56 protein-coding genes and 1 pseudogene (1 of these 57 cut by a window edge) are annotated in these 55585 nt (G+C 63.7%); 19 read left to right on the top strand and 38 right to left on the bottom strand.

Annotation, left to right across the window (positions count from 1 at the left end; all coding sequences use genetic code 11):
* The 3 genes from parC to recO form a co-directional block, all read right to left on the bottom strand.
* Positions 1-575 carry the 5' end (the start) of a DNA topoisomerase IV subunit A gene (gene parC / locus QZZ02_RS04935; RefSeq protein ID WP_291842765.1) on the bottom strand. Its footprint begins 1702 nt before the window's first position, so 575 of the gene's 2277 nt are visible here — the first part of the coding sequence; the start codon lies at positions 573-575; the stop codon falls past the left edge of the window.
* A gap of 161 nt (positions 576-736) precedes the next feature.
* Complete coding sequence (locus tag QZZ02_RS04930; RefSeq protein WP_291842764.1) at positions 737-1069, bottom strand: hypothetical protein; 333 nt, start codon at positions 1067-1069, stop codon at positions 737-739.
* Complete coding sequence (gene recO, locus QZZ02_RS04925; protein ID WP_291842763.1) at positions 1066-1794, bottom strand: DNA repair protein RecO; 729 nt, start codon at positions 1792-1794, stop codon at positions 1066-1068. Before recO ends, QZZ02_RS04930 begins: the two co-directional genes overlap by 4 nt.
* Positions 1795-1993: 199 nt before the next feature.
* On the opposite strand from recO, the gene QZZ02_RS04920 reads away from it, so the two are divergent.
* Together QZZ02_RS04920 and QZZ02_RS04915 are read left to right on the top strand one after the other, a co-directional pair.
* Positions 1994-3484, top strand: coding sequence for an MBOAT family protein (locus QZZ02_RS04920; RefSeq protein WP_291842762.1), 1491 nt, complete (start codon positions 1994-1996; stop codon positions 3482-3484).
* Between the two features lie 9 nt (positions 3485-3493).
* Positions 3494-5068, top strand: a complete 1575-nt coding sequence (locus QZZ02_RS04915) for a hypothetical protein (RefSeq protein ID WP_291842761.1) — start codon at positions 3494-3496, stop codon at positions 5066-5068.
* Between the two features lie 150 nt (positions 5069-5218).
* Here QZZ02_RS04915 and era read toward each other — a convergent pair whose 3' ends face one another.
* Genes era through folK form a run of 9 tightly spaced genes read right to left on the bottom strand, consistent with a single transcriptional unit; the run spans position 5219 to position 12167 of the window.
* Complete coding sequence (era, locus tag QZZ02_RS04910) at positions 5219-6163, bottom strand: GTPase Era (RefSeq protein ID WP_291842758.1); 945 nt, start codon at positions 6161-6163, stop codon at positions 5219-5221.
* Complete coding sequence (gene rnc, locus QZZ02_RS04905) at positions 6156-6842, bottom strand: ribonuclease III (protein WP_291842757.1); 687 nt, start codon at positions 6840-6842, stop codon at positions 6156-6158. Before rnc ends, era begins: the two co-directional genes overlap by 8 nt.
* Complete coding sequence (acpS, locus tag QZZ02_RS04900; protein ID WP_291842756.1) at positions 6835-7263, bottom strand: holo-ACP synthase; 429 nt, start codon at positions 7261-7263, stop codon at positions 6835-6837. The genes rnc and acpS overlap by 8 nt, the downstream gene beginning before the upstream one ends.
* Positions 7260-7625: a hypothetical protein gene (locus QZZ02_RS04895; RefSeq protein WP_291842755.1), complete on the bottom strand. Its 366-nt coding sequence runs from the start codon at positions 7623-7625 to the stop codon at positions 7260-7262. Before QZZ02_RS04895 ends, acpS begins: the two co-directional genes overlap by 4 nt.
* Positions 7622-8371, bottom strand: a complete 750-nt coding sequence (locus QZZ02_RS04890) for a pyridoxine 5'-phosphate synthase (protein WP_291842754.1) — start codon at positions 8369-8371, stop codon at positions 7622-7624. The genes QZZ02_RS04895 and QZZ02_RS04890 overlap by 4 nt, the downstream gene beginning before the upstream one ends.
* Entirely contained in the window at positions 8368-8952 is a 585-nt protein-coding gene (pyrE, locus tag QZZ02_RS04885; protein WP_291842753.1) for an orotate phosphoribosyltransferase, read from the bottom strand. Before pyrE ends, QZZ02_RS04890 begins: the two co-directional genes overlap by 4 nt.
* Positions 8952-11180: a bifunctional (p)ppGpp synthetase/guanosine-3',5'-bis(diphosphate) 3'-pyrophosphohydrolase gene (locus QZZ02_RS04880; RefSeq protein WP_291842752.1), complete on the bottom strand. Its 2229-nt coding sequence runs from the start codon at positions 11178-11180 to the stop codon at positions 8952-8954. Before QZZ02_RS04880 ends, pyrE begins: the two co-directional genes overlap by 1 nt.
* A 6-nt stretch (positions 11181-11186) precedes the next feature.
* On the bottom strand, positions 11187-11558 hold the full coding sequence (gene rpoZ / locus QZZ02_RS04875; protein WP_291842750.1) for a DNA-directed RNA polymerase subunit omega: 372 nt from the start codon (positions 11556-11558) through the stop codon (positions 11187-11189).
* A gap of 48 nt (positions 11559-11606) precedes the next feature.
* A complete protein-coding gene (gene folK / locus QZZ02_RS04870; protein WP_291842815.1) occupies positions 11607-12167 on the bottom strand; it encodes a 2-amino-4-hydroxy-6-hydroxymethyldihydropteridine diphosphokinase in 561 nt (186 codons plus the stop codon).
* Between the two features lie 36 nt (positions 12168-12203).
* Between folK and QZZ02_RS04865 the strand changes: the two genes are divergently transcribed.
* From QZZ02_RS04865 to QZZ02_RS04855, 3 genes are all read left to right on the top strand, one after another.
* On the top strand, positions 12204-12743 hold the full coding sequence (locus QZZ02_RS04865) for an NYN domain-containing protein (protein WP_291842748.1): 540 nt from the start codon (positions 12204-12206) through the stop codon (positions 12741-12743).
* Between the two features lie 14 nt (positions 12744-12757).
* Entirely contained in the window at positions 12758-13417 is a 660-nt protein-coding gene (locus QZZ02_RS04860; protein WP_366511499.1) for a uracil-DNA glycosylase, read from the top strand.
* 347 nt (positions 13418-13764) lie between these two features.
* On the top strand, positions 13765-14772 hold the full coding sequence (locus QZZ02_RS04855; RefSeq protein ID WP_291842745.1) for a GlxA family transcriptional regulator: 1008 nt from the start codon (positions 13765-13767) through the stop codon (positions 14770-14772).
* A gap of 4 nt (positions 14773-14776) precedes the next feature.
* On the opposite strand, the gene smpB is transcribed toward QZZ02_RS04855, so the two are convergent.
* Both smpB and dapA read right to left on the bottom strand, forming a co-directional pair.
* Complete coding sequence (gene smpB / locus QZZ02_RS04850) at positions 14777-15247, bottom strand: SsrA-binding protein SmpB (protein ID WP_291842744.1); 471 nt, start codon at positions 15245-15247, stop codon at positions 14777-14779.
* A gap of 11 nt (positions 15248-15258) precedes the next feature.
* A complete protein-coding gene (gene dapA, locus QZZ02_RS04845; RefSeq protein ID WP_291842743.1) occupies positions 15259-16140 on the bottom strand; it encodes a 4-hydroxy-tetrahydrodipicolinate synthase in 882 nt (293 codons plus the stop codon).
* 223 nt (positions 16141-16363) lie between these two features.
* Here dapA and QZZ02_RS04840 point away from each other — a divergent pair, with 223 nt between their 5' ends.
* Positions 16364-18346, top strand: a complete 1983-nt coding sequence (locus tag QZZ02_RS04840) for a lytic transglycosylase domain-containing protein (RefSeq protein WP_291842742.1) — start codon at positions 16364-16366, stop codon at positions 18344-18346.
* A 42-nt stretch (positions 18347-18388) separates the two neighbouring features.
* Here the strand turns inward: QZZ02_RS04840 and QZZ02_RS04835 are convergent, their stop codons facing one another.
* The 3 genes from QZZ02_RS04835 to QZZ02_RS04825 all read right to left on the bottom strand — a co-directional run bounded on the left by QZZ02_RS04835 (position 18389) and on the right by QZZ02_RS04825 (position 20289).
* Complete coding sequence (locus tag QZZ02_RS04835; RefSeq protein ID WP_291842741.1) at positions 18389-18550, bottom strand: hypothetical protein; 162 nt, start codon at positions 18548-18550, stop codon at positions 18389-18391.
* Between the two features lie 151 nt (positions 18551-18701).
* Entirely contained in the window at positions 18702-19160 is a 459-nt protein-coding gene (locus QZZ02_RS04830; RefSeq protein ID WP_291842739.1) for an XRE family transcriptional regulator, read from the bottom strand.
* Between the two features lie 139 nt (positions 19161-19299).
* Positions 19300-20289 carry a threonine/serine dehydratase gene (locus QZZ02_RS04825; RefSeq protein WP_291842738.1) on the bottom strand — a complete coding sequence of 330 codons (990 nt, stop codon included), beginning with the start codon at positions 20287-20289 and terminating at the stop codon, positions 19300-19302.
* A 162-nt stretch (positions 20290-20451) separates the two neighbouring features.
* On the opposite strand from QZZ02_RS04825, the gene QZZ02_RS04820 reads away from it, so the two are divergent.
* From QZZ02_RS04820 to QZZ02_RS04810, 3 genes are all read left to right on the top strand, one after another.
* Positions 20452-22095, top strand: coding sequence for a long-chain-fatty-acid--CoA ligase (locus tag QZZ02_RS04820; RefSeq protein ID WP_291842737.1), 1644 nt, complete (start codon positions 20452-20454; stop codon positions 22093-22095).
* Between the two features lie 195 nt (positions 22096-22290).
* Positions 22291-22494 (top strand): superinfection immunity protein, encoded by a 204-nt coding sequence (locus QZZ02_RS04815; protein WP_291842736.1) that lies wholly within the window; start codon positions 22291-22293, stop codon positions 22492-22494.
* A 331-nt stretch (positions 22495-22825) separates the two neighbouring features.
* Positions 22826-24568 (top strand): alpha/beta fold hydrolase, encoded by a 1743-nt coding sequence (locus QZZ02_RS04810; protein WP_291842735.1) that lies wholly within the window; start codon positions 22826-22828, stop codon positions 24566-24568.
* Between the two features lie 93 nt (positions 24569-24661).
* On the opposite strand, the gene QZZ02_RS04805 is transcribed toward QZZ02_RS04810, so the two are convergent.
* The 4 genes from QZZ02_RS04805 to QZZ02_RS04790 are packed head-to-tail and all read right to left on the bottom strand — an operon-like array spanning position 24662 to position 28388.
* Complete coding sequence (locus QZZ02_RS04805) at positions 24662-25336, bottom strand: nitroreductase family protein (RefSeq protein ID WP_291842734.1); 675 nt, start codon at positions 25334-25336, stop codon at positions 24662-24664.
* Between the two features lie 30 nt (positions 25337-25366).
* Positions 25367-26395 carry an L-threonine 3-dehydrogenase gene (tdh, locus tag QZZ02_RS04800; RefSeq protein WP_291842733.1) on the bottom strand — a complete coding sequence of 343 codons (1029 nt, stop codon included), beginning with the start codon at positions 26393-26395 and terminating at the stop codon, positions 25367-25369.
* Entirely contained in the window at positions 26392-27231 is an 840-nt protein-coding gene (locus tag QZZ02_RS04795; RefSeq protein ID WP_291842731.1) for a hypothetical protein, read from the bottom strand. The genes tdh and QZZ02_RS04795 overlap by 4 nt, the downstream gene beginning before the upstream one ends.
* 47 nt (positions 27232-27278) lie before the next feature.
* A complete protein-coding gene (locus tag QZZ02_RS04790) occupies positions 27279-28388 on the bottom strand; it encodes an NAD(P)/FAD-dependent oxidoreductase (protein WP_291842729.1) in 1110 nt (369 codons plus the stop codon).
* Between the two features lie 122 nt (positions 28389-28510).
* Between QZZ02_RS04790 and QZZ02_RS04785 the strand changes: the two genes are divergently transcribed.
* Positions 28511-29713 carry a phage tail sheath C-terminal domain-containing protein gene (locus QZZ02_RS04785; protein WP_291842727.1) on the top strand — a complete coding sequence of 401 codons (1203 nt, stop codon included), beginning with the start codon at positions 28511-28513 and terminating at the stop codon, positions 29711-29713.
* A 65-nt stretch (positions 29714-29778) separates the two neighbouring features.
* Here QZZ02_RS04785 and QZZ02_RS04780 read toward each other — a convergent pair whose 3' ends face one another.
* The 7 genes from QZZ02_RS04780 to hutI all read right to left on the bottom strand — a co-directional run bounded on the left by QZZ02_RS04780 (position 29779) and on the right by hutI (position 38509).
* Entirely contained in the window at positions 29779-30957 is a 1179-nt protein-coding gene (locus QZZ02_RS04780; protein ID WP_291842726.1) for a hypothetical protein, read from the bottom strand.
* Positions 30958-31148: 191 nt separating this feature from the next.
* Complete coding sequence (locus QZZ02_RS04775) at positions 31149-31535, bottom strand: hypothetical protein (RefSeq protein WP_291842725.1); 387 nt, start codon at positions 31533-31535, stop codon at positions 31149-31151.
* A 119-nt stretch (positions 31536-31654) separates the two neighbouring features.
* A complete protein-coding gene (locus QZZ02_RS04770; RefSeq protein WP_291842724.1) occupies positions 31655-32857 on the bottom strand; it encodes a glycine C-acetyltransferase in 1203 nt (400 codons plus the stop codon).
* Positions 32858-33300: 443 nt separating this feature from the next.
* Entirely contained in the window at positions 33301-34968 is a 1668-nt protein-coding gene (gene hutU, locus QZZ02_RS04765) for a urocanate hydratase (RefSeq protein WP_291842723.1), read from the bottom strand.
* Positions 34969-35781 carry an N-formylglutamate deformylase gene (gene hutG / locus QZZ02_RS04760; protein ID WP_291842721.1) on the bottom strand — a complete coding sequence of 271 codons (813 nt, stop codon included), beginning with the start codon at positions 35779-35781 and terminating at the stop codon, positions 34969-34971.
* Entirely contained in the window at positions 35781-37304 is a 1524-nt protein-coding gene (gene hutH, locus QZZ02_RS04755) for a histidine ammonia-lyase (protein WP_291842720.1), read from the bottom strand. The genes hutG and hutH overlap by 1 nt, the downstream gene beginning before the upstream one ends.
* Entirely contained in the window at positions 37301-38509 is a 1209-nt protein-coding gene (hutI, locus tag QZZ02_RS04750; protein ID WP_291842719.1) for an imidazolonepropionase, read from the bottom strand. Before hutI ends, hutH begins: the two co-directional genes overlap by 4 nt.
* A gap of 87 nt (positions 38510-38596) precedes the next feature.
* On the opposite strand from hutI, the gene QZZ02_RS04745 reads away from it, so the two are divergent.
* Both QZZ02_RS04745 and hutC read left to right on the top strand, forming a co-directional pair.
* The gene (locus QZZ02_RS04745) at positions 38597-39970 is read left to right on the top strand and encodes a formimidoylglutamate deiminase (RefSeq protein WP_291842718.1); all 1374 of its coding nucleotides are present in this window, start codon (positions 38597-38599) and stop codon (positions 39968-39970) included.
* A complete protein-coding gene (gene hutC, locus QZZ02_RS04740; RefSeq protein WP_291842717.1) occupies positions 39967-40701 on the top strand; it encodes a histidine utilization repressor in 735 nt (244 codons plus the stop codon). The genes QZZ02_RS04745 and hutC overlap by 4 nt, the downstream gene beginning before the upstream one ends.
* A gap of 133 nt (positions 40702-40834) precedes the next feature.
* On the opposite strand, the gene QZZ02_RS04735 is transcribed toward hutC, so the two are convergent.
* The gene (locus QZZ02_RS04735) at positions 40835-41362 is read right to left on the bottom strand and encodes a DUF4440 domain-containing protein (protein ID WP_291842716.1); all 528 of its coding nucleotides are present in this window, start codon (positions 41360-41362) and stop codon (positions 40835-40837) included.
* Positions 41363-41464: 102 nt separating this feature from the next.
* Between QZZ02_RS04735 and QZZ02_RS04730 the strand changes: the two genes are divergently transcribed.
* Positions 41465-42250 (top strand): LytTR family DNA-binding domain-containing protein, encoded by a 786-nt coding sequence (locus QZZ02_RS04730; protein WP_291842715.1) that lies wholly within the window; start codon positions 41465-41467, stop codon positions 42248-42250.
* A 202-nt stretch (positions 42251-42452) separates the two neighbouring features.
* Positions 42453-42938 (top strand): hypothetical protein, encoded by a 486-nt coding sequence (locus QZZ02_RS04725; RefSeq protein ID WP_291842713.1) that lies wholly within the window; start codon positions 42453-42455, stop codon positions 42936-42938.
* A gap of 25 nt (positions 42939-42963) precedes the next feature.
* Here QZZ02_RS04725 and hisIE read toward each other — a convergent pair whose 3' ends face one another.
* Genes hisIE through QZZ02_RS04690 form a run of 7 tightly spaced genes read right to left on the bottom strand, consistent with a single transcriptional unit; the run spans position 42964 to position 48770 of the window.
* The gene (gene hisIE, locus QZZ02_RS04720) at positions 42964-43590 is read right to left on the bottom strand and encodes a bifunctional phosphoribosyl-AMP cyclohydrolase/phosphoribosyl-ATP diphosphatase HisIE (protein ID WP_291842712.1); all 627 of its coding nucleotides are present in this window, start codon (positions 43588-43590) and stop codon (positions 42964-42966) included.
* Positions 43587-44354, bottom strand: coding sequence for an imidazole glycerol phosphate synthase subunit HisF (gene hisF / locus QZZ02_RS04715; RefSeq protein WP_291842711.1), 768 nt, complete (start codon positions 44352-44354; stop codon positions 43587-43589). The genes hisIE and hisF overlap by 4 nt, the downstream gene beginning before the upstream one ends.
* On the bottom strand, positions 44336-45070 hold the full coding sequence (hisA, locus tag QZZ02_RS04710) for a 1-(5-phosphoribosyl)-5-[(5-phosphoribosylamino)methylideneamino]imidazole-4-carboxamide isomerase (protein WP_291842710.1): 735 nt from the start codon (positions 45068-45070) through the stop codon (positions 44336-44338). Before hisA ends, hisF begins: the two co-directional genes overlap by 19 nt.
* Positions 45067-45666, bottom strand: a complete 600-nt coding sequence (hisH, locus tag QZZ02_RS04705; RefSeq protein ID WP_291842709.1) for an imidazole glycerol phosphate synthase subunit HisH — start codon at positions 45664-45666, stop codon at positions 45067-45069. The genes hisA and hisH overlap by 4 nt, the downstream gene beginning before the upstream one ends.
* Positions 45663-47561 carry a histidinol dehydrogenase gene (gene hisD / locus QZZ02_RS04700; RefSeq protein WP_291842708.1) on the bottom strand — a complete coding sequence of 633 codons (1899 nt, stop codon included), beginning with the start codon at positions 47559-47561 and terminating at the stop codon, positions 45663-45665. Before hisD ends, hisH begins: the two co-directional genes overlap by 4 nt.
* 10 nt (positions 47562-47571) lie before the next feature.
* The gene (gene hisG / locus QZZ02_RS04695; protein ID WP_291842707.1) at positions 47572-48456 is read right to left on the bottom strand and encodes an ATP phosphoribosyltransferase; all 885 of its coding nucleotides are present in this window, start codon (positions 48454-48456) and stop codon (positions 47572-47574) included.
* The gene (locus tag QZZ02_RS04690) at positions 48453-48770 is read right to left on the bottom strand and encodes a YerC/YecD family TrpR-related protein (protein WP_291842706.1); all 318 of its coding nucleotides are present in this window, start codon (positions 48768-48770) and stop codon (positions 48453-48455) included. Before QZZ02_RS04690 ends, hisG begins: the two co-directional genes overlap by 4 nt.
* 147 nt (positions 48771-48917) lie before the next feature.
* Between QZZ02_RS04690 and QZZ02_RS04685 the strand changes: the two genes are divergently transcribed.
* Entirely contained in the window at positions 48918-49232 is a 315-nt protein-coding gene (locus QZZ02_RS04685; RefSeq protein ID WP_291842704.1) for a metalloregulator ArsR/SmtB family transcription factor, read from the top strand.
* Between the two features lie 9 nt (positions 49233-49241).
* Here QZZ02_RS04685 and QZZ02_RS04680 read toward each other — a convergent pair whose 3' ends face one another.
* Positions 49242-49769, bottom strand: coding sequence for a rhodanese-like domain-containing protein (locus QZZ02_RS04680; RefSeq protein ID WP_291842703.1), 528 nt, complete (start codon positions 49767-49769; stop codon positions 49242-49244).
* A 134-nt stretch (positions 49770-49903) separates the two neighbouring features.
* On the opposite strand from QZZ02_RS04680, the gene QZZ02_RS04675 reads away from it, so the two are divergent.
* From QZZ02_RS04675 to QZZ02_RS04660, 4 genes are all read left to right on the top strand, one after another.
* Entirely contained in the window at positions 49904-50773 is an 870-nt protein-coding gene (locus QZZ02_RS04675; protein ID WP_291842702.1) for an MBL fold metallo-hydrolase, read from the top strand.
* Position 50774: 1 nt separating this feature from the next.
* Positions 50775-52547 carry a sulfate permease gene (gene sulP, locus QZZ02_RS04670; protein WP_291842701.1) on the top strand — a complete coding sequence of 591 codons (1773 nt, stop codon included), beginning with the start codon at positions 50775-50777 and terminating at the stop codon, positions 52545-52547.
* 86 nt (positions 52548-52633) lie between these two features.
* On the top strand, positions 52634-54589 hold the full coding sequence (gene acs / locus QZZ02_RS04665; protein WP_291842699.1) for an acetate--CoA ligase: 1956 nt from the start codon (positions 52634-52636) through the stop codon (positions 54587-54589).
* Positions 54586-55107 carry a hypothetical protein gene (locus QZZ02_RS04660; RefSeq protein WP_291842698.1) on the top strand — a complete coding sequence of 174 codons (522 nt, stop codon included), beginning with the start codon at positions 54586-54588 and terminating at the stop codon, positions 55105-55107. Before acs ends, QZZ02_RS04660 begins: the two co-directional genes overlap by 4 nt.
* A gap of 86 nt (positions 55108-55193) precedes the next feature.
* Here the strand turns inward: QZZ02_RS04660 and QZZ02_RS04655 are convergent.
* Positions 55194-55585: pseudogene (locus QZZ02_RS04655) on the bottom strand (malate synthase A); the annotation flags it as partial.

Raw genomic sequence — 55585 nt, 5'->3', positions numbered from 1 at the left:
GCGACATTGTGCGGCGGCACCGAGGTCGCCATGCCGACGGCGATACCGGTCGACCCATTGGCCAGGAGATTGGGAAAGGCGCCAGGCAGGACCAGCGGCTCGCGCTCGGAGCCGTCATAGGTCTCCTCGAAATCGACCGTGCCCTGGTCGATATCCTGCAGCAGCAGTTCCGCCGCCTTGGTCAGACGGGCCTCGGTGTAACGCATGGCGGCCGCGCCATCACCGTCAATATTGCCGAAATTGCCCTGCCCCTCGACCAGCGGATAGCGCGAGGCAAAGTCCTGGGCGAGACGCACCAGCGCCTCATAGACCGACTGGTCGCCATGCGGGTGGTATTTGCCGATGACGTCGCCGACGACACGGGCTGACTTCTTGAACGCCTGGTCCGGGTTCAGCTTCAGCTCACGCATCGCATAGAGCAGACGGCGGTGGACCGGTTTCAGGCCGTCGCGGGCATCGGGCAGCGCCCGCTGGGTGATCGTCGAGAGCGCATAGGCGAGATATCGCCGTGACAGCGCCTCGTTGAACGTCTCCTCGATGATATGCCCGCCGTCGGGATCAAAATGATCGCCCATGAAGCCCACCTGACTGATTCGTGTTTGATCCAGTATAGGCAGGGCTGGCGGGGAGCGCAGGGGCGGGACGCAGGATTAGCTGTGGGGAATGGGTTTGGTCTTTCTTCCCCATTTGTGGGGAAGTGGATGCGCGTCAGCGAGGTCGATGGGGCGGCGCGCCGCTACCAGGGCTCACCATAGGCGACGAACTCGTCTCCGAGGCGCGGGAGGATGCTCGACAAGACATCGGGCATCCGGACTGCCACATCATTAGACCAGCTACAGACCCCGCTAAACGCTGCAGGTGAACCTCGGTGACGCAAAAAGCCAACGCGCTCGTGATCCCGCTGCAGGATCAAAATGTCGAACTGATCCAGATCATCGCAGCCCTGATCGCATTCCAGCTGCAGGCGCTCCGCGATTGCCGCAGGCGAGATCGATACCGCGCCTATCGATTTCTCGTGCAGGATAAAATCGTCGGAATACGGGACCTTTGCCCAGTCTTTTTCGCTCACAACCGCCCCACCCGCTCCAACTCCGCCATCAGCCGCGCCCGCGCTTCCGGCAATTGCTTGTCGATCGGCCAGAGGACGCGGCGCTCGAGGAAATAGCCTGTCAGCGCCAAGCCGCGGGCGATATCGCCATCCTCGATCCGGCCGGATCCTGCCATGAAGGGCGGGAGTTCGAGGAGTTTGGGGGCGTAGGGCGCGGCTTCCTCGCGGCAGACGGCACGGCCGGTGCGCGGGGAGATATGGGTGAGGTCCTCGGTCACGCCGGTGACGGCGCAGGCCGACATGTCGAGCCCATAGCCGAGATCGGATAGAAGGCCCGCCTCCCAGCGGACATAGAGCGCCGGCCAGATATCGGGATTGTCGAAGGCGCCCAGCAAGAGCTGAAAGCCCTGGTGGACGCGCGGATGCGGCTCGCGTTCCGGCAGGGCCATGACGGCGATGGCGCAGGCGGCATTGAGACCGGCCAGCGCGGTGCGGTCCTCCATCACCATGCCGGCGGTGAGATCATCCGCCTCGATCTGGAACATGCCGAGATGTTCGGACAGGCGGGCGCGCCAATTGACATTGATCTGGTTGCCCGGCTGCAGGATGGGCCGCATCGAGCGCGACCGCCCGCCCCGCACCAGCCCGGCATGACGCCCCTGCTCCGCGGTCAAAACCTCGACAATCGCCGAGGTCTCGCCATGCGGCCGAACCGCCAGAACTATGCCCTGATCACGCCATTCCATGGGGAGGTTGTAGGTGAGTCTTGCAGGGACGCCTATCTGCCAGCCTGAACGACACAAATGAGGCCGCATCTGAATCCGCCCCTCCGCGTAACTCCCTAATTATGAGGGCCTCTATCTAACCCGGGACGCCCGTCCGCGGATATCAGGCCAGGCCGAAAACCGGCTTGCCCGTGATTGTTGCACGCTGTATGAAGCGATCATGGGGTTGAGTGCAGGCCTCAAAGGAGCGGCGCCCTCATTGTCGATGGGGGATTCCTTCCTGGCTTTTGGGGGGCGACGCATCATGGTGTTTTCAGAACCCATATTCCTTTATTTATTTTTTCCAATTGCCATCCTTGCGATCAGTCTGTCACGCGGCATCGTGCATTCCGCGTTGATACTTACCTTCAGCCTGTCTTTTTATTATTGGTCATCGGGGTTTATCGCGGGACTGCTTCTCGCATCCGTGCTCTTCAACTGGGGAGCGGCCTTTTTTGTGAGGAATAAAAACAGGACGAATTTGTGGATATTCATATCCTTGAATCTGGCCGCGCTGTTCTACTTCAAATATGCGATATTTTTCAGCGCTCAGGTCGATGGCCTTTTCGGGACTGAAATGTCCTGGACCTTCCGGAATGTTCTACTCCCCGTCGGCATTTCCTTCTTCACATTCCAAGCGATTTCCTACCTTGTCGATGTTTATCGCAATGACGTCGCACCGGAGCGCAACCCCATTATTTTCGGCGCGTACCTGACCTTTTTTCCGCAATTGATCGCCGGACCGATCGTCCGCTTCAAAGATGCGATCAAATATTATCGCAGGCCGGAACGCTCGATTGACGGTGCCGCTGCCGGCGCCAGCCGTTTCGTTCTCGGCCTCCTGAAAAAAGTCGTCGTGGCAGATACGGCAGGACGGGTTGCAGACGCCTGTTTTGCCTTGTCCGGCAGCGACCAGACCTTCATGACGGCCTGGATCGGTGCCCTCGCTTACACGCTCCAAATCTATTTTGACTTCTCGGCCTACTCCGACATGGCAATCGGGCTTGGCCTCATGTTCGGGATCAAGTTCAACGAAAATTTCGCACGCCCCTACTATGCATCCACGATTACGGAGTTCTGGCGCCGCTGGCATATCTCCCTGTCAACTTGGTTCCGCGATTATCTCTATATTCCGCTGGGCGGGAATCGTGGCGGAATGATCTTGACCTATCGAAACCTGCTGCTGGTGTTTCTAGCGACCGGCCTCTGGCACGGTGCGGCTTGGACGTTCGTATTGTGGGGCCTCTTCCACGGCGCGTTCCTGATCGGCGAACGCATCATTCTCAAAGGCAGCGCCGGCCAGATGAGCAGCCCGTGGCTGCGGGCTCTTTATGCGATGCCGGTAGTAATCGTCGGCTGGGTGCTATTCCGGGCGGAAAGCCTGAGCCTCGCGTCCAGCATGGTCAGCAATATGGTTCAGTTCTGGGAATGGGGCGTGATGCCCCGCGACATAATCGCGGTCCTCGACCCCATGACTCTGGGCATACTGGCTTTCGGATTGCTCGCGCTAGTCACACCGACCGGCGTGTCCTTCGGATCGCGCCTCACAGCTCCGACAGCCACGCTACCCATCATGGCGACGCGGCTCGCCCTCGGCACTGCGGGGCTCGCCGTCGCCAATGTCTGGATCCTGTCGGCGGACTTCAGCCCCTTTCTTTACTTCAGGTTTTAGGAAGCGGACATGAGTGACGACACCCACACAGGCCCCCGAGCTGACAGCGACACCCCCAACCGCTCCAAGCTCACACTTGTTCTGGCCTGCCTGACCCTTGTCTGCTTTGGCGCACAATTGCTGGCCCCCTTCCTGACTTACATGGTCGTCGGCGCACCCCGCCCTTATGAAGGCCGGAATTTCGACGCCTATCCTCGCAGCGGGCAATTGCTGGACAATGACAGCGAGGCACGGGAGCAGTTTGCTGGCGCCTTCGAGGATCGCCTTCTGCTTCGAAAACTGTCAATCGGTTTGAAAAACTGGTTGAGCTTCCGCCTCTTCGGTGTTGTCGACACACCGCAACTCGTATCCGGGACAGATGGTTTCTTCTATCTGAAGCGCAGCCTTGAACCCTTTGATTGCGATACGGAGGAAGAGATTGTCAATCGCCTCGCGAGCTTCGAGCTTTACATGGCGATCGCAGCCAATTCCGGTGAAGACCTTCTGGTGACCATGTCTCCCAACAAGGCCAGCGTGACACCAGATGCGCTGCGCGGCCGTGTTGGGGTCTACGCGCAATGTTATGGGCGCTTGTCCCGCTTCGCCGCTCAAGAAATGGAGCGTCGCGATTATGGCCAATTCATCAACCACCAACCGTCTATCGAGGCCCTCATTCGGGAAACCGGAGAAGGCTATTTCCGGACCGACACACATTGGCAACACCACATCCAGCTCGCCGTAATGACTGACCTATACAGCCATGCCAGGCCGGGAGGCGCGCCAGTCTTCTCAACCGCACATATCGAAGCCGGCGACCCAGCCAGAACAGACCTGGCCTCCAATCTCGGTTGGGACCATGGCGAGCCAACCCTGGAGGTTTCAACGGAAGACTGGTCCAGGATTGCCGCCGAAGCCGGACCGATTGAAGGCCGCACCATCATTTTTCACGACTCCTTCTATGGCGGAATGTCCCGCCGATGGCCGGAATTTTTCGAAGATGCCGAGGCTGTAGACCTGTCCAGGCTCTCAGCCACAAGATATCTCGCATCAACCGCTTCTCGGGACTTGTTTACGACTCTGGAGGCGGCGGATCGTATCCTGATAAATCTGGTAGAACGCGCCCTGCTTGGCCAGATGTCAGTGGCGGACCTCTCACTTTCCCGCACGGTCGGATATCACTTTGTGCAGGCCAACCTGCGCCTGGGCGAACAGGCGTGTCAGCCCGGGTCCGGCGAGCTATTGCCGATCGAGGTGGAAACGACAGGTCTGCGTGAACTCGGCGATGGGCGTTATCAACAAAACACCTATCCCACCATCACCATCGAGCCGCTAAGCGCGCCGACCACAGAACGGATTTGCGTGTCGGTTCGCATGACAACCCGAAATGCTGCCGAAACGCGGATTTCGCTTCCGCGCGGCAATGATGACTTCAATCGGCACAATCGCTTCCATGTCCTTCCCCTAGCCGAAACCGGATCGGAACTGGTCGAGTTCAGCCTCATTTTGCCGTCGGCATATTCCAGTGGCCGGATGAAGATTGAACCCTTTGTTGAAAGCGGAGCAGACCTGACAATCGAGAGAATTGAAGTCCGCGCTATACCCTGAGCCGGGTAGAGTTTGCGGCGTTTCCACGATGCCGAAACACCTGACCTTGTTTTGCCGCCTCGCTGGGATCTCCGCTTCCTTTAACGATGAAACGGAGATCGTGTTGGCGACGACAGGCCAACCGAAACAGTCATTGCGCAAGGGCCAGCCCTAAACGTCGAAATCCAGCCCCACATCCTTGTAGTGCGAGCGCCGCGCCATCCATTTGGCGTCGACCTTCACATTGAGGAAGAGGTGGACCTTGCAGCCCAAGACCTCTTCCAGCTCCTTGCGGGAGGCTTCGCCGATCGCCTTGACGGCACTGCCGCCCTTGCCCAGCACGATGGGTTTCTGGGTTTCGCGCTCGACGATGATGGATTGCTCGATGCGCAAGGAGCCATCGCGCAGCTTCTTCCACACCTCGGTCTCGACCATGGAGACGTAGGGCAGCTCTTCGTGCAGGCGCAGATAGACTTTCTCGCGCGTGATCTCGGCGGCGAGGATGCGGGCCGGCAGGTCGGCGACCTGGTCGGCGGGATAGTGCCAGACACCTTCGGGCATGAGGCCCGAGATGAACTCCCGCAATTGCGGCACGCCGGAGCCGGTCTTGGCGGAGATCATGAAGACCTCGGAATAGACGCCGGTCTCATAGAGGTCCTGCGACATGGCGAGCAGCTGGTCGCGCGGCATCAGATCGACCTTGTTGAGAACCAGGATCGCCTTCTGCTCATTCTTGCGCAGGCCTTCGGTGACCCGGTCATCATCCTCGACCATGCGGCTGTCACCGCTCTTGGATCCGCCATGAGTGACGCGGGCGCGGGCCCCGGCATCGACAACATGCAGGATGGCATCGGCGTCACCGGCCCCGCTCCAGGCGGCCGCCACCATCGACTTGTCGAGCCGTGTCTTGGGCACGAACACGCCGGGCGTGTCGACCAGGACGATCTGGGTCTCGCCGGCCAGCGCCACGCCGCGCACGGCGAAACGGGTCGTCTGGACCTTGTGGGTAACGATGGTGACCTTCTCGCCAACCAGCGCGTTCACAAGCGTCGACTTGCCGGCATTGGGCGAACCGATGACCGCGGCAAAGCCGCAGCGTTTGGGAGTATCAGACATGCTGTCCTTCGCGTTTCAGCAGCTCCTCGGCGGCAGCCCGTTCGGCCGCCTGCTTGGAACCGCCCTCGCCCGTCGCGGGCGCCAGGGGGGTGACCGTGACTTCCACGGTGAAGACGGGCCGGTGATCCGGGCCCGAGCGTTCGGTAAGCTGGTAGCGCGGCACGCCAAGCCCAGCCTTGGCGGCCCATTCCTGCAGCGCTGATTTGCCGTCGGACGGCTTGGCCTTGAGCGCCTCGATGCGCGGACCCCAATGGCGATCAAAGAAGGCCTGGACGGCAGGCCGACCGCCATCGAGATAGATCGCCGCCATCAGCGACTCACAGGCATCGCCGAGAATGGAGTTCTTGTTGCGGCCGCCGCCCTTCTCTTCGGAGCGTCCGATCCGCAAGGCCGCACCGAGATCAACCTCGCGCGCCACATCCGCACAGGTTTCCTTGCGCACCATGGAATTGAGCCGCGGTGCCAGGGCGCCCTCGTCGGCCTTGTCGAACAGTTTGAACAGGGCTTCCGCCGTCATCAGGCCGAGCACGCGGTCGCCGAGAAATTCCAGGCGCTCATAGGTCGGAATGGTCTTGCGGCCTTCGGCAAAACTGCCATGCGTCAGGGCGCGCTCGATCAGGCTCTTGTCGGTGAAGACATGGCCGATGCGTGTCTCCAGCTGGGCAATCGGATCAACCATGGGCCATCCCGTCGAGATGATGACCCAGCGGGTGGACCTCGATGACCACAAAGGCCTGCGCCCAGGGATGGTCGTCCGTAATGGTGATGTGTGTGAAGGCCTGATAACCGGTCGGGGTCAGCGCCTGAAGCCGCTCCAGCGCCCGCCCCTTGAATTCCAGCGTCGGCTTGCCGCCGGGCAGGTTGACCACGCCGATCTCCTTCCAGGAAACCCCGCGCGCAATTCCGGTACCCAGCGCCTTGGCACCGGCCTCCTTGGCGGCAAAGCGCTTGGCATAGCTGGCCGCCCGCATGCGGCGCCTGTCCGACTTGGCCTGCTCGATCTCGGTGAAGACACGCTGGATAAAGCGGTCACCAAAGCGCTCGATCGAGTTCTCGATACGCCGAATATCCATCAGGTCTGAACCGAGGCCGATGATCATAGTCGCATTTTTCGCTGTGGCAGGAAGCGCGCGTACCAAGCCGCCTGCAATACGTAGATGGCAGCAATCACTTGGACGAAAATGCCGCCAAAATTAGTACCGAACGCTAAATGCATCGCGACTCCAACCAGCAGGACAGCGCCAGTCACCGAAAAGCCCAAGGAGTGGGCCCGCCAGACCAGATACAAACAGGCCATCAAAACGATCGCAAAGCCAGCCCAGGCGAGCTGCTCGGCCCCATATCGCAGAACCGCCAGACCCAAAGCGTACACAATCGCGATCAGGATCGCCGCGACACCTCCAAAAGTGCTGAACCTTGCCACGGTTTCGCGGGAAGGGAATATGTCACGCCAATTGCTCACGAGTCCTGCCCCGCCCGCGCCTCTTCAATCAGCCCGCGCATCGTCCCGACCGCTTCGCGCAGGCCGCGGAAGATGGCCTCGCCGATCAGGAAATGGCCAATATTGAGCTCGATCACTTCCGGGATGGCGGCAATCGGCTTGACGGTGTCATAGGTCAGGCCGTGACCGGCATGGACTTCCAGACCGCGTTCATGGGCGATCGTGGAGGCCGCCTGCAGGCGTTTGAGATGATGCTCGACCTTGGCCGTGTCGCCCGCGAGGAAAGCCTCGCAATAGGCGCCGGTATGGAGTTCCACGACCGCAGCCCCCATGGCTTCGGCGACCGCGATCTGGACCGGGTCCGGCTCGATGAAGAGCGAGACGCGGCAGCCGGCCTCGCCGAGCTGGCGGACATAGGGCGCGATTACGTTGTGGCCGGCGGCGACATCCAGCCCGCCCTCGGTGGTGCGCTCCTCGCGCTTTTCCGGGACAAGGCAGACCGCGTGCGGCTTGTGGCGCAGGGCGATGTCGAGCATTTCCGGCGTCGCCGCCATCTCCAGATTGAGCGGCAGGTCGATCTCGGCCATCAGCCGGTCGATATCGGTATCGGTGATATGGCGACGATCCTCGCGCAGATGCGCGGTAATCCCGTCGGCACCGGCCTCGGAGGCCTGGCGCGCGGCGCGCACCGGATCGGGATGCTCGCCACCGCGCGCATTCCGGATCGTGGCCACATGGTCGATATTGACGCCGAGACGAATGCTCATGCCAGGCCGCGGCTCCCCGGCTTGATGGCCGGGATGGCTTCCAGCTCCGGCGGTAGCTGGTCGGCGGGATAGGCCGGCACCTTGTATTCGGTCAGGGCGATCAGCGGCACGCCGACATCGGCCTCACCGCCGGAGCGGTCGACGAGGCAGGCCTCTGCAATCACCGTGGCGCCGGTCTTGTTGATCGCCTCGATGCATTCACGCGAGGACAGGCCCGTCGAGACAATGTCCTCGACCACGAGCACCTTGTCATCCTTGGTCAATTCGAAGCCGCGACGCAGGGTAAACTCGCCATTTTCACGCTCGACATAAAGCCCCTTGAGGCCCAGCTGACGCGCCATTTCATAGCCGGGTACGATGCCGCCGGTTGCCGGTGACACAATCACCGTCGGCGCATCACCCAGCTCCTCGCGCACCTTCGCGGCCAGGGCCTTGCACAGGCGCTCGGTCCGCTCCGGTTCGGAGAAGACCCGCGCCTTTTGCAGGAAGACCGCGCTGCGCAGGCCAGAGGAGAGAATGAAATGGCCCTCCAGGAGGGCACCGGCGGCGCGGAATTCGGCCAGGACTTCGTCACGGGTCATCAGTCTTTTATCTCCTCGACTTCCGCCCGCGCCCGCTCGGCCGAGACGACCGTCTCGCACATGCGGATCGCGGCCAGGATATTGGCCAGGTGGCGGGTATCGAAGACTTCAACATCGAACACCATGTCGAAGAAGTCGGCGGCCCGGTTACGTGTGGTGACGCTGGCGATATTGCCACGGTTTTCCGACACCGTCTTGGCGATCTCGGCCAGGGCGCCCGGTTCATTGTGCATGACCGCCTGGATGCGGGCGATCGAGACCGCATTGCCTTCAGCCTCTGCGGTCCAGCCAAGGTCGAGCCAGTCATCCATCGCATTTTCCTCGAACTGGGCGAGGCGTTCGCAGTCGATGGTGTGAATCTCGATGCCCTTGTCCTTGCGCAAAAGGCCGACAATCCGGTCGCCCGGCAACGGCGAGCAGCATTCCGCAAAATGCAGGGTCACGCCCTGGGTCAGACCGCGGCCGCGGACATAAAGGCGTGCCTTGGAATCCTGGATGAGATCACGACCGACCGTGTCGGGCCGCTCATCGAGCCGGCCCGGGAAGGCCGCGTTCAGCAAATCGCCGGACGAGATGCGGCCGCGGCCCAGCCGCTCATACATCTCGTTGATGTCCTTGACCTCAAGCCGCGCCATCGCGTCCTTGAGATCGCCTTCAATCAGGGTCCTGCCTTCGCGGCGGAAGGCGTGCTCGGCCATGATCTTGCCGATACGGTGGAATTCGTCGCGCTCGCTTTCGCGGATGAGGCGGCGGATGGCCGCCCGCGCCCGACCGGTGACGGCGAGATTTTCCCAGCCGGCCGGCGGCTGGCGCACGCCACCCTTCACGATCGAGACGACATCGCCATTGCGCAACTGGGTCCGCAGCGGGCGCTCGCGGCCATTGACCTTGGCAGCGACCGTGGTGTGTCCCAGTTCGGTGTGGACCGCATAGGCAAAATCAAGCGGCGTCGCGCCAACCGGCAGCGAAATCAGGTCGCCCTTGGGCGTGAAGCAATAGACCTGGTCTGCAAACATCTCGAGCTTGGCATGCTCGAGGAATTCTTCCGGATCGCCACCCTGGTTGAGAATTTCCAGGAAAGGGCGCAAGCGTTCCAGCGGGTCGCCACCGGCGGCCTGGGCCGCGTCAGCATCATAGTTGTAAGTCGAATTCTTGTAGCGCCAGTGCGCGGCAACGCCGCTTTCGGCCACCGATTCCATCTCTTCGGTACGGATCTGCAGCTCGACGCGAACATTCTTCGGCCCCATCACCGTGGTGTGAAGCGAGCGGTAGTTATTGGGCTTGGGCAGCGAAATGAAATCACGGAAACGCTCGGGCACGCAGCGCCAGGCCTGATGGATGACGCCGAGCGCGCGATAGCAGTCATCGGTCGTGTTGACGATCAGGCGGAAGGCATAGATGTCGGCGATTTCCTCGAAGGTCAGCCCCTTGCGCTCCAGCTTGCGCCAGATCGAATAAGGCCGCTTCTCGCGCCCGAATATCCGGCCGTCAATGCCGGCCTGGGCGAGACTGTCGGTCATCGCAGCAGAGACGGCCGACACCTCCTGGGCATGGGCCTCCCGCAAGCGCTTCAGCCGAGTATTGATCGATTCATGGCCGGCCGGATTGACGTGTTCGAAGGCCAGGTCCTCGAGTTCGACACAGACCCGGTTGATCCCGATCCGGCGCGCCAGCGGGGCGTAGATCTCCAGCGTCTCCAACGCAATCCGCTCGCGCTTGTCCGGCCGCGAGATCGCGTCCAGCGTGCGCATATTGTGCAGACGATCACACAGTTTGACGATCAGGACGCGGACATCGGCCGAGATCGCGACGACAAGCTTCTGGAGATTCTCCGCCTGTTTGGTGCGCTTGGACCGAAGCTCCATCTGGCCCAGCTTGGTGACGCCATCAACCAGGCCGGCAACTTCGTCAGAGAAGGCATCGGTCAGGTCTTCCAGGGTCGCCGGCGTGTCCTCGACCGTGTCGTGGAGCAGGCCGGTGCACACCGTGGCCACATCCATGCGCAGGTCGGCGAGGATCATCGCGACCTGGGCGACATGGGCAAAATAGGGTTCGCCCGACTGGCGGCGCTGTGGCCGGTGGGCTTCCTCGGCAAAGTCATAGGCCCGCCGAACGAAGTCGGCATCGACTTTGGGGAAGTACCGGCGGATGCGCGCGATCAGCTCGTCCGCACTGGGTATGGCGGGCGGCGACGATGCCAGATCGGGTGACGTCGCGCCGGAAGTCAAGACGGGTTAGAGGCGGCCGTCAGGCGCGCCGTCCCGGTCGTTTTGCAACGCCTTGAGCATCTCGGCTTCATCGAGCTCGACCGGCGGAGCCGGCAGGGCTTCGAGCTGCTGGCCGCGCTCTTCGCGGGCGGACTCTTCCTCGTCCTCACTCGGCAGCACGCGCTGCAGACCATTGATGAGGCTGTCCTTCAGCGCATCCATGTCGAGCGTTTCGTCGGCAATCTCGCGCAGGGCAACGACCGGATTCTTGTCATTGTCGCGGTCAATCGTCAGCTCGGAACCGGCCGAGATGTTGCGGGCACGGTGCGCCGCCATCAGAACCAGGCGGAAACGATTGGGAATTTTGTCAATGCAGTCTTCGACGGTAACGCGAGCCATGCGCGCGAACTCCTTGAACCAGCGCTAGAGGTTTTGGAACCGCGTTACCTAATCCCCCTGCCCTGCAAAAGCAAGGCTGTCGGGTGAGAGTTTTCCGGCCTCTTGCAGCTTGTATGTTGCGCTGCGATCCGCCTGCGGCAGGGCCTCGATCAGGGCGTCTATGCTGCGCTTGCTGACCGGGTCGCACCAATTCGGCGCAATTTCGGCCAGCGGCAGCAGCACAAAGGCCCGCTGGCTCGCCCGGGGATGCGGAATGACGAGCCCGTCTTCAGCGCCGAATTGCTCGCCCCGGCAATCGATCAGGTCAAGATCGAGCGGTCGGGGCGCATTGCGCACACCGCGTTCGCGACCGAAATCCGCCTCGATCCGATGCAGCGTATCGAGGATGTCGCGGGCGCTGCGCCCGGAGCGGACAGCAACCACCGCATTGACGTAAGGCGGGTCGGACGGATCCGGCCAGGCCGGGCTGTGCCAGTCCGAGGACGCGGCAAAAACCGGCAGCCCGGCCGCATCCAGCGCCGCCCGGGCGCGGGCCAGCGTCTCGCGCGGGCTACACGCGCCCAGTGGCAGGTTGGCGCCAAGCGCGATATAAATCGCTTCAGATTGCATCACCTTATTCACCATTGCGGTTCCAAGGATATTCCCATGGCCTTTTACCCTGACGAGCGCATCGGTCTTTTCATTGATGGCGCGAACCTGTTCTCGACTACCAAGGCGCTTGATTTCGACATCGATTTCAAACGCCTTCTCGATGAGTTCCGCAAGCGTGGCAAGCTGATCCGGGCCAATTACTACACCGCCCTTCTGGAGCAGGAGGATTATAATCCCCTGCGCCCGCTGGTCGACTGGCTCGACTATAACGGCTTCTCGGTGATCACGAAGCCGGCCAAGGAATATACCGACGAAAACGGCCGCCGCCGGATCAAGGGCGACATGGACATCGAGCTTGCGGTCGACATGCTCGAAGCCGCCACCTATCTCGATCACATCATCCTGTTCTCCGGGGATGGCGATTTCCGCTATGCCCTCGCCGCGGCCCGCGCCAAGGGCGCGCGCATTTCGGTGGTGTCCTCGCTGAAGACCAGCCCGTCGATGATCTCCGACGATCTGAGGCGTGAAGCCGATGCCTTCATCGAACTCGACGACCTGCGCGCGATGATCGGTCGCGCCGGCGGCAATTCTTGAGTGCTGCCGCTGCAATGCCGGAAACGCCACCCGAAGCCCCGCTCGACTGCCCGCTCTGCCCGCGCCTGGTTGCCTTTCGGGAGGCGAGCGCGCGCGAGCATCCGGAATGGCATAATGCGCCCGTCAAATCCTTCGGCCCGGATCAGGCCCGGCTCCTGATCATCGGCCTGGCGCCCGGCCTGCGCGGTGCCAACCGGACCGGTCGCCCTTTCACCGGTGACTGGGCGGGCGACCTGCTCTACGCCACGCTCGCCCGTTTCGGTTTGTCGCGCGGCACCTATGCCAGCCACGCCGAAGACGGTGTCGAGCTGGTTGATACGATGATCACCAATGCGGTGCGCTGCGTGCCGCCGGAAAACAAGCCGGTCGGAGCCGAGGCCAGCGCCTGCCGCCCCTTCCTGACGAGCCGGATCGCGGCCATGCCGCGGCTCAAGGCCATTCTCTGCCTCGGCAAGATCTCTCACGACAACACGCTGCGCGCGCTCGGCCTGCCGCTCAAGACGGCTACCTTCGGCCACGCGGCCACCGCCGAACTGGCCGGCCCGAACGGACCCGTCCGACTCTTCGACAGCTATCATTGCTCGCGCTACAACACGAATACCGGGCGGCTGACCGAGGCCATGTTCGATGCGGTCTTCGCCGACATCCGGGCCTGGCTCGACACCCAGCCCTGATTTTCTGCCGTCTGTTCATAGTTAACGGACGGCATGCCAGGCCTGGTGCTGCCGGGCCATATCCCGCTCAGCTCGTCTCTGGCTTGGCAGAAAGTTCAGGGCTGCAAGCCCGGCATGTCCTGAACGGGATGATGGCGGGCTCGAACCTGTCGCGGCTGCCGGGATTGCATGATCCAGCGACTTCGTCGCGACAGGTCGCGAGAGCGTCGGCGGCAACCGGTTGCCCCGACCCCGGGCATGTCGCATTGATGACATGTTCCGGCGCTAGCGTCGCGGCATTAACCTTTAATCGCGTTTCCAGCTGTTTGTGCTGGATAAACCGACCCGACAATGGCACAAACTACCACATGCTCCCCTTTTCTGCCAAACCGCAACAAGTTGAAAGCTGCATCGCCTTTCTCACCTATCCCGGTGTGAAATTGCTGGATGTGACCGGCCCACTGCAGGTCTTCGAGGATGCCAACAAGCTTCTCGACCGCATCGCCTATGCCACACCCATTGCATCCTATTATGGCGGACCGATCGAGACCGATGCCGGTGTGCTGCTCAATACGCGCCGCCTGGCGGGCGTCGGGCTGGATGAATCCGACACATTGATGATTGCCGGTGGCGCCGGCGTGCATGCCGCCTGCCGCGATGCCCGCCTGGTCCAAGCCGTCCAGCGATCTGCCGAGAAGGCAGGCCGCGTGTCCTCGACCTGTACCGGCGCCTTCCTGCTCGGTGCGGCCGGCCTGCTCGACGGCAAGCGTGCCGTCACCCATTGGCGCCATTGCGACCAGCTCGCGGAAGACTGTCCGGACTGTGATGTTGATCCCGACCCGATCTTCATCGAGGACGGCCGGGTCTGGACGTCGGCCGGGGTCACGGCCGGCATCGATCTCGCCCTCGCCATGGTCGAGCGCGATCATGGCCGCGACCTGGCGCTCGAACTGGCGCGCTCGCTGCTGGTCTATGTCAAACGCCCCGGCGGCCAGTCACAGTTTTCCGAGGCCCTGAAACAGCAAAAGCGTTCGGCCACCGGTCGCTTCGACGCGCTGCATTTCTGGATGAAGGACAACCTCACTGCGGACCTCAAGGTCGAGGCCCTGGCCGAACGGTCGGGCATGAGCCCGCGCAACTTCGCCCGCCTCTACACCGAGGACACCGGCATGACCCCGGCGCGTGCGGTCGAGCAGTTCCGGGTCGATGCCGCCCGGGCGATGCTGGAAAACCCCAATGTCTCGATCAAGACCGTCGCCAACCAGACCGGGTTCGGCAATGACGAGCGCATGCGGCGCTCCTTCGCGCGACTTCTCGGTGTCACTCCGCAGGCCTATCGCGAACGCTTTGCGGTGGATGTGACGACGGGCGTGTGAAGGCCTAGCCGTAATTCTTCATCAGGCGCGATTTCTGCTTGTTCCACTCGCGATCCTTGATCGTCTGCCGCTTGTCGATCGTCTTCTTGCCGGTCGCGAGGCCGATCTGGAGCTTGGCCAGGCCGCGATCATTGAAATACAGCCGCAGCGGAACGATGGTCCGGCCCTGCTGCGTCGCCGCCCCGGCCAGTCTCGCGATCTCCTTCTGCTTGAGCAGGAGTTTGCGGTGCCGGCGCGGCTCGTGATTGAAGCGATTGGCCGGACCGTAGGGCGGAATGTCGGCATTGATCAGCCACAGGCCCTCGCGCTCGGGGCTGACATAGCTCTCGGCGATATTGGCACGCCCCTCGCGCAGGGATTTGACCTCTGAGCCCATCAGCATGAGGCCGGCCTCAAATGTCTCTTCGATTTCATAGTCAAAACGGGCGCGCCGGTTAACGGCGACGGGCCCGGTTTCGCTTTTGGGTTTGCTCATGGCGCTTTCTATCAGGCCTGTTCAAGCAGGCCGGCATGGACGAGTGCGGCCCGGACTGCCGCGTTGGACGCCTCATTCGGCTCGGTCAGCGGCAGGCGCACTTCGGTATTCATCACACCCAGGACCGACATGGCATATTTGGTCGGTCCGGGGCTGGACGAGGTGAACAGGGCGTGGTGCAGGGGCATCAGGCGATCATTGAGCGCCCGCGCTGTCTCCCAGTCTCCGGCCAATGTGGCGTCCTGGAACTGCGCACACAAGGCCGGCGCCACATTCGACGTCACCGAGATCGCACCGACACCGCCGGTGGCATTGAATCCCAAAGCGGTCGGATCATCCCCGGAGAGCTGGACAAACCCGTCCCCGATCAGGCGACGGTGCGCCGAAACGCGCGCCATATCGCCGGTCGCGTCCTTGATCCCGACGACACGCTCCAGCCCGGCAATCCGGGCGACGGTCTCGGCCTGAACGTCGATCACGGTGCGACCCGGGACATTGTAGAGAATGATCGGCAGCTCGACCGCGTCATGGATGGCCTTGAAATGCCGGAACAGGCCTTCCGCATTCGGCTTGTTGTAATACGGCGCAACCACAAGCCCGGCATCGGCGCCGATCGCTTTTGCGCGCTGCTGGTTCTCGATCGCCACTGCCGTATTGTTTGATCCCGTGCCGGCGATCACGGGCACCCGCCCGGCCGCCGCCTCGACGACGATCTCGACCACACGCATGTGTTCCTCAAAGGTCAGGGTCGCGCTTTCGCCGGTCGTGCCACAGGGTACCAAGCCATGCGTGCCGGCCGCAATCTGGCGCTCCGTGAGCGCCGCAACGGCAGCTTCGTCAACGGCCCCGTTCTTGAATGGGGTGACGAGCGCAGTGATGGACCCTTTGAACATGTTTCATTCCCGGATACGTGCAAATCAGCGCGCGACCATATCGACCGCGCGGCACACGGCCAAGTGTTCTTGTCAAGTCTGGACAGGGACCCGGAATTGCTGTGATGATAAGTGTACCAGTCGGTCAGAGAGTGTCCCGTTTGCCATGATCGCACGTTGCCTAGCCGCGCTTGTGATGCTTGCCGTCTCGGTCCCCGCCGCAGCGCAAGTCCCGACGCCCCGCATGCGTCCGGAACCCGTGAATTTTTCCCAATACCTGTCGGACGCCGATTTCACCCGTTTCCGCGAAGGTCTGGACGCGGCAGACGATGACGACTGGGAACGCGTTCGCGAGCTCCGGCTGGAGCTGACCGACACGGCCGCCCGCGACACCCTGTTGTGGCGGATCGCGCTTGGTGATGCCCGCGCCAGTTTCCTGGAACTCGATCTCGCCCTCAGCGAACTTGATAACTGGCCGCGCGACAGCTTCATACGCTCCGAAGCGGAGTCGAAGATCGACAGCTCCGGACTTTCAGCGCCCTTCATTGTGTCCTGGTTCGAAGCGACACCGCCGACCACCGGTCGCGGCAGTGTCAGCTTCGCCGAGGCGCTGATCCGGGTCGGTCGCATCACCGAAGGCGAAAACCTGCTGCGCGAAACCTGGCGCTCGGGACGTCTCGCCAGCACGATCCAGAGTGAGACCTACCAGCGCCACAGCGATCTCTTCACCGAGGAAGATCACATGGCCCGGATCGATTATCTGATCTGGTCCAATCAGCGCACGCTTGCGCGCCGCGTCCTGCCGCTGCTGTCCGGCAATAATCGCGATCTGGCCGATGCCCGCTTGCGCCTCTCCGGTCGCCAGAGCGGCGTTGACCGCGCGGTTGACAGGATTCCGGCCAGCCTCTCGAACGATCCCGGCCTGGTCTTCGAGCGTGCCCGCTGGCGTCGCCGTTCGGGCATGCGCGACAGCACCCTGCCGCTGCTGCTGCAACTGCCTGACAGTCACACCGATGTGACCGCACTCGAGCTGATGTGGACCGAGCGCAAGCTGATGATCCTGACGCTGATCCGCGACCAGGAATACGAGACGGCCTACCAGCTGGCCCGCGCCCACGGCATGAATGCCGGTGCCGATTTTGCCGATGCCGAATTCCTCGCCGGCTGGCTGGCCCTGGTCCATCTTGATCGGCCCGACGAGGCCCTCGCTCACTTCACCCGCCTGCGCGACAATGTCTCGACCCCGGTCAGCCAGTCGCGTGGCTCCTACTGGATGGCGCGCGCGCTCGACACGCTGGGCCGCCCGGACGAGGCTGCCGTACTCTATGCAGAAGCCGGCCAGCATTCGACCGCCTATTACGGTCAGATCGCCCTCACCCAGCTGACCGATAGCAGCGGCGTGCTGAGCCTGGAGCGGGATCCCGAGCCGACACCGGAAACCATTGTGCGTTTCGAAGCGCGCCCGCTGGTTCGCGCCATGCGTCTGCTGGCCGAGCAGGACGAGGAATACTATTTCCGCCTGTTCAGCTACCGGCTCGATGACCAGCTTGCCGATCCGCAGGAAGCGGTTCTGCTGTCACGGCTGGCCAGCAATTATCTCTATCTGCGCCAATCAGTGCGCGCCGCAAAAGCGGCCCGGCTGCGCGGTATCATCCTGCCGCAAAGCGCCTACCCGACCATCGCCCTGCCACCGCAGACCAATGCGCGCGCCCAACGCCCCGAAGACGCGCTGGTGATGTCGATCATTCGCCAGGAAACCGAATTCGGGCAGCATGCCGTGTCCGGAGCCGGTGCCCGCGGCATGATGCAGTTGATGCCGGCAACCGCCGCGGCGACGGCCCGCGAACTGGGTGAAAGCTATCGCTTCAGCTGGCTGACCGACGATCTCGACTACAACCTCACCCTCGCCATGCATCACCTAGCCGATGTGGTGGATGATTATGACGGTTCCTACGTGCTCGCCCTGGCCGCCTACAATGCCGGTGCCCACCGTGCCAATCGCTGGATCGAGGATTATGGCGATCCACGGGACCCGGATGTCGACCCGGTTGACTGGGTGGAAAGCATCCCATTCTCGGAAACGCGAAACTACGTCCAGCGTGTCATGGAGAACCTTCAGGTCTACCGCTCGCGTCTCAATGACGATGCGGCCGTCCCACTGCTCATCGAGGATGATTTGCAACGCGGCGGCTTGCCGGTAAGGATCATGGTTGATCCGGAGAATTAGGGCGCCCCGCGCTCAGGACGCCGCTTCCCTGCCGGTCACGCGTCAGGCGATCGACGCGATGACGGGGATGGCCGCGATCGAACCGGGCAGACCAATACACCCACGGCGCAGGGTCATCAGTTCACCCATGATCGCCGCCACCCGGATCGCGGCCGCAGCCCACCCGCCGGTGATGAGCTTGATGACGAGGGGTTTCACACCCATCCTGAATTCGCCCGGCACCGCAATCCCGACCGCGATCAATGCGCCGCCAGCCGGCGTCAGACCGATAGGCCCGGTGAATGCAAGACGAGCCCTGCAGATCGAAAGCACGGCTCACCGGCAATGATGCACACGACAGCGCTGCGCCCGACGGCTACCCGGCGCTGACCTGCCGGTCGGCGTAGCGGGTGATGACCTCGATAATCACGACGGTCATGCCATGCGCCACGGCGCCAACGGTCCACCAGATGATCGGCCACAGCATGACCGCGCTGGAACCGATGCCGATGTTGATCCCGGCGAAGACAACCATGCCCATCACATAGCTGGCGAGATGGATCCAGAGCGACAATCGCAACGCAGCCCGGGTTTTCTCATTCTTGGCTCGAACCATATCCGTCGCTTCCAGCTCAGGATCGATACACAGGGCCAGGACATCGATATTGAATGCGGCGGCCAGCGCCATGAGCGATTCCCGCGAGGCCGCTTCCCCATTCTCGATGCGCTGCACGGTTCGCAGGCCAATGCCCGCGAGTTCGGCGAGGTGCTCCTGCGACCAGCGCCGCTCTTCGCGCCAGCGTTTGATCTTTGCTGCGTCCGCCTTGAAAGCCATGAAAGTCTCCTGTTCGGCCGTTGGGGTTCGTCTGTGCTCCCAGACCGGCCCCAAAGACCAGACGAGCAGCTGCCGGGCCACGTCAACCCTGCGCCAGTCGCACGCCATGCCCCCGCCACAAGCCCGCCAATCGCAGGTTTCAGGCCCTCGCCAGGGCCCGTTCAAACACCGCGCGATCCACATTGCCTCCGGTCGCCAGGACACACACCGTCTTGCCGGCGATGTCGATCTTGCCGGACAGGACCGCGGCCAGCGCGGCAACACCGCCCGGCTCGACCACGATTTTGAGGTGACGCCAGGCCGCCGCCATGGCGTCGAGCGCATCATCATCACTGATCGCCGCTCCGCCCGTCAGCTGTGTCGAATTGAGCGCCCAGGTCAATGCGCCCGGTGTCGGCGTGATGATCGCATCGCAGATCGATCCGGTCAGACGTTCATTCGTCTCGCGTTGCCCGCTGGCAAGCGATCGACGATGATCATCAAAGCCTTCCGGCTCTGCAGCCCAGATCTCCACGCCGGGAAAGGCGTCGCGCATGGCGAGCCCGACCCCGGCAATCAGTCCGCCACCGCCGGCACAGCACACAACAAGGTCAGGTGTCGCGCCGAGCACCTCAAGCTGCTCCGCCGCCTCAAGGCCCGCCGTGCCCTGCCCGGCAATGATGAAAGGGTCCTCATAGGGCGGCACCAGGATACGCCCTTCCGCGTCCGCGATCGCCTGTCCCATTGCCTCACGGCTCTCGGTAGCGCGGTCATAGGTGACCACTTCACCGCCCCAGAAAAGCACCCCCTCGACCTTGGAGCGCGGCGCATCCTCGGGCATCAGGATTTTGGCCGTCGTACCGTTGATCCGCGCTGCCGCTGCAACGCCCTGGGCATGATTGCCGGAGGAGTAGGCGAGGATGCCGCATTGCTTTTCAGCGTCCGTCAGGCGCGAGATCCGGTTGAAGGCGCCGCGAAACTTGAACGAGCCGGTACGCTGGAGACATTCGGCTTTCACAAAGATGCGGGCACCCGTCTCGGCGTCGAGCCTGTCATTGCTCAAGAGCGGTGTGACCACCGCATGGCCGGCGAGCCTGTCCGCCGCGTCGAGAATGTCCGTCATGGCAGGCAGGTCAGCAGGGCGGGTCACAGGCAGCACTCCTCGACTGGACGCGGCGCCACAAGACGCCATATCTGCGAAAAACGCATAAGCAATTCAAGCCGATTGAGCAAAGGGATTGCGCCGTGGCGCGATAGACCGTTTGATTGGCAAAACACAAACGAACCAACGGTTGATATTCAGGGGAAAAACATGACTTTGCGCGCACACATGATGGACTGTCCGCTCATGATCTCGGACATCCTGGTCCACGCGGCAAAATGCCATGGCGATCAGGAAATCGTAACGCGACTGCCTGAAAGCGGGCAAATCCATCGCCAGAATTATGCTCAGACCCATGAGCGCACCAAGCAGCTGGCCAACGCCCTGCAAAAGAAACTCAAGATCCGCGAAGGCGACCGGGTCGCCACGATAGCCTGGAACTCGCACCGGCATTTCGAGCTCTATTACGCCATTTCCGGCATCGGCGCGGTCGTCCACACGGTCAATCCGCGCCTCGATCCGAAACAGCTGATCTGGATGCTCGATCACGCCCAGTCGAAGACGGTCTTCTTCGACAAGCAGTTCGCGCCGCTCATCGACGCCATCTCCAAGGCCTGCAAATCGGTCAAGAACTGGGTCCTGATGACCGACAAGACCCATCTCGACGGCGTCCAGACCAAGTGCAAGAGCTATGAAGAGCTGATCGCCGACCACTCGACTGACTTCGACTGGCCGGTCTTCGACGAATTTGCCGCCGCCGGCCTGTGCTACACGTCCGGCACGACGGGCGATCCCAAGGGCGTGCTCTATTCGCACCGCTCCAACGTGCTGCACGCCATGGCCTGTGCCGCATCCGACGTCATCGGCGTCGGTGCCCGCGGAACCCTGCTGCCGGTGGTACCGATGTTCCACGTCAATGCCTGGGGCATTCCCTATGCCGCGCCCATGAACGGCGCCAAGCTGGTCATGCCGGGCGCGCAGATGGACGGGGCCAGCATCCACGAGCTGATCGCCAGCGAGAAGGTCAATTATGTCGCCGGTGTACCGACCGTCTGGCTCGGCCTGCTCAATTACCTGGATGCCGAAGGCAAGCGGATCGACACGGTCGAACGCGTGCTGATCGGAGGCTCCGCCCTGCCGGAAGCCCTGCTGCGCGCCTATGAGGACAAGTATGGTGTGACCATGCAGCAAGGCTGGGGCATGACCGAAATGAGCCCGCTGGGCACGGTCAACGCCCTCCTGCCCAAGCATGAAGGTCTCGATCGCGAGGAGATCATCAAGATCAAGCTGAAACAGGGCCGCCTCGTCTTCGGGGTCGGCATGCGCATTGTCGATGATGAAGGCAAGGAACTGCCCTGGGATGGCAAATCGTCGGGCCATGTCCAGGTTCGCGGACCGTGGATTGCGTCGGGCTATTATCGCGGCGCCGGGGCCGAGAGCTTCACCGATGATGGCTGGTTTGAAACCGGCGATGTCGCGCATCTGGACGGCAATGGCTTCATGACCATTACCGACCGCTCCAAGGATGTCATCAAGACCGGCGGCGAGTGGATTTCCTCGATCGACCTCGAGAATGCCGCCATGGGTCATCCCTCGGTCGCCATGGCCGCCGCCGTCGGCATGCCGCACCCCAAATGGCAGGAACGCCCGCTCCTTGTCGTCCAGCTCAAGCCAGGCGCCGAGCCGGACGGCGCCTCGATCATCGACTATCTGCGCGGTGAAGTGCCGAAATGGTGGCTGCCCGACGCGGTCGAGTTCATCGAGGAAATGCCGATCGGCGCGACCGGCAAGATCCTCAAGACCAAGCTGCGGGAAATCTACAAGGATTACGAATTCCCGACCGTCGACGCGTAGGCGCGGCGACGGGCTGTATGATCAAGCCCCGTCCCATCGGTCGGGGCTTTTTCGTGGTGGCAATCTGACGCGGGACTTAAATCGGTTTAATCCCCCCTACTCCTCCCTTGTGCGGCTTCGCAACCCCTCCTACATTCATATCGAAATTCGATATGCCCCGAAACAAGACACAGAGGGGCAAATGGAGACAGGACAATGGAGGTTTACATCATGGGTGGAGAAGTCGCGGTGATCGGCCTGCTGGCCTATTTCCTGCCGACCCTGATCGGCCTTCTGCGTGGTCACGACAACACGTTTGCGATCTTCCTGACCAACCTGCTCCTGGGTTGGACCTTCATCGGCTGGATTGTCGCTTTCATCTGGTCGTTCACAGCCATCCGCCGGCGCGTGCGGGCCTAGAGGTTTCCCCAAGACCTCGACTCACGGGCTGACCGCCCAGCCTCACACCCCAATGGTCAGCCTCGGCAAACGCGCCTACCCCAACCGGCCCCAAACCGGACAATGCTGCGCCCGGATCGCCCCCATCGATCCGGGCGCTTTTTGTTCGGGCCAAGCACTTCATTTAGACAAGCATCAAAATAATGCTTGCTTTCATTTTGATAATTAGCTAATTATAAATTTGAACGAGGGCCACACCGTCCACCCGACTGCAGGCCCAAGCGTCCATCACCGCCAGCTCACCGCCCATAGCGAGCGACCGCTTCCGGCTGGCCAGATACCGGAGGACAAAATGCCGATTATCCAACACATCTCACCCTGGCTGACAGGCCTGATGATCCTGCTATTGGTGGCCATGGGGTCGGCATCAGGTGACGAGAGGCCGAACGTTCCGCCATCCGGCGACTGGCTCGGCGTGCTCACAACACCTGGTGGCGAGCTGCGTCTTCTGGTCACCGCGACCGAACAGCCCGATGGCAGCTATCGCGGTCAGCTGGAAAGCCTCGACCAGGCTCCCGGACAGAAAATCCCGATGAGCGAGTTCGCCATTGATGGCGACACGATGCGCTTTGCTATCGCCGCCATGGGCGCCTCCTATACTGGCAACTGGAATGACGAAACCCAGCGCTATGAAGGCGAATTCAGCCAGGGCATGAGCCTTCCCCTCGCCTTCGCCCGCCCCGAGGCTATCGAGGTGACCGTGATCGACGGCATGGATGGCGTCTGGGAAGGCCTGCTGGTGCGCGGCGACACTGAGCTCGCCTTCACGCTCAACATCGAGACGGGCGAAGACGGTACGATCGTCACGCTCGATTCCGTAACCCAGGCGGCCTATGGCATTCCGGTTACCGACGTCATGCGTGATGGAGCTGCCTTCGGTTTTCGGGTTCCCGCCGCCAATGTGACCTATCGCGGCACGCTGAACGCCGCGGGTAACAGGCTGACCGGTCAGTGGATCCGCCCCGGCTTTCCCGACGCCGAAGTCAGTTTCGAGCGCACCGCCGAGATCGTCACCGGTCCCCATCGCCCGCAGGAGCCGGTGGGCCCCTTCCCTTATGCCATCGAGCCCATTCGCTTCGACAATCCCGAGGCCGAGGGCGTCACCCTGGCCGGTACGCTGACCATCCCGGCTGGCGACGGCCCCTTCCCGGCCGCCATCCTGATCTCCGGCTCGGGACCCCAGGATCGCGACGAGACCGTGTGGACCCATCGCCCCTTCGCCGTGCTGGCCGATCACCTCACCCGCAACGGCATCGCCGTGCTGCGCTATGATGATCGCGGCTTTGCCGAGTCGACCGGCGATTTCGCAGCCTCGACCTCCATGGATTCTGCCTCTGACACCGAGGCCGCACTGGCCTGGCTCAGGACCCGCCCGGAGATCGCCACAAGCGCGATCGGCCTTATCGGACACAGCGAGGGCGGACTGATCGCCCCGATCGTTGCTGCGGATAATGACGCAGTCGCCTTCCTTGTGCTGCTGGCCGGTCCCGGCACCACTGGTGAGCAGATCATCCTGGACCAGTCGCTCGCGGCCGCCCGCGCCGGTGGTCGAAGCGAGGAGGACCTGGACGTGCTGGCACAGCTGATCCCGCAAATCACCGGCACGGTCAGCGCAGCGGCAAATGAAACCGAAGCCCGGACAGCGCTGACGGCGCTCCTGTCTGATGAGACCCTCGCCCTGCTCGGCGCAACACCGGCCCAGCGCGAGCTGCTGGTCGGTCAGAATGTCCGCCCCTGGCAGCGCAATTTCCTGCAGCATGATCCGGCTGATTATCTGCCGCGGCTCGACCAGCCGGTCCTGGCCCTGAATGGCTCGCTGGACCTGCAGATCGTGCCGGGCCCCAATCTCGCCGGGCTGGAAGCCGGGCTGATGGGCAATCCGGATGCAATTGTGCGCGAGCTGGACGGTCTCAACCACATGTTCCAGACGGCGCAGACCGGCACGATCGCCGAATACGCCGAGATCGAGGAAACCTTCGCCCCGCACGCGCTCGAGCTGATCACGGACTGGATCACGGCGCGTTTCGCTGACTGAGTGCAGCGCTATTGGGGACAGGTATGATTAACGCGCCAACGCGTTAATCATACCTGTCCCCAGCTCGTCTCTGTCCCCAGCTCGTCTCTGACCTCAGAGCCAGGTCGTGATTTCGTCGAGGCTTTTCTTGACGAGCGCGTGTTCCGGCACAGTGGCGTCCTCGGCCGGATAGCCGCCGACGATCAGCATGTAGGGCTTTTCCTCGACCGGGCGCTCGCAGACCTCATTGAGGAAACGCATCGGATTGGGCGTGTGGGTCAGGGTGACCAGGCCGGCCTCGTGCAGGGCCGCCAAGAGGAAGCCGCAGGCAATGCCGACGCTTTCATGGATGTAGTAATTCTTCTTGTCCTGGCCGACCTGTTCCCCGCCGCGTTTCTGGGCGAAGACGGCAATCAGGACCGGGGCATGCTCGAGGAAGGGCTTGCTGGCATCCGTGCCCAGCGGCGCCAGGGCATCGAGCCATTCCTGCGGCGCCTTGCCATCGTAGAAGGCCTTTTCCTCGGCCTCGGCGGCCTCACGCAAGGCCTTGCGCTTGGCGGGATCGCTGAGCACCACGAAATGCCAGGGCTGGTGATTGGCGCCCGACGGGGCCGAGCCGGCCGCCATGATCGCCTGTTCAATCACCGCCCGTTCGACCGGCTTGTCCGAATAGTCCCGCACCGTGCGACGACGCAGCAGGTTCTGCGTGAACCGGCTGACCCGCTCGCGCATCTCGGCTTCGGGATACTGGACGTAATTCTCAAGCGGAATGCGTTTTTCCGTACCCATCAGGACCCTCCCCGACCCGTCTGACAGTGATCAATCCCAGTCCAGCACCACCTTGCCGGACTTGCCGGCGCGCATGGCGTCGAAACCCTTCTGGTATTCGTCCGCCTTGTAGCGGTGGGTGATGATGCGCGAGACATCGAGACCGCTCTCGAGCATGGCGATCATCTTGTACCAGGTCTCGAACATCTCGCGGCCATAAATGCCCTTCAGCGTGATCGCCTTGAGCACGAGCTGGCCGAAATCGACCTCGATCGGCTTGGACGGCAGGCCGAGCATGGCGACCTTGCCGCCCATCACCATATTGTCGAGCATCGAGCCGAAGGCCTGCGGCGCGCCTGACATTTCAAGCCCGACATCGAAGCCCTCGGTCATGCCAAGTGATTTGGCGACGTCCTCAATCTTCTCCTTCGAGACATCGACAGTGCGGATCTTCGGCGCGACCTGGCTGGCCAGGTGCAGGCGGTGGGTATTGATATCGGTCAGCACGACATGGCGGGCGCCGACATGGCGCGCGATCGCGGCGGCCATGATGCCGATCGGACCGGCCCCGGTGATCAGCACGTCCTCACCGACCAGGTCAAACTGGAGCGCCGTGTGCACCGCATTGCCGAGCGGATCGAGAATGGCGCCGATCTCGTCGGGCACGTCTTCCGGCAGCGGCACGACATTGAAGGCCGGAAGCTTCATGTATTCGGCAAAGGCGCCGGGGATATTCACCCCGACACCACGGGTTTCCGGATCGAGATGGAATCGCCCGGCGCGCGCGGCACGGCTGGTGACGCCAACCACATGCCCCTCGCCGGAGACACGCTGACCGACCCTGACCCGGGTCACGTTCGAACCGGTATCGACGATCTCGCCGGCATATTCATGGCCGACGACCATGGGCGTGGGCACATTCTTGGCGGCCCAGTCATCCCAGTTGTAGATATGGATGTCGGTGCCGCAGATCGCGGTCCGCTTGATCTTGATCAGGACATCATCCGGGCCGATCTGCGGCTCCGGGACGTCTTCCATCCAGATGCCTTCTTCCGGCTTGGCTTTGACCAGGGCTTTCATGCCGTTTCCTCACCTCGTGGCGTCCCCGTCTTGGCGGGTTTGTCGCGAAGATACATCACCGCTGCGGCGGGGAAAGTGAGCATCATCGGAATGAGCAGTATGGACATCAGCTCGGCGACATGACCGTTCGATCCGCTGATCCAGGTTGCCAGCACGGCCAGGCCTCCCAGGCCCGCCGGGATGGCCAGGATGCGACGCCGGTCCATCCACAGCATGGCCGCCATCCAGAACGCATAGGCGGCGATCAGCCCCCATTTGATCCAGGTGTCGATGCGCAGTATTTCGATCCGCACCGGCAGAAAGCTGTCGAAGGCATAGGAGACCAGCTCGGCCTCGGCGCTGGCCTCGTCGAAATACCCGCTTGGCAGGCAATCGCGCAGAACGACGCTGTCCCGGCCGTCAGGCGGTTCAATGTCGGGGCCGCAGACCGGGTTCTCGATCTCGGCAAGAATGCCGTTGATCGTGTCGTTCTCCTGCCAGTCGGCGGGAATGGTGGCGAGCGCCAGACCCAGGCCGACCAGGGCGAGGAAGCGTCCCCGCAGGGCCATGCCGAGAAAGAAGACTGCGGCCATGCCGGCATAGGCGAGCGGGAAGAACCAGTCGAGGAACTGAACCTCGACCAGCCAGGCGCGCAATTCAGCGGCGTCTTCGCCGCGCAGGAAGGCGATATCGTCGATGTTTTCTGCAAATTCCAGGGCCAGAATGGGGGTCTTGAACCCGTCCGCCATCGGCGCGCTGCCCAGATCCGGCGGTGAACCGAACAGGACCAGCGGGAAAGCCAGCGTGGCCAGGGTCAGGACCAGTGTGGCCATGAAGGCCCAGCGTGCAGGTGTCATCTCATCCCCCCTTTGTAAGCCGCATTGTGGCCCCTCGCCGGGCGTGATCAAGCGGTCAATCGTTCCGCCACCGTTTCGCCGATCGCCAGCGAGGCCGTCAGCCCCGGACTCTCGATACCGAACAGGGTTATGAGCCCCGCCACGCCATGCCTGTCGGCGCCGTCGATGCGGAAATCGGGATGCGGCTCGCCCGGACCATGCAGCTTGGGGCGGATACCGGCATAATCCGGCATCAGGGCGCCATCGGGCAGACCGGGCCAGAAACGTCGGGCCGTCTTATAGAAGGCCTCGGCCCGCTCCGGATCGACCGTGTAATCTTCGGTCTCGACAAAGGCGAGGTCCGGCCCGAAACGCGCCTGCCCGCCCAGATCGCGGCGATAATGCGTGCCCAATGCGCCCGGAATCGGCAACGGATAGACAAGGCGCGAGAACGGCGCCTTGCCGGACAGGGTGAAATAGACACCCTTGCCATAGTGCAGCGGCGGGATTGCTGCGGCGGGAAATGTCTCGACTTGCCCGGCGGCCGCCTGCGCGCCCAGCCCGGCGGCGATCACCAGATAGCGTGTCGTGACTTCGGTAGCGTGCTCGCCACCCGTGCGAACGACAAAACCGCCGCCCTTGAGCGGCGTCGCGCCGGCGAAGGGTGTATTGACCGCAATGGCTCCGCCATGCCCGGCAATCTCGCCGGCGAGCGCGTCCATGTAGGCGTGGGCATCCATGACACCGCTCTCCCCTGAGAGCAGCGCAGCCTCAACCCTCAGCTCCGGCTCCAGCGCCCGGGCCTCGGCGCCGCTGAGCCGTCGCATGCCGCCAACCTGGTTGGTATTGGCCTGGTCGAGAATGGCATCAAGCCGTTCGATCTCGTGCGGCTCGGTCGCGACGACCAGCTTGCCGCATTTCTCGTGCGGCAGGTGATGATGCTCCAGAAAGGCATAGAGCATCATCCGGCCGGCGACGCAGAGCCGCGCCTTCAGCGATCCGGTCGGATAGTAGAGCCCGCCATGAATGACTTCGGAATTGCGCGAGGAGATCCCCTGGCCAATCTTCGCTTCGGCTTCCAGCACAATGGTCTCATGCCCGCGCCGGGCGAAGGCACGCCCGGTCGCCAGCCCGACAGCCCCGCCTCCGACGATGATCGCATCTGTCTCGAATGCCATGGCGGCACACTCCTCCGGGCCGGATTTTCGACTCACCCCATGATTGTACCGCGACTCGCGCGGGTAAATGGGGCAGGTTGCTATCTGCAACACCCATCGACAACTGCCGCGGAGCCGATGCCATGAATCGTCGCCACCTGCTGATCTCAGCCGCCGCCACAGCGGCATCAACCGCTCTGCTGCCATCCGCGATGGCCCAGCGCCAGCCAAGATCGGGGCTCCCGGTTACGCAGCGCCATCCAGGCGTCTATGTTGACCAGGGAAGTAATCCCGCAACGACGACCTTCATCCCGAGAGCTCTCGATCTGGCGGTTTTTGTCGGGCCACTGGCATCCGACCTGCCCACGGGCAGTCTGGCGCAAACCGTCCCGGGCATGCCCCTTCCCCCCGGGTTTGATCTCGCCGCTCCCGTCGTGGACGCCTTTCGCGCGCAAGGCGGCGAGCGAGCGCTGCTGGTCCATGCCGGCGACAATGAGGACGGCCTGCCCGACTATGACGCGGCCCTCGACGCGCTGGATGCCCAAACCGACACGGCATTCACGCTGATCTACCTGGTTGGTGCGACGGGCCCGGCAGATGCGCCCGATCTGGCCCTGACCTCACTCTATCAACGGGCCCTGCTCTCGGCCCGGGCAGGATTTGCCACCCTGATCATCGACGCTCCGGACGAGTCCGACGACTATGAACGCTGGCGGGTCATGCTGGGTATCACCGATCCCGACATCGCCGCCTATGCACCTTGGCTGGTCAATGCGCGGGGCGAGCGCCTGCCGCCCGGGCCTGCCGTGATGGGGCGCATCATGGCGACGACCGCCAGCGACGGGGTCTGGAAGGCTCCCGCCGGACTGGATGCACAAATCCTGTATCACATGACCCGACCGCTCGACCCGTCGGACCTGGATACGTTCAACCGGGCCCATGTCAATCCGATCCGGACGGCCCCGCAATACGGCACGGTCCTTTGGGGCGCCCGCACCTTTTCGGACACCTCAGATACCATCTATCTGCCCGTGCGCCGCCTGCAACGCTGGATCGAGGCGAGCCTGCCAGACTCGCTGGCCTGGACCCGCGGAGAGCCCAATGCGCCAGCACTCTGGGCGGCTGTGATCGCGGAGATCGAGGTTTTCCTGACCGGACTCTATCGGGATGGCGCGTTCATGGGCGCCACGCCGGACCAGTCCTATTTCGTGCAATGCGGGCTGGGCTCGACCATGACCCAGACCGATATCGACGCCGGGCAAGTCGTTGTGCAGATCGGCGTCGCGCCCGTCCGACCGGCAGAATTTGTCATCATCGCATACCAGATGTCACTGGAGGACGGCTGACAACGGCCAAGAGGAAGCCGCCCAGCATGCGGGCCGGGCGGTTTCCTTGTGACTATCCTTATCGATCAACCCTCTGCCGCGCTGACCGGCGGGAAGATCCGGCCCAGTGGTCCTGCCTGGGGGATCGGCATCAGCAGGACGCGGCGGACCGGGTTCCAGGCGGCACCCAGCAGGACCACGACCCCGCCCAGAACGAGCAGGGTCACGGCGATGACGGCACCGGCGCCGAGATCGGACGAATTGACAATCACCCCGATCGAGACACCCGCCGTGACCAGTCCGGAGACGATCAGGGCGCGGCGGTTGATCAGCAGTGAGACCAGGGCAAAAAGACCAATCACGGTCAGGGCCGTGACGGCCAGCCGCAGAGATTCCGCGCTGTCCGACGCCATGGCGGCAAACAGGTTGAGGTTTTCAGGATTGGCAAAATCGCTTTCCTGGAAGGTCCAGCCGGTCTGGGTGAGGTTCAGCACAGCGCCCAGCAGGACAGGCGCCGCGAAGAAGTGGAGCCAGAAGGCGGTGCCGGACAGGCGCGTCTCGCGGCCCGGATCACGGGCGTCAAACAGGATGCCGGCCAGCAGCAGGGCACCACCGGCAGCGACATTGATGGTCGGCGCCCAGACGATCACCGTATAGGGGTCGATCGCCAGCAGGGTCATCACGGCGGTCAGCACCACGCCAACCCCCATCAGCCCTCCGGCGAACGGCAGACGGTAGCTGACATAATAGGCCGTGACCGGCAGCAGGAAAGCGAGGCCGAACACGATCGGCATGAAGCGGATCGAGGCCGGCAATTGCGCCAGAACCATCATCACGGCCTCACGGCCGAACTCCATGTTGTCGACGCCTTCCCCGGCGCGTTCGAAGCTCGACTCGGTGAGGCCCGCCCCGTGGATCAGGAATTGGGCATAGCCCCAGACCAGTACGATCATCGTCGCCACACCGAACACGCCCGACAGGACGATGCCCGGCAGGATGCGGCGTTGCTTGCCGACCAGAAGGGCCGACAGCAGCCAGGCAAAAATCGCGATTCCCCCAATCAGCGCCATCAGCGCGTTCTGGAAGGCCTGCTCGCCCTCATCGAGGCCGAGTCCGGCCAGGACCTGGCCGGCGCCGACGCCGAGACCGCCGAGCAGGATCAAGACCCCGATCGTGGTGAAAATGTCGTGGAAATTGTTCAGGAAAGGCAACATCTCGTCCGATGGACGCGCGCTGCTAGCTCGCACTTCGCTGGTATCCGTCATGGCAGTCCCCTGTTCACGTTACCCGTGTGATGCCCCCAAGCGATCATTCGGATGCAGATTTCGCCAAGAAAGCGAGTCTGACCGGAGGACAATACGCGTATTCGGGGAAAGCGTCAGGGGGAATAGGGTGGGTGGCGTCCCCTCGTCTCGAGCGCAAACCGGCGCCGTGATCACGGCGCCGGTCGCAAGCCCTATCGGGCGACAGGTCGGCTGGCTTCCAGTATGGGAAGACCGGCCTCGGTCGGGATGTAGATCACGTCCTGGCCATTTTCGCCGAGCGACTGGATCCACAGATAGCGCAGATAGCCTTCCGGCCCGCCGAGCCCTTCAGCCACAATGGCATTGGCTTCCGCGACGCCTCGGGCCCGGGCGACTTCAGCCTGGGCATTGAGGCTTTCAGCCTCAAGCCGTGCCTGGGCTTCCAGGACGGCGATGCGCCGGTTCTGCTCGGCGCGGACCAGCTCGGCCCGTCCGGCCAGCTCCTGCTGCCAGACGCCATATTGGGGAAGGCCCCACATCAGGGCACCGATGGATACGACAGCGAAGACCGCTGCCCCCACAAACAAGCCAAGTCTCATAGCCCCTCTCCTTCGATAAAGCTATTGAATGGAAACAACTTATCGAGTGGGCAGCCAGGCTGTCAGAGGGAATGGGAGGACCGGAATCCGGGAGGGATTCGCGGCCGTGGAATCCGGGGTCAGATCACCCCCAGCTCCTTGCCCACTTTCGTGAACGCCGCCACAGCGCGGTCGATCATTTCCGGCGTGTGGGCCGCGGACATTTGGGTGCGGATGCGCGCCTTGCCCTTGGGCACGACGGGGAAGAAGAAGCCGATCACATAGACGCCCTCACCCATCAGCCGGGACGCCATGTCCTGGGCCAGCTTGGCATCGCCCAGCATGACCGGAATGATCGGATGCTCGCCCGGCAGGAGGTCGAAGCCGGCCTCGCTCATGCCGGCACGGAAGCGTCTGGCATTGTCGAACAGGCGGGCACGCAGATCATCGCCCTCGGCGACCATGTCAAGTGCCTTCAGGGAGGCGCCGACAATGGCCGGTGCCAGCGAGTTCGAGAACAGATAGGGCCGCGAGCGCTGGCGCAGCATGTCGATGATTTCCTGGCGCGCCGCCGTGAAACCGCCCATCGCGCCGCCCAGCGCCTTGCCCAGCGTACCGGTAATAATGTCGATCTCGCCCAGCACCCCGCAATGTTCCGGCGTGCCGCGGCCCTTCGCGCCCATGAAACCATGCGCATGGCAGTCATCGACCATGGTCAGCGCGTCATACTGTTTGGCCAGGCGGACGATGGATTTGAGGTCGGCGATATAGCCATCCATCGAGAAAACGCCATCGGTGACGATCAGGATATGGCGCGCGCCATCGGCCCGGGCCTGTTTGAGCTGGGTCTCGAGGTCCGCCATGTCGGAATTGGCATAGCGATAGCGCTTGGCCTTGCACAGGCGCACACCATCAATGATGGAGGCATGGTTGAGCGCGTCCGAGATGATCGCATCCTCCGGCCCCAGAAGCGGCTCGAACACGCCGCCATTGGCGTCAAAGGCGGCGGCATAGAGGATGGCGTCCTCGCAGCCGGTAAACGCGGCGATCTTCGCTTCCAGCTGTTTGTGCAGGTCCTGCGTGCCGCAGATGAAACGCACAGAGGCGACGCCGAAGCCATGACTGTCGAGCGTCGACTTGGCGGCCTCGATCAGTTCCGGCCGGTTGGCCAGTCCGAGATAATTATTGGCGCAGAAATTGATCACATGGCTGGACGTCCCGTCCGCCGTCACATCAATCTCGGAAAACTGCTGCGACGTGATGATCCGCTCGCGCTTGTAGAGACCATCCGCCTCGATCTGGGCAAGCTCGGCTTTGAGGTCGGCGAAGAAGGCGTCGGACATGGAGGGCTCCCAAGGGTGAGTCAGTGTTGGCCAACCTTCTATTGCCCCGCCCTGCGCTTGTCATCCCGGCCACCCGCTTTCGCGGGCGCGGGCTTCTGCCCCGCGAAGGCGGGGCGCAGAGCCGGGACCTATGAACAAGCCAGCCAGCAAGTTGTCGGCGCGGCGGCACCGCGGCGACTGATTGGAAACCCACCGGGCCTATCGGTCCCGGCTCTCCAGCCTGCCTGCGCAGGCTATCCGGCCGGGATGACAAACGGAGGGGCTTCCCCGTGCCAGGCAAAACTCATTTTTCCCGGCCAAAAACCGGCAAAAGCCGGTTAGAGAGCCGGGACCCACCCCACACCATTACAAGTGATGAGTCTCCCGTTGGTCCCGGATAGCGCTGACGCGCTTCCGGGAAAAATGGATCGGCCCACTTCCCCATGGAATCGGGAGGAAAACCCTCAAATCGACGGCAGATCCAGCCCCTGCTCGCGCGCGCAGTCCTTGGCGATGTCATACCCGGCGTCGGCATGACGCATCACGCCCGTGCCCGGGTCGTTCCACAGCACGCGGCCCACGCGCTCGGCGGCTTCCGGAGTGCCGTCGGCGAGGACGACCTGGCCGGAATGGAGGGAATAGCCCATGCCGACGCCGCCGCCATGGTGCAGCGAGACCCAGGTCGCGCCGGAGGCGGTGTTGAGGAGGGCGTTGAGGAGCGGCCAGTCGGCGACGGCGTCGGAGCCGTCCATCATGGCTTCGGTCTCGCGATTGGGGCTGGCGACCGAGCCTGAATCGAGGTGATCGCGGCCGATCACGACTGGCGCCTTGAGTTCGCCCTTGGCCACCATTTCATTGAAGGCGAGGCCCAGCTTGTGGCGCTCGCCCAGACCGACCCAGCAGATGCGCGCCGGCAGGCCCTGGAAATGGATGCGCTCGCGCGCCATGTCGAGCCAGCGATGAAGATGCGGATTGTCCGGGATGAGTTCCTTCACCTTGGCGTCGGTCTTGTAGATGTCTTGCGGATCACCCGACAGGGCCGCCCAGCGGAAGGGACCGATGCCGCGGCAGAAGAGCGGGCGGATATAGGCCGGCACGAAGCCCGGGAAATCAAACGCGTTCTCGACGCCCATATCCTGGGCCATCTGGCGGATATTATTGCCGTAATCGAGCGTCGGGATGCCCTGCTCCCAGAAGGCCAGCATGGCCTTGACCTGTGTCGCCATGGAGGCCTTGGCGGCCGCTTCGACGGCAGCGGGATCGCTTTCGCGCTTGTCATCCCATTCCGCGAGGCTCCAGCCGGCGGGCAGATAGCCATTGACCGGGTCATGGGCGGAGGTCTGGTCGGTGACCATGTCTGGCTTCACGCCGCGGCGGACCAGTTCGGGGAAAATCTCCGCAGCATTGCCGAGCAGGCCGACCGAGACGGCCTCACCCCGGGCGCAGGCTTCGTTGATCATGGCCAGCGCGTCGTCGAGATTGTCCGCGCTCTTGTCGAGATAGCCAGTCTTGAGCCGCATCTCGATCCGGCTGGGCTGGCATTCGACCGCCAGCATGCAGGCGCCGGCCATGGTGGCAGCGAGCGGCTGTGCGCCGCCCATGCCACCCAGACCCCCGGTCAGGATCCACTTGCCGGAAAGATCGCCATTGTAATGCTGGCGACCCGCCTCGACAAAGGTCTCATAGGTGCCCTGAACGATTCCCTGGGAGCCGATATAGATCCAGGAGCCGGCCGTCATCTGGCCGTACATCATCAGGCCCTTCCTATCGAGCTCGCGGAAATGGTCCCAATTGGCCCAGTTGGGCACGAGATTGGAATTGGCGATCAGGACGCGCGGCGCATCGCGATGAGTGCGGAACACGCCGACCGGCTTGCCGGACTGGACCAGCAGGGTCTCGTCTTCCTTGAGGCGTTTCAGGGTCGCGACGATCCGGTCATAGCTTTCCCAGTCGCGCGCCGCCCGGCCGATCCCGCCATAGACAACCAGCTCTTCCGGCTTCTCGGCCACGTCGGGGTCGAGATTGTTCATCAGCATGCGCAAGGGCGCCTCGGCGGCCCAATGGGTGGCGTCGAGCTCTGTACCGTGCTTGGCGCGGATGATGCGGGAATTGTCGCGGCGGGTCTGGGACACTTACTTTACCTCTCCGGAATAGAGACTTTTCGCCGCGTCCAGTGCGGCCTTCATGACATCCTTGAGGGCGGCGCGGAGCTGGTCGGCCTTCGCCGGATCCAGCGTCCAGGGCGGCGCCTCGCTCATATAGGCGGACTGGGCGAGTTCCATTTGCAAGGCGTGGATATTCTGGCTCGGACGGCCAAAGGCACGGGTGATGAAACCACCCTTGAAGCGGCCATTGACGATGGAGGCATATTCCTCGTGATCCATCATCGCCTTGACCGCCCAGCGTTCGATCATGCGGTCGCAGCTCTCGCCGCCATTGGTGCCGAGATTGAGATCGGGCAAGACGCCTTCGAACAGGCGTGGCACTTCGGACGCGATGGAATGGGCGTCCCACAGCAGGGCATGGCCATGCTCCATGCGGGTCGCCATCAGCGTCTCGGTCAGGGCGCGGTGGTAGGGATCGAAATAATCGGTCCGGCGCTGTTCGATCTCGTCCTCGTCCGGCGCGTCGCCATCCTTGTAGATCGGCGTGCCGTCAAAAAGGGTTGTCGGCACCAGCCCGGTCGTTGCCTGGCCGGGATAGAGCGATGAGCCAGTCGGGTCACGGTTGAGATCAATGACATAGCGCGAATAATTGGCGCGGATGACCGTCGCCCCCATCCCGTCAAGGAAGTCATAGAGTTCGGGGATGTGCCAATCCGTGTCCGGCAGGCTTCCCGCCGCCTCACCCAGCCGGTCGGCCAGTCCGGGCGGCAGGGCCGTTCCGGAATGCGGCATGGAAACGACAAGCGGCGCGCGGCCGCGCGTGAGGGTGAAAACATCCATCAGGCAATCCCGGGAAGCGCGCCCGCAGCTGCAACAAGCCCCCTGCCCGTCACGAGATCGCGTGCGCTGACGATATCGTCGGCAAAATAGCGATCATCGCCGTAGGCGGGAACCGTTTCACGCAACAGCGCCTTGGCCGCTTCCAGCAGCGGCGAGGAGACCAGCCCGTCATGGAAATCCGTGCCTTGGGCACCGCACAGCAGCTCCACCCCCACCACGACATGGAGGTTTTCCGCCATTTTCAGAAGGCGGAAAGCGCCATGGGTGGCCATCGAGACATGGTCTTCCTGGTTGGCCGAGGTCGGAATGCTGTCGACGGAAGCCGGATAGGCTTTCTGCTTGTTCTCCGAAACCAGCGCTGCCGCGGTGACATGGGCGATCATGAAACCGGAATTTATGCCCGGATTGGGCGTCAGGAAAGCCGGCAGGCCGGAGACCGCCGGATCGGTCAGCAGCGCGATGCGACGCTCGCAGATCGAGCCGATCTCGCAGGCTGCCATGGCGATCTGGTCAGCGGCGAAGGCAACCGGCTCGGCGTGAAAATTGCCGCCGGAAACCGCTTCGTCGGTATCGGTGAAGATGAGTGGATTGTCAGTGACCGCATTGGCTTCGCGCTCCAGGACGGCACCGGCCTGACGCAATAGGTCGAGCACCGCGCCCATGACCTGGGGCTGACAGCGCAGGCAGTACGGGTCCTGGATCTTCTCGCAGCCTTCATGGCTTTTCAGGATGCCGGACCCGCCGAGCAGTGTGCGCAGGGCCGCCGCCACATCGATCTGCCCGGGATGGCCCCGCAGCGTGTGGATACGCGGATCAAAGGGGGCAACCGAGCCCTTGGCGGCATCGACGCTCAACGCGCCGGACACGAGGGCCGCCTGGAAGCCCGCCTCGACTTCGAACAGTCCGGCCAGCGCCAGCGCGGTCGAGGTCTGGGTGCCGTTCAGCAGGGCGAGACCTTCCTTGGGACCAAGCCGGACCGGTTCTAATCCGGCCCTGGCCAGACCCTCGCAGGCCGGCATGCGCTCGCCCCTGACCGTGACATCCCCGGCCCCGATCAGCGCGGCCGACATATGGGCCAGCGGCGCCAGATCACCCGACGCGCCGACCGAACCCTGTGACGGGATCACCGGCAGGACATCGGCATCCAGCATCGCCTGCATGGCCTCGATCGTGGTCCAGCGAATGCCGGACGCCCCGCGCCCGAGGCTGGCCAGCTTGAGCGCCATGATCAGGCGCACGATGCGCGCATCGAGCGGATCTCCAATCCCGGCTGCGTGGGACAGGACAAGACGTTCCTGCAAGCTCGCGAGCTCGTCATCGGCGATACGGGTCTGGGCCAGCTTGCCGAAACCGGTATTGAGCCCATAGACCGCCCGGCCCGACGCGATCAGGCGATCGACCGTGGCCGCTGCGGCATCGACATCGGCCTTCGCGGCGGCATCGATCCGGATCTCCGCCCCGCGCCAGATCTTCGCCCAGTCGGCCAGCGCCATGGCGCCCGGTTTGATGGTCACAGCTGTCACTGCCACTCTCCTGCGAGGATGCGGCCATGCAGCGGCCGGCGTCCGATCCATTGAATGATTTCTGCCGGACGTTCGACGTCCCAGATGGCGAGGTCAGCCGCCTTGCCGACCTCCAGCGTGCCGATCTCGTCCTGCAGGCCCAACGCCGCCGCCGCGTGGCGCGTCATGCCGGCAAAGGCTTCCGGCAGGGTCAGGCCGAACAGGATGCAAGCCATGTTGGCCGCTGTCAGCAATGACACCATCGGCGACGTGCCCGGATTGGCATCGGTCGCGACGGCCATTGGTACGCCCGCAGCGCGCAGGGCCTCGACCGGCGGTTTCTTCGTTTCACCAATCGCGTAATACGCACCCGGCAGCAGCACGCCGACCGTACCGGCAGCGGCCATGGCCTTGATGCCGTCCGGATTGGTGTACTCGATATGGTCAGCCGACAGGCCGCCGAACTCCGCGACCAGTTTCGCCCCGCCGGAATCGGACAATTGGTCGGCATGCAGCTTGACCGGCAGGCCTGCGGCCTTGGCGGCAATGAAGAGACGACGCGTTTCCTCCGGCGTGAAACCAATCCCCTCGCAATAGGCATCGACGGCATCCGCGAGACCTTCGCGGGCGGCCTCTCGGATCAGCGGGATGCAGACCTCATCGATATAGCGGCCACTCTCACCCTTGTACTCGGGCGGGACGGCGTGGGCGGCCAGCAGGGTCGCGGAGACCCGCATGCCCGAGGCCCGGGCGACACCGCGAGCGGCGCGCAACATGGTGCGCTCACTGTCGCGGGTCAGCCCGTAACCGGACTTGATCTCGACCGTGCCGACCCCTTCCTGGGCCAGGGCATCGAGCCGGGTCAGCGCTCCGGCTGCCAGCTCAGCAGCTCCGGCCGCCCGGGTTGCCTCAACAGAACGGGCGATTCCGCCACCGGACCGCGAGATGCTCTCATAGCTCTCCCCGCCCAGGCGCCGCTCGAACTCGTCGGATCGGTCACCGGCGAAGACGAGATGGGTGTGACAATCGATCAGCGCCGGTGTCACCCATCGGCTGGCCAGACGCTCGGTCTCCCTGACCTTGCCCGGGATCTCGGACATCGGACCGATCCAAGCGATCCGCCCGTCCTTGATTCCCAAGGCCGCCTTCTCGATGACGCCATAGCCGCCATCTCCGGCGACCATGGTCGCCAGTCTGGCTTCGGTCAGCAGGCGATCGAACTGCATGGGCACGTGCTCCCCGGGGGCTTTGCAAGCGGTTAATTGTCTATACAATAAATCCCGGTTTTCGAGTCTGTCCAGCCGGGAGACACCGTGTCCACTGACTTTCACCTCCAGCAAGCGCTGCTACCCGATGGCTGGGCCCGGGATGTCCGGCTTAACGTTGGTCCCGATGGCACCATCATGACGCTCACCATTGGCGAGCCTGCGCAGCCAGACGACACACGCTTGGGCATAGCCCTGCCCGGCATGGCCAACCTGCATTCGCACGCTTTCCAGCGCGCCATGGCCGGACTGTCGGAACGGCGCGGCCCCGGCACGGACAGTTTCTGGTCCTGGCGCGACGTCATGTACCGCTTCCTCGACCGGCTGAACCCGGACGCGGTGGAAGCGATCGCCGCCATGGTGCAGGTGGAGATGCTGGAGGCGGGCTTCACCGCGATCGGCGAGTTCCACTATCTGCATCACACCCCGGACGGCACGCCCCATGACGACCCGGGCGAGATGGCGGCGCGGATCTGCGCCGCAGCCGAAACGACCGGCATCGCACTGACCTTGCTGCCCGTCCTTTATCGCTGGGCCGGCTTCAATCAGGCCGCGGCAACGCCGGGCCAGCGCCGCTTCATCGCCGCTCCCGATCTCTACGCCACGCTGGTCGAACGGGCGCGACACCATGCCGGCCGGTTGCCACACGCCGTCGTCGGCATCGCGCCCCACTCGCTGCGCGCCGCTTCCATGGATGATATTCACACGATCCTGCCGCTCGCCGAGGGCGGACCGGTCCATATCCACATCGCCGAGCAAACCGCCGAGGTCGACGCCTGTATCAACACCACAGGCTCCCGGCCCGTACGGCTTTTCCTCGACCAACAACCCGTCAATGACAGCTGGTGCCTGGTCCATGCCACCCACATGGACGCGGGGGAGATCCGCGATCTGGCTGCCAGTGGTGCGGTCGCGGGCCTGTGTCCGCTGACCGAGGCCAGCCTGGGCGACGGGCTGTTTCCCGCCATGGATTATCTCGCCGCTGGCGGGCGCATCGGCATCGGGTCGGACAGCCATATCCGCATCGACCTGGCGGAAGAGCTGCGCCTGCTGGAATACGGCCAGCGCCTGACGCGACGCGAGCGCAATGTGCTCTCCGCGCCAGGTGTCAGCACGGGCCGTCACCTGTTTGATGCGGCCTGCCAGGGCGGCGCGCAGGCCATCGCACAGGCTACCGGCCGGATCGCCGTCGGTCAGCGCGCCGACCTTGTCGAGCTGGACCAGCGGCACCCGGTCCTCGCCGGCCGTTCCGGTGACGCGCTGATTGACAGCTGGCTGTTCGCCGGCGACGCGCGGCAGGTGCGCAGCGTCCATGTCGGGGGCATCGCCCGGGTCAAGGACGGCCGGTCGGTCTGCCGCGAGGCGGTATCCCGGCGATACGAGGCAACCCTTCAGACTATCATGGCGGACTGGACTTCATGACCGACTGGCGCGACCAGCTGAAACTTGATGGCGAGGGTCCGGTCTATGACCAGATCCGCCAGGCCATCCTCGCACGGATCCGTAGCGGCAGCTGGGCGCCGGGCTATCGCCTGCCATCCGAGGCTGACTTGTGCGATCATTTCGGTACCGCGCGGATGACGGTCAGCCGGGCCTTGCGCTCGCTTACCGAGGACGGGCTGGTGATCCGAAAACGCCGCGCCGGCAGCTTTGTCGCCCAGCCGGACGCCCCGGCGGCGCTCTTGAAGATCATCGACATGGCCAGCGCCATTCCCGCGCGCGGCCAGCGCTATGGATACCAGTGCCTGAGCAGCGAAACCCTCCCGGCGAGTGATGATATCGCCCGCCAGATGCGCCTCCTGCCCGGCGCGCGCGTACAACATGTCCGCTGCCTGCATTCGGCTGACGGCCAGCCGGTCGAACTGGAGGAGCGCTGGATCAATCTCGCCTTGCTGCCGGATGTCGCCCAGACCGACTTTTCCGCCGAAGGCCCGGGCGGCTGGCTGCTGAGACAGACCCCCTGGACAGAAGCCGAACACACGGTCTCCGCCATGAATTCCGACCCAAAGCTCGCTGCCTGCCTCGACATCGACCCCGGCGCCGCCTGCCTGGTCCTTGAGCGCCGGACCTTCCAGGGCGAGGACGTCGTCACCCTCGCCCGGCTCACCCATCCGGGCGACCGCCATGTGATGAGCGAGCGGTTTGCGCCGTAAAGACGTCGGCGACCGACGGCCCGGCAAAAGCGCCCCCACACTGACCTCGTGACATCGTCTGCCACCTTTGATCCGCCGGTCAGCCGGCGGCGCCTGCGTCAGGTGCGGGGGCGCTTGGCGTTCAGCTCAGGACCTAGTCGCGGGCATCCATGATGGCCGTATGAGCGACTTTCCAGTGGCCGGACTGCCGAACCAGGACGAGATGAAAATGGGTGCGGCGCAGCTCACGGCTCGCAACGGCAGAAGGCCCCCGATTGCCGTCCGTGTAGAGATGCAGCACAGCCGCATCTTCACCGAGCGCACGCATGGAGATCATTGCCATGTTTTCTGCTTCTGTCCGCGAAACCCCGGGACCGAAAGCCGGAAAGAGCCGGGTCTCGAGGAACTCGGCAAGAGACGAGGCGTCGGTGAACATGCGGGCATAGGCGTTGATCCACTCCGAGTCGTCGGTGTGAAGTGCGATGAAGGCATCGGTGTCCTCTTCGCTCCACGCGTCCCGGTAGGAGCGCAGGAAGTCCAGCAAGGCCTGGCGTTGATCAGAGCCCGCTTCGATACCGATCTCCCGATAGGCGGGAATTTCGCGTCTTTCCTGGGCCTGCGCGTCGGTCGCGAGCAGGGGCAGAGCGATGGCCAGGGCGATCAGGGAGAGTGTGTTTCGCATGTTTGATGTCCTTTGATGGTGTGGGTTAGGTTTGCCGCCGTCCCGGCAGCTGATGCCTGCTTGCCCGGGCATGCCTGTCCGCAGCCAGGATATCGTCGCGAAATGTCGCTTATTGACGCGAATGGTCCCAAGCAGACCGCAACGCCATCGGTCCTCTGGCATCGCGACGCCGGACTGCTTTGCGGGGTTTGGCTGTTCATGACATCGACCTTCGTCGTCGGCGGTGCTTATGACACAGACGAGTTCTCGCTGCCCCACCGCGTCGCGTTCTGGCTGCTCGCAGCCGCCCTAGTGGTCTTCCAGCCGGTCATTCTCGAGCGTATGTTCAGCCGCTTCACACCCGCAACCTTGGTCGGCGCCTGGCTGGCCGCCTTGAGCGCCGTCCTCGTGGCGATCCCGGTCGTGGCGATCGAGATACACGCGTTGAAGTCGACGCCCTTATTGCCGCGCGCTGCCGACCCGTGGATCCAATTCATCCCCTTCATCGGTGCACCGGTTGTAATCGTCGCCGGATTCGTCCTCTTCCTGCGCTTCGCGTGGGAGCGGCGACATCTGGACAGCGGAGCCGCGCCCGAGAAAACGGCCGACAAGCCGACATCGGCACGCGGACCGATCGGACCGGAAACACTTTATGTCCGGTCGCAGGATCATTACCTGGAGATCACCACCGATGGTGGGCGGCGATTCATACGGGGACGCCTCGCAGACTTGAAGGCAGGCAGTGAAGTCTTCGGCTTCACACCCCATCGGTCCTGGTGGGTTGCGGATCGAGCCATCGAAACCTGCCGGCGTAACGGCCGTGATCTGCGGCTTGTTTTGAGCGATGGCACGGATGTGCCGGTCAGTCGATCACGCCGGGAGTTGGTCCGGGCACGAGGCTTGATCTGAACCAGAACGTCCGACCCCAGTCTGTGCACTGCCCCGGGGGACCGCCAGGTGCTGAACCCGCCCCTTGCGCCGCGGCAAGCCCACGCCTGATTGCGTTTGGTGCGCCTGGCCGGCACTCAAATGAATGGCAGTCAGGTTCGCGGTCCGATAAAAATTCATCGCCTGCCGATTCCCGGCATGCCATGAATACGGAACCGCCTTGATGATCCCCGCAATTGCCCTCGCAGCCATGACCACGCTGTCTGTTGACAGCTGCATCGACCATACCAGCTACACCTTCAATCTTTCCGAGCGTCGTCTCCGCGACATCGAAATCCTGCGCGACGAGACAGGCGGACGGTCGGAACGTGGCGTTTATCCCGATGGCACCGTGATCACCGTCAGCGCGGATTACTGTCGCGAGCGGGAAATAGATCTGACCATGGACGCTCCGGCCGACGCGCAGAACATCATGCGATTGCGTCAGATCTTCGGCCAGCTGGACCGCATTGTTTCCTGCCCGGTCAGTGACTGGACCCGGTTCGATGCAGCAATGGACTCGGCCGGTACGGCACTCGAAGCCGGCAACAGGTATGACAATGACGGCGCCCCGATCGATGGCGACGGCAGCAATGCCATCTACATGTCCATCGCGCCAATTGAAGGACGCATCGAAGCCCAGATTCGCTGCGTGCGCCCGGCCGACTGACGATCGGCAGCCGGGCGTCGCCGCCTCAAGCCGGCTTCGACGCCCGGACAGCGTGACGGTTGCGCAAAACGTCGACGACGTCTTCCAGACCCAGCTCGCGCGATTCCAACAGCACCATCAGGTGGAAGAGCAGATCCGCGGCTTCACCAGCCAGGGCTTCCTTGCTCTCGGATACGGCCGCCATGGCGACCTCGACGCCCTCCTCGCCGACTTTCTGGGCCGGGCGCTTGGGCGCTTTGGCCATCAGGCTGCCGACATAGGACCCCTTGGTCTTGTCCTTCCTGCGCTTGCGGATGATGGCGCGCAAGTGAGCGAGGAAGCCCAATCCCGGCCCCGGATCATCGCCAAAACAGCCGACTGTTCCGGTGTGGCAGGCGGGGCCCTTGGGCTTGACCTCGACCAGCAACGCGTCGCTGTCGCAATCGGCCGCAATGCTGACCAGCTTGAACGTATTGCCGGACGTCTCGCCCTTCTTCCACAGCCGCTGCTTGGAGCGCGAGAAGAAATGGACTTTACCGGTCTCCAGCGTTGCCGCGAGCGCGTCGGCATTCATGTAGCCGAGCATGAGGACCTGGCGGGTCGCCACGTCCTGGACGATCGCCGGGATCAGGCCATCGCCCTTTTTCCAGTCGAGCGCTTTTGCATCCATCATGGTCGAACCCTGATTCCTTCACCACCAAGCCAGGACTTCAACTGCCCGATCTCGATGACCCCCTTGTGAAACACGCTAGCCGCCAGCGCGCCATCGACCTTGGCAAGATCGAAGACGGATTTGAAGTGCTCTTTTTGCCCCGCACCGCCCGACGCGATCAAAGGTGTGGAACACAAGGCCCGTGCCGCCTGCAATTGCTCGATATCATACCCGTCGCGGACCCCGTCCTGGTCCATGCAGTTGAGCACGACCTCGCCGGCACCGCGGTCGATTCCCTCGGCAATCCAGTCCAGCGTACGGCGATGGCCGATCACGGTCTTGTCCGGATCGCCGGTATACTGGTGCACCCGCCACTGCCCGTCGATAATACGGCTGTCGACGCCCAGGACCACGCACTGGCTGCCGAACTCAGCGGCCAGCCGGTCAATGATGTCAGGGTGCTCCAGGGCTGGCGTGTTCACGGAGATCTTGTCCGCCCCGGCAAACAGGCGCGCCCGCGCATCGTCGACCGATCGGATGCCGCCCGCGACGCAAAAGGGAATATCGAGCTCGCGCGCGACCGCGCTGACCCATTCCGGCTCCACGGTGCGACCGCGTGCACTGGCCGCGATATCATAGAAAACCAGCTCGTCAGCTCCCTCGCGGGCATAGCGCCGGGCGAGGTCGACGATATCCCCGACATCCTCGTGATCGCGAAAACGCACGCCCTTGACCACGCGCCCATCGCGCACGTCGAGACAGGGAATTATCCGTCGCGCAAGCATGCGATTGCCTCCGCTACGGTGAACCGTCCCTCATAGAGCGCCTTGCCGGTGATGGCACCGGCCGCGCCGGAGGTTTTCGCGGCGCGCAGATCATCCAGCGAGGACACGCCGCCCGATGCCTGCCACGCGATGCCAGGGTAATCCGCAGCGAGTCGCGTATACAGGCCGATATTGGGACCGGACAGATCGCCGTCGCGGCCGATATCCGTGACAAGGGCATGGGCCAGACCACTGTCCGCATAGGCCGCAATCACGGTTTCCAGCGTGGTGTCAGTCGTATCGGTCCACCCCTTCAAAGCGGGACGATATCGTCCCGCGATCTGTCGCACATCAAGCGCCAGGGTCAGGCGGTCGCCACCATAGCGGCCGAGCCAATCGCGGACCGTCTCCGGCTGGGTCACGGCAAGTGATCCGACAATCACCCGCTCGACACCGCTGGCCAGCAGGTCCTCGATATCCTCGGCAGAGCGGACGCCGCCGCCGGTCTGCACGCGCAGGCCGGTTTCGCAGATTGTCCGGATAATCTCACCCTGGCGGCGGGCGCCATCGCGGGCACCGCTGAGATCGACGACATGGATCCATACCGCCCCCGCCTCGCCAAACTGCTCGGCAACGGACCGCGGATCATCGCCATAATCGGTGACAGCGTCGAACGCGCCCTTGTGGAGGCGCACGACGCGACCATCCAGAAGGTCGATTGCTGGATAAAGTATCATCTCGGACTCATTGCAAAATTCGCCAGAATGCGCGCGCCGGCAGCACCGGATCGTTCCGGGTGGAACTGGCAACCGGCAACATGACCATGACGAACCAGTGCGGACACCGGGCGGCCATAGTCACAAATCGCCATGGTCGCCGGACCGGGCGGAGCAAAGAAGCCGTGCACGAAATAGACATGCTCTCCTGCCTCGATACCGGCGAGCAGAGGTTCGTCCTGATCAAGCGCCTCAAGCGCATTCCAGCCCATGTGCGGCCAGACACCCTCGACGGGCGGCGGCAGTTTTTCGATGGCGCCGGGGATCAGGCCCAGGCAATCGACATGTCCCTCGGCCGAGCGCTCGAACAGCATCTGCATGCCCAGACAAATCCCAAGGAGCGGGCGCGCATCGGCTGCCAGGGCGCGGTCCCAGCCGGCGGCGCGCAGGCGCTGCATGGCCGGTCCGGCCGCACCGACACCGGGCAGGATGAAACGTTGACACCCCTCCATGCCGGCCGGCGTATCGATCACGCGGTAGTCCAGCTGCGCCCGCTCGAGCGCAAACCGGACCGACGCGAGGTTGGCGCAGCCCGTGTCGATCAGCCCGATGGTCATGCCAGCATGCCCTTGGTTGACGGCAGCGCATCGCCCTCGATCCGAAGCGCCTGGCGCAGGGCCCGGCCGAATGCCTTGAAGCAGCTTTCCACCATGTGATGGGCATTCTCGCCCTCGACCCTTACATGGATGGCCGCGCCCAGGCTCTCCGCGATCGAGCGGAAGCAGTGCGCCGTCATTTCGACCGGGAACTCGCCGACACTGTCCCCCGGAATCTTGCCGTCGAAGCGGGCAAACGGACGCCCTGACAGATCAATCCAAACCGCGGCCCGGCTCTCATCCATCGGCAGTTCAAAGCCGAACCGACCAAGGCCACGCTTGTCACCGAGGGCCGCGCGCAAGGCCTCCCCGAAAGTCAGGCAGACATCCTCGATCGTGTGGTGACCGTCGATCTCCAGATCGCCTTCGACCGTCACGTCCAGGGCGAAACCGCCATGGCGGGCAATCTGGTCCAGCATGTGATCGAAATAGCCAATCCCGGTGGCGATCCGGATCGGACCATCGCGATCGAGATTGACCGTCACAGTTACGTCGGTCTCCTTGGTCTTGCGGCGCCTGGTGCCGGCACGAGGCCCGGCCGGCGCAGCGGCAGCAGTCTCGCGCTCCGCCTTCTCGCGCCGCAGCCGCATGGCCAGGGCATGCGCCTCCAGCTGCTCAAGCGCAGCCAGTCGTTCCACTGTGGGCGCGATGGCGGCAGCCCCGTCGCGGCTGGCGCGCAGGATGGTTGTCGTCTTCTGGAAGCTCTCGACCGACACCCCGCCATGGGCACGGGCGGCGCCGGCTGTGGGCAAGGTGTGGTTCGGACCGGCAGCATAGTCGCCAGCCGCTTCCGGGGTCCAGGCGCCGACAAAAATCGAGCCGGCATGACGCACCAGTCCGAGCAGACGCTCGGCACTCTCGGCCTGCAGGATCAGGTGCTCCGGCGCATAGGCATTGGCGATATCCGCGGCCTCATCGACGGTGTCACAGACCAGAATGCGCGACGCGGCCAGGGCCTGACGGGCAATCTCGACCCGCGGCAGCTCGGTCAGGAGACGTTCGACAGAATCCACGACACGGCGGGCCGTTGCGTCGTCAAAACAAACCAGCATGACCTGCGCGGAGGGATCGTGTTCGGCCTGGCTCAACAAGTCGCTGGCCACAAGATCGGGATCGGCCTGCTCGTCGGCGATGACCATGACTTCGCTGGGCCCCGCCGGCAGGTCGACCGCCGGTCCGCCGGGCAGGCTGCTGACATAGGCCTTGGCGGCGGCCACATAGGCATTGCCCGGCCCGAAAATCTTGTCGGCCTTCGGCAGGCCGGCCACGCCGCCTGCCAGGGCGGCGACGGCCTGGGCGCCGCCGATGGCATAGACCTCGTCTATACCGAGCAGATCAGCCGCGGCAAGCAGCGCCGGATTGACGCCTTCGGAACCGCGTGGCGGCGCGACCACGACAATCCGCGGCACGCCAGCGAGCTGGGCCGGTACGGCCAGCATGATCAGGGACGACACAAGCGGCGCCGATCCGGCGGGGACATACAGCGCCGCTGTGTCGATTGGCGTGGCCCGGCGCGATGCGGTCACGCCCGGCCAGGTCTCGACCGAATAACCGCGAAAGCCCTGCTCGATGTGAAAGCGGCGAACGGCATCGGCGGCGGCCTTGATCGCCTCGGCATCCGCCGGATCCAACGCTGCGCGGGCCTCGGCAATCGCCTGGGCCGGCACGCGAAAACTTGCTGGCGCAAAACCGTCCAGCTGCCTGGCATAGGCGCGAACCGCCGCTTCGCCCTGATCGCGGATGGCATCGACGATATCGCGGGCCGCGGCGTCGGCCGTGCCTGCACTGGCCGGTCGGGCAAGCGCTGTCGTTCGATCCCCGGGCGAGGCTCCGGTCCAGTTGAGAATGTCCAGCATGGTCTTGGCCTCAGGCGAGCATTTTTTCGATCGGCAAAACAAGAATGGCGCGAGCGCCTTCCTTTTCCAGGGCTTCCAGAGTCTCCCAGAACACCCGCTCGCGGCACACGGCATGGACCGCGACGACATCCTCGCGGCCGGCGACCTTGGCGATCGTCGGCGCATCGGCACCAGGCAGGAGTGCGCGGATGGCATCCAGCCGGTCGGTCGGCGCATTGAGCATGATGTATTTGGTCTGGGCCGAAGCAATGACCCCCTCGGCACGCCGCATCAGGATATTGGCAATGGCATCACTGTCGCTCTCGCGCCCGGATCTGCGCCGGATCAGCACGGCCTCGCTGCGCAGCACGGTCTCAAAGGCCTTGAGCCCATTGGCCTGCAGGGTGGCGCCGGACGACACGAGGTCGCAGATCGCATCGGCAATGCGAAGTCGCGGGGCCACCTCGACCGAACCGCGCATCTCGACGATCTCGGCCTCAATGCCGCGATCTTTCAGGAACCGGGCCGTCAGGCCGGGATAGGAAGTCGCGATCGCCTTGCCGGCAAGATGTTCAACCGAGCGGATATCGCCGTCCTGCGGTGCGGCCAGTTTCAGGGTACAGCCGGCAAAACCCAGGCGCAGGGCAATTTCAAGCTCGCGGGCGCGAGCGCTGGAGGCCTGTTCCTCGGCCAGGACATTCTCTCCGACAATGCCGTAATCACAGGCGCCGCTGCCAACGAAATTGGGAATGTCGTCATCACGGACCAGCATCAGATCGACCGGCATGTTCTCGGCACGCTGGTGCAGCTTGTCGCGCCCATAGGCGAAACGCAGGCCACAGCGTTTGAGGAGATCCATACCCCCTTCGGCCAGGCGCCCCTTGCTCTGTACGGCAATACGCAGACGGGAGGTCACGATCGGTTCTCCTTGAGACGGTTGAGAATGGTGCGGTAGCCCTGCCAGGGTTCCTGGCTGAGGAAGCGGGCGACGCGGGTCACGGTAGTCGTGCTGGCGCCGGTCAATTCGGAAATTTCGCGATAGGAATGCCCGCCCTCGGCCAGCAGGCCGGCAACCCGCCAGCGCTCGGTCAGCGTCTTCATCTCGCCAGGTGTCAGAAGATCACGCAAAAAGCGTTCAGCCTCGCCAGTATCCCGCAGCGCAAGGATGGCTTCACTGAGCGCTGTCAGATCGACGCCCCTTTCGGAGCGTTGTCGCGGCGTTTCGGTCATCGGCTCGGTCTCCATGACCGCGGATATACCGTGTTAGCGCGCTAACACAATAGGCAATTCAGGCCCGTTGCAGTTATCGGACAGCGATTGCGCTTCAAAGGCCCTTGCCTATATATTTGCAGAGCTACGCAATTATCAGGTCAAGCCATGCAATATGATGAAATGAAGCCGATGGCCGAGACCGTTGCGGATCTGATGAAGACGCTGGCTCACCCCAGTCGCCTGTTGGCCTTGTGCGCCATGATGGAACGGGAACGCTCGGTCGGCGAGCTGGCCGAGGCACTCGGCATGCGTGACCAGGCCATGTCGCAGCAACTGGCGATCCTCCGCAACAAGGGCCTCGTCTCCACCAGACGCGACGGCCAGACCATTTATTATGGCCTGGCCGATGCGCGGATCAATGCGGTGATGTCTGCCCTCTATGCGACCTATTGCGCGCCTGAGGACAACGCGGCTGCCTAGACCGGAATGTCAGGCCGGTCGGAAGCCCAGCTTGGCAAAGACCGAGCTGGCCGGGCAGAATCCGGTGAAGCTGGCCTGCAGCAACATGGCACTCACACCGGCCCCCAATACCAGGAACCACGGCGTAAAGGCGAGTGACAGGCCGATCGAGACCAGCACCAGGAAGGACGCCATCGCCATGACCGCCTGCTGGATGGTCATGCCGGTCGGCGCGTTCTCGGCCCGTGTCGTGGGCAGATTTTTGGCTTTCCAGCCGAGAATCCCGCCCTTTACATGGCCGGCGACCTTCACATTGGCCTCACGGCACATCTGAAGCGCCCGCCCCGAACGTCCACCCGATTTGCAGTGCAGGATGATCTCGCGATCATCACCGCGTGGCAGGCATTCCGGCTTGAAGCCGGAAAGCGGGGCCAGCAAGGCGCCCTCAATGCGCTCGTCGGCGAACTCGCCGGCCTCGCGAACATCAACCAGAAGGTAGCGTCCCGACTCGAGTCCGGCCTGCACCTCGGCTGGTTCAAAATCCTTGTGGTCTGTCATAATGGTCTTCCATTGCATGGTGATGCCCGGATCTGGGCTGTTGAGACGTATATAATCGTACTTGCATAGTTTTGCAAATACCTTATATTCAGACCTCAACACGAACCCGTTCGGCAACAGGAAAGGCCGCGATCATGACCCGGACTCCGACCGTCAAAGCCTTCTTCGACGAAGACACATTCACCGTCAGCTATGTGGTCTCCGACCCGCAGACCCGGCACGCCGCCATCATCGACTCGGTGCTCGATTTCGATCCGGCCTCAGGTCGCACCTCAACCCGCTCAGCCGACCTGCTGCTTGAGCACGTCCGCAGCGAAGGCCTGACAATTGACTGGGTTCTGGAAACCCATGTCCATGCCGACCATCTCTCCGCCGCGCCCTATCTGGCGCGCGAGACCGGTGGCCGGATCGGCATCGGCTCGCATGTCACCCATGTACAGGCCGTGTTCGGCGACCTGTTCGATGCCGAGCCGGAATTCGCCCGCGACGGCTCGCAATTCGGACATTTGTTCGAGGATGGCGAGCGCTTCAGGATCGGCACGATCGAGGCGGAAGCCATCTACACGCCCGGCCATACGCCCGCCTGCATGGTGTATCATGTCGGCGATGCGGCCTTCGTCGGTGACACGCTTTTCATGCCGGACTTCGGGACTGCCCGCTGCGACTTTCCCGGCGGTGATGCGAGGGCGCTCTACAGCTCGATCCAGCGCATTTTCGCCCTGCCCGATGAAACCCGCCTCTTCATGTGCCATGACTACAAGGCGCCGGGCCGTGACTATTTCGCCTGGGAAACCACGGTCGCCGAGCAGAAGGCCCGCAATATCCATGTCCATACCGGGATCACCGAGGATGAATTTGTCGCCATGCGCACCGCGCGGGATGCCGAACTGGCCATGCCACGCCTGATCCTGCCCTCGGTCCAGATCAATATGCGAGCCGGCAATTTCCCGCCGGCGGCTGACAATGGCGTCCGCTATCTGAAACTGCCGCTGGACGCGCTGTGAGATGCTGAAGCTTCTACAACGCATCCTGCCCGGCCTGGAATGGCTGAACGGCTATGGCCGGGCCCAGCTGACCCAGGATGGGCTGGCCAGCCTGGTCACCGCCGTGCTCCTGATCCCGCAGAGCCTGGCCTATGCCCTGCTCGCCGGGCTGCCGCCACAGGCCGGCCTCTATGCCTCGATCGCACCGCTGGTCGCCTATGCCCTGTTCGGGTCGAGCCGCGTCCTGGCAGTCGGACCGGTCGCGGTGGTCTCACTCATGACGGCGGCGGCGATCGGCTCGCTCGGCCTCACCGATCCGGGCGAAATCATGGCCGCGGCCGGTGCGCTGGCCCTCCTGTCGAGCGCCTTCCTGCTGCTCTTCGGCGTGTTCCGCCTTGGCAGCGTCGCCAATTTCCTGTCCCGCCCCGTGGTCGAAGCCTTCATCACCGCGTCCACGGTGCTGATCATCGCCAGCCAGCTTCGGCACTTCATCGGCGTCTCCATGCATGGCGCGACCATTCCCGAGCTGATCGTCTCCTTTGCGCGCGAATTCGATGGCATCAACATGGCTGCGCTCGTGGTCGGCGTAGCCAGCCTCGCCTTCCTGATCGGCGCCCGCTCTGGTCTGCCCGGCCTGCTCAAGCGTCTGGGCATGGCGGAGGGACACATCACCTCGGTGACCCGGGCCGCGCCGGCCGTGCTGGTCGCGCTGACAGCGCTGGCAGCTTGGTCGCTGGGCCTCAATGAGCGTGCAGGCCTGGCGATTGTCGGAGAGCTGCCTTCGGGCCTGCCCCCGCTCGCCTTTCCCCTCGTGCCACTGGAAACCTGGCGCGCCCTGATCGGACCTGCAGCCCTGATTTCGCTGGTCGGTTTTGTCGAAAGCGTCTCGGTCGGCCAGTCACTGGCAGCCCGGCGCCGCGAGACGATCGAGCCGAACCGCGAACTGCTGGGCCTTGGCGCCGCAAATGCCGCCTCGGCCCTGACCGGCGGCTATCCGGTGACCGGCGGTTTTGCCCGTTCGGTGGTCAATGAGAGCGCCGGTGCCGAAACGCCGATGGCCGGCGTGTTTACCGCCATCATCATCCTGCTCGTGGCCGTCTTCCTGACACCGCTTTTTTACCACCTGCCCAAGGCCGCCCTGGCAGCGACAATCCTTGCCGCGATCTGGCGGATGGCAAATTTCCAGGACGCCTGGCATGCCTGGAAATTCTCCCATGCCGATGGCGCCGCAGCCTTCCTGACGCTGGCCGGGGTACTGTTTCTTGGCGTCGAGATTGGCCTGACCCTGGGCGTGACCCTGTCGGTCGGTCTGGTTCTGCAGCGGACCATGCAGCCACACTGGGCAGAGGTCGGACAGGTGCCGCGCACGCATCACTTCCGCAATATCAACCGGCACGAGGTGATCTGCTCGCCACACGTTGTCTCGCTGCGGATCGATGAAGCGCTCTATTTTGCCAATGCCCGTTTCCTGGAAGCGCTGGCCGGCGACATCCTGGCCCGCGAGAGCCGTCCGACCGATCTCGTCCTGCTGTTCCCGGCCGTCAATTTCGTCGATGCCAGCGCGCTGGGCAGCCTGCGCGCGATCAATTCGCGCCTGTCCGATGGCGGCGTCCGCCTGCACCTGTCCGAGGTCAAGGGACCGGTCGCCGACAAGCTGATCGAGGCCGGCTTCTTTGACGAATTGTCGGGCGAGGTCTTCCTCTCGCACTATGCGGCCATGCGAACCCTTGACCCCCAGACAACGCTGCGGGCCGAAGGTGTCGTGATCGACAAGGGCGGCAACTCCGACATGTAATGCCCGGGTTGGGCCTGATTGCCTGAAGCCGCTGAATCGCTATCGTTCACCGCACGAGTTTGCACACGCTGCGCGGAGCCCGAGCCATGTCCCACACCGATCCGAACGTCGTATTTCCGGTGCCCGCAGACTGGGCAGGTCGAGGGGGCATCGACGCCGCCCGCTATGCCGACATGTATCGCCGCTCGATCGAACAGCCCGATGCCTTCTGGCGCGAGGAGGCCAAGCGGATCGACTGGATCACACCCTTCACCGAAGTCTCGGATGTCAGCTGGGACCAGGATGACCTCCACATTCGCTGGTTTGCCGACGGGGCCCTGAACGCTGCCGTCAATTGTATCGACCGGCATCTGCCCGATCGGGCGCATGACACGGCCATCATCTGGGAAGGCGATGATCCCACCGTCGAGGCCCACATCACCTATGCGCAGCTTCATGATCATGTCGGTCGTTTTGCAAACGGGCTCAAATCGATCGGCGTTCAGAAGGGCGACCGGGTCACGATCTACATGCCGATGATCCCGGAAGCGGCCTATGCCATGCTGGCCTGTGCCCGCATTGGCGCGGTGCATTCGGTGGTGTTTGGCGGTTTCTCGCCGGACGCGCTGGCCGGTCGCATTACCGATTGCGGGAGCCGCTTCGTGATCACCGCCGATGAAGGTGTCCGCGGCGGCAAGCACATCCCGCTCAAGGCCAATGTCGACAAGGCCGTCGCCATCGCGGGCGGCGTGGACAAGGTGGTGGTCGTCAAGCGCACCGGCGGGGCAATCGACTGGGATGATGATCGCGACATCGCCTATGATCGGCTGATCCGCGACACCAGTCCGATGTGCCCGCCCGAGCCCATGAAGGCCGAGGATCCGCTCTTCATCCTCTACACATCGGGCTCGACCGGGAAGCCAAAGGGCGTGCTTCACACGACGGGCGGCTACATGGTCTGGGCCTCGATGACCCATGAATATGTCTTCGACTACAGACAAGGCGAAATCTACTGGTGCACCGCCGATGTCGGCTGGGTGACCGGCCACACCTATATCGTCTACGGGCCACTCGCCAACGGCGCCACGACTCTGATGTTCGAAGGCGTGCCGACCTGGCCCGGCCCGGACCGGATGTGGGCGGTTGTCGACAAGCACAAGGTCAATACCTTCTACACCGCCCCGACCGCCATCCGCGCCCTGATGCGCGAGGGCGACGCGCCGGTGAAACAGCATTCCCGCGCCTCGCTGCGCCTGCTCGGCACCGTCGGTGAACCGATCAATCCGGAAGCCTGGAACTGGTATCATACCGTCGTCGGCGACAGCCGCTGTCCGATCGTCGATACCTGGTGGCAGACCGAGACGGGCGGCGCCCTGATCACCCCCCTGCCCGGCGCAACCGATCTCAAGCCGGGTTCGGCGACGACACCGATGTTCGGGATCGAGCCGGCTCTGATGGATGCCGAAGGCCAGCGGATCGGCGATCGCGGAGCGGCGAACGGCAATCTCGTTATCTGTCGCTCCTGGCCCGGCCAGGCGCGGACCCTCTATGGCGATCACGAGCGCTTCGTGGAAACCTATTTCTCGACCTATCCCGGCTATTATTTCACCGGGGATGGCGCCCGCCGAGATGGCGATGGCTATTGGTGGATCACAGGCCGCGTTGATGACGTGCTCAACGTCTCCGGCCACCGGCTCGGCACGGCCGAAATCGAAAGCGCACTTGTCGCCCATGACGATGTCGCCGAGGCCGCCGTGGTCGGCTACCCCCATGATGTAAAGGGTCAGGGCATCTATTGTTATGTCACCCTGATGGGTGGACGCGATCCGGCCGATGAAGATGTCGACCTGCTGAAAAAATGGGTGCGCCAGGAGATCGGACCAGTCGCCACACCGGACCTGATCCAGTTCGCGCCCGCCCTGCCCAAGACCCGCTCCGGCAAGATCATGCGCCGCATCCTGCGCAAGATCGCCGAGAACGAGTTTTCCAATCTCGGGGACACGTCTACACTGGCCGACCCGGGCGTCGTCGACGACCTGATCGCAAACCGGAAGAATCGATGAAACGTGTTCTAGCGCTTGCCTCCACCACCGCTGTGCTGGGTCTGACGGCCTGTGCGACCGAGACAGTCCCCATGTGCCGCGCGCCGCTGACGTACGAAATGGCGGCCTTCTCGGCCATTATCAGCCATAACGAGACTGCGGTTGCCGACGCCATGGCGCCAGGCTTGTTGCAGAACGCCTTCATCTCGCGCGATCCGATGGTTCGCAGCCATGTCTGGGGTGCCGAGGGCAATACGCGTGGCACCGTGACCGGCATGCTCAGCCAGCCACCGCTGTGCATCTTTGATGATCCCGGTTTCGTGGCGACGGAAGCCTCGCGCCAGATCCTGGTCTATCCGCAGCGTGCCCATGACCGGGTCGCCCCGCCGATGGAAACCCCGCGGCTCGACGCGCCCCTGCCCTGGGGCACCTACCGCGGCGACTACATGACCTGCCGCTTCGAGCAGACCGCGACCGGCTGGAAGCTGGCTGATCTGTGCGGGTATCGGATACCGGGTGTGCCGAGCGTGACCGGCTGAACACATTGCGGGGCCCGGGCCGGTCGTTTCGACCTCGCCCGGACCCCGCGCCTGAGACGACCAACCGTCATCAGCCCATTGTTGGATCAGTCCTCGAACTCCATTAGCTTCATCGGCGCCTTGAGTTCGGCGGTCAGCCGGTCATAGGCCGGCAGGGTCAGGAATTCGGCGAACTCCGTTGACAGGACGAGCTCGGTGAGGATGTCGGCTGCGGCGCGAATGCGATCGCACAGCTCGGCCTCGTCCGGCACCTCGTCCTGGATGGACGAGCAGATATCCTCGATCTTGTTTTCCAGCATCGGGCCGGTGAGCGCGACGCCTTCGGCGGTGGAGCAACCGAAAGTCCGCCATTGCCAGAGCTGGGCCCGGGCGATCTCGGCCGTCGCTGCATCTTCCATCAGATTGCGGATCGGCACCGCACCGCGACCACCGAGCCAGGCGGCGATATAGCGGATGGCGACATCGATATTGTCGTCGA

This window comes from Maricaulis sp. (assembly GCF_015665295.1).
Lineage (GTDB): Bacteria > Pseudomonadota > Alphaproteobacteria > Caulobacterales > Maricaulaceae > Maricaulis.
Note: the sequence above shows the minus strand (reverse complement) of the source record. Positions and strands in the feature narration are given on the sequence as shown.

Bases quoted from the DNA above. Each gene is read 5' to 3' on its own strand.
- QZZ02_RS04680 (WP_291842703.1), bottom strand. From the start codon at position 49,769: ATGACAGACCACAAGGATTTTGAACCAGCCGAGGTGCAGGCCGGACTC.
- pyrE (WP_291842753.1), bottom strand. From the start codon at position 8,952: ATGACCCGTGACGAAGTCCTGGCCGAATTCCGCGCCGCCGGTGCCCTC.
- hisH (WP_291842709.1), bottom strand. From the start codon at position 45,666: ATGACCATCGGGCTGATCGACACGGGCTGCGCCAACCTCGCGTCGGTC.
- sulP (WP_291842701.1), top strand. From the start codon at position 50,775: ATGCTGAAGCTTCTACAACGCATCCTGCCCGGCCTGGAATGGCTGAAC.
- QZZ02_RS04675 (WP_291842702.1), top strand. From the start codon at position 49,904: ATGACCCGGACTCCGACCGTCAAAGCCTTCTTCGACGAAGACACATTC.
- QZZ02_RS04915 (WP_291842761.1), top strand. From the start codon at position 3,494: ATGAGTGACGACACCCACACAGGCCCCCGAGCTGACAGCGACACCCCC.
- QZZ02_RS04855 (WP_291842745.1), top strand. From the start codon at position 13,765: ATGCTCCCCTTTTCTGCCAAACCGCAACAAGTTGAAAGCTGCATCGCC.
- QZZ02_RS04835 (WP_291842741.1), bottom strand. From the start codon at position 18,550: ATGGGTGTGAAACCCCTCGTCATCAAGCTCATCACCGGCGGGTGGGCT.
- QZZ02_RS04730 (WP_291842715.1), top strand. From the start codon at position 41,465: ATGTCGCTTATTGACGCGAATGGTCCCAAGCAGACCGCAACGCCATCG.
- recO (WP_291842763.1), bottom strand. From the start codon at position 1,794: ATGGAATGGCGTGATCAGGGCATAGTTCTGGCGGTTCGGCCGCATGGC.
- QZZ02_RS04805 (WP_291842734.1), bottom strand. From the start codon at position 25,336: ATGGGTACGGAAAAACGCATTCCGCTTGAGAATTACGTCCAGTATCCC.
- tdh (WP_291842733.1), bottom strand. From the start codon at position 26,395: ATGAAAGCCCTGGTCAAAGCCAAGCCGGAAGAAGGCATCTGGATGGAA.
- QZZ02_RS04735 (WP_291842716.1), bottom strand. From the start codon at position 41,362: ATGCGAAACACACTCTCCCTGATCGCCCTGGCCATCGCTCTGCCCCTG.
- QZZ02_RS04830 (WP_291842739.1), bottom strand. From the start codon at position 19,160: ATGGCTTTCAAGGCGGACGCAGCAAAGATCAAACGCTGGCGCGAAGAG.
- QZZ02_RS04685 (WP_291842704.1), top strand. From the start codon at position 48,918: ATGCAATATGATGAAATGAAGCCGATGGCCGAGACCGTTGCGGATCTG.
- QZZ02_RS04770 (WP_291842724.1), bottom strand. From the start codon at position 32,857: ATGTCCGACGCCTTCTTCGCCGACCTCAAAGCCGAGCTTGCCCAGATC.
- smpB (WP_291842744.1), bottom strand. From the start codon at position 15,247: ATGAGCAAACCCAAAAGCGAAACCGGGCCCGTCGCCGTTAACCGGCGC.
- hisD (WP_291842708.1), bottom strand. From the start codon at position 47,561: ATGCTGGACATTCTCAACTGGACCGGAGCCTCGCCCGGGGATCGAACG.
- hutC (WP_291842717.1), top strand. From the start codon at position 39,967: ATGACCGACTGGCGCGACCAGCTGAAACTTGATGGCGAGGGTCCGGTC.
- QZZ02_RS04795 (WP_291842731.1), bottom strand. From the start codon at position 27,231: ATGACACCTGCACGCTGGGCCTTCATGGCCACACTGGTCCTGACCCTG.
- hutG (WP_291842721.1), bottom strand. From the start codon at position 35,781: ATGGATGTTTTCACCCTCACGCGCGGCCGCGCGCCGCTTGTCGTTTCC.
- era (WP_291842758.1), bottom strand. From the start codon at position 6,163: ATGTCTGATACTCCCAAACGCTGCGGCTTTGCCGCGGTCATCGGTTCG.
- hisIE (WP_291842712.1), bottom strand. From the start codon at position 43,590: ATGATGGATGCAAAAGCGCTCGACTGGAAAAAGGGCGATGGCCTGATC.
- QZZ02_RS04660 (WP_291842698.1), top strand. From the start codon at position 54,586: ATGAAACGTGTTCTAGCGCTTGCCTCCACCACCGCTGTGCTGGGTCTG.
- QZZ02_RS04725 (WP_291842713.1), top strand. From the start codon at position 42,453: ATGATCCCCGCAATTGCCCTCGCAGCCATGACCACGCTGTCTGTTGAC.
- rnc (WP_291842757.1), bottom strand. From the start codon at position 6,842: ATGGTTGATCCGATTGCCCAGCTGGAGACACGCATCGGCCATGTCTTC.
- QZZ02_RS04890 (WP_291842754.1), bottom strand. From the start codon at position 8,371: ATGAGCATTCGTCTCGGCGTCAATATCGACCATGTGGCCACGATCCGG.
- QZZ02_RS04840 (WP_291842742.1), top strand. From the start codon at position 16,364: ATGCGTCCGGAACCCGTGAATTTTTCCCAATACCTGTCGGACGCCGAT.
- QZZ02_RS04815 (WP_291842736.1), top strand. From the start codon at position 22,291: ATGGAGGTTTACATCATGGGTGGAGAAGTCGCGGTGATCGGCCTGCTG.
- dapA (WP_291842743.1), bottom strand. From the start codon at position 16,140: ATGTTCAAAGGGTCCATCACTGCGCTCGTCACCCCATTCAAGAACGGG.
- QZZ02_RS04775 (WP_291842725.1), bottom strand. From the start codon at position 31,535: ATGAGACTTGGCTTGTTTGTGGGGGCAGCGGTCTTCGCTGTCGTATCC.
- hutI (WP_291842719.1), bottom strand. From the start codon at position 38,509: ATGCAGTTCGATCGCCTGCTGACCGAAGCCAGACTGGCGACCATGGTC.
- hisA (WP_291842710.1), bottom strand. From the start codon at position 45,070: ATGATACTTTATCCAGCAATCGACCTTCTGGATGGTCGCGTCGTGCGC.
- QZZ02_RS04785 (WP_291842727.1), top strand. From the start codon at position 28,511: ATGAATCGTCGCCACCTGCTGATCTCAGCCGCCGCCACAGCGGCATCA.
- QZZ02_RS04790 (WP_291842729.1), bottom strand. From the start codon at position 28,388: ATGGCATTCGAGACAGATGCGATCATCGTCGGAGGCGGGGCTGTCGGG.
- QZZ02_RS04690 (WP_291842706.1), bottom strand. From the start codon at position 48,770: ATGACCGAAACGCCGCGACAACGCTCCGAAAGGGGCGTCGATCTGACA.
- QZZ02_RS04920 (WP_291842762.1), top strand. From the start codon at position 1,994: ATGGGGTTGAGTGCAGGCCTCAAAGGAGCGGCGCCCTCATTGTCGATG.
- acs (WP_291842699.1), top strand. From the start codon at position 52,634: ATGTCCCACACCGATCCGAACGTCGTATTTCCGGTGCCCGCAGACTGG.
- hisF (WP_291842711.1), bottom strand. From the start codon at position 44,354: ATGCTTGCGCGACGGATAATTCCCTGTCTCGACGTGCGCGATGGGCGC.
- acpS (WP_291842756.1), bottom strand. From the start codon at position 7,263: ATGATCATCGGCCTCGGTTCAGACCTGATGGATATTCGGCGTATCGAG.
- rpoZ (WP_291842750.1), bottom strand. From the start codon at position 11,558: ATGGCTCGCGTTACCGTCGAAGACTGCATTGACAAAATTCCCAATCGT.
- QZZ02_RS04820 (WP_291842737.1), top strand. From the start codon at position 20,452: ATGACTTTGCGCGCACACATGATGGACTGTCCGCTCATGATCTCGGAC.
- QZZ02_RS04860 (WP_366511499.1), top strand. From the start codon at position 12,758: ATGCCGGAAACGCCACCCGAAGCCCCGCTCGACTGCCCGCTCTGCCCG.
- QZZ02_RS04780 (WP_291842726.1), bottom strand. From the start codon at position 30,957: ATGACGGATACCAGCGAAGTGCGAGCTAGCAGCGCGCGTCCATCGGAC.
- QZZ02_RS04865 (WP_291842748.1), top strand. From the start codon at position 12,204: ATGGCCTTTTACCCTGACGAGCGCATCGGTCTTTTCATTGATGGCGCG.
- folK (WP_291842815.1), bottom strand. From the start codon at position 12,167: ATGCAATCTGAAGCGATTTATATCGCGCTTGGCGCCAACCTGCCACTG.
- QZZ02_RS04810 (WP_291842735.1), top strand. From the start codon at position 22,826: ATGCCGATTATCCAACACATCTCACCCTGGCTGACAGGCCTGATGATC.